The sequence below is a fragment of the Pseudomonas sp. zfem005 genome (assembly GCF_032621735.1).
Classification (GTDB): Bacteria; Pseudomonadota; Gammaproteobacteria; order Pseudomonadales; family Pseudomonadaceae; genus Metapseudomonas; species Metapseudomonas solani.
Genome location: NZ_JAVYJE010000018.1, coordinates 1 through 54,833, shown reverse-complemented (window position 1 = coordinate 54,833; position 54,833 = coordinate 1). Strand labels below are relative to the sequence as shown.

The 54,833-nt window shown below is 66.0% G+C and carries 56 protein-coding genes (1 of these 56 running past the window's edge); 19 read left to right on the top strand and 37 right to left on the bottom strand.

Annotated elements, in window-relative coordinates:
- The 3 genes in view from RTW82_RS29795 to RTW82_RS29785 are tightly spaced (at most 47 nt apart) and all read right to left on the bottom strand, a layout consistent with a single transcriptional unit that may run on beyond the window.
- Positions 1–868, bottom strand: the 5' portion of a protein-coding gene (locus RTW82_RS29795) for an MFS transporter (RefSeq protein WP_316927341.1). It extends 374 nt beyond the left edge of the window; the window shows 868 of its 1,242 coding nt (coding positions 1–868); the start codon lies at positions 866–868; its stop codon lies beyond the left edge, outside the window.
- A 47-nt stretch (positions 869–915) separates the two neighbouring features.
- A complete protein-coding gene (locus RTW82_RS29790; RefSeq protein ID WP_021216861.1) occupies positions 916–1,359 on the bottom strand; it encodes a PaaI family thioesterase in 444 nt (147 codons plus the stop codon).
- Complete coding sequence (locus tag RTW82_RS29785; protein WP_021216860.1) at positions 1,356–1,811, bottom strand: PaaI family thioesterase; 456 nt, start codon at positions 1,809–1,811, stop codon at positions 1,356–1,358. The genes RTW82_RS29790 and RTW82_RS29785 overlap by 4 nt, the downstream gene beginning before the upstream one ends.
- Positions 1,812–1,947: 136 nt before the next feature.
- On the opposite strand from RTW82_RS29785, the gene RTW82_RS29780 reads away from it, so the two are divergent.
- A complete protein-coding gene (locus tag RTW82_RS29780; protein ID WP_184490808.1) occupies positions 1,948–2,178 on the top strand; it encodes a hypothetical protein in 231 nt (76 codons plus the stop codon).
- A gap of 132 nt (positions 2,179–2,310) precedes the next feature.
- The gene (locus tag RTW82_RS29775; protein WP_021216858.1) at positions 2,311–2,601 is read left to right on the top strand and encodes a hypothetical protein; all 291 of its coding nucleotides are present in this window, start codon (positions 2,311–2,313) and stop codon (positions 2,599–2,601) included.
- Positions 2,602–2,692: 91 nt separating this feature from the next.
- Here the strand turns inward: RTW82_RS29775 and RTW82_RS29770 are convergent, their stop codons facing one another.
- From RTW82_RS29770 to sdhC, 12 genes are all read right to left on the bottom strand, one after another.
- Positions 2,693–3,082, bottom strand: a complete 390-nt coding sequence (locus RTW82_RS29770; RefSeq protein WP_021216857.1) for an MAPEG family protein — start codon at positions 3,080–3,082, stop codon at positions 2,693–2,695.
- On the bottom strand, positions 3,079–3,831 hold the full coding sequence (locus RTW82_RS29765) for a DUF599 domain-containing protein (RefSeq protein WP_021216856.1): 753 nt from the start codon (positions 3,829–3,831) through the stop codon (positions 3,079–3,081). The genes RTW82_RS29770 and RTW82_RS29765 overlap by 4 nt, the downstream gene beginning before the upstream one ends.
- A gap of 194 nt (positions 3,832–4,025) precedes the next feature.
- Complete coding sequence (brnQ, locus tag RTW82_RS29760) at positions 4,026–5,339, bottom strand: branched-chain amino acid transport system II carrier protein (protein ID WP_316927340.1); 1,314 nt, start codon at positions 5,337–5,339, stop codon at positions 4,026–4,028.
- A gap of 278 nt (positions 5,340–5,617) precedes the next feature.
- Complete coding sequence (gene sucD, locus RTW82_RS29755; RefSeq protein ID WP_021216854.1) at positions 5,618–6,505, bottom strand: succinate--CoA ligase subunit alpha; 888 nt, start codon at positions 6,503–6,505, stop codon at positions 5,618–5,620.
- On the bottom strand, positions 6,505–7,671 hold the full coding sequence (gene sucC / locus RTW82_RS29750; protein ID WP_021216853.1) for an ADP-forming succinate--CoA ligase subunit beta: 1,167 nt from the start codon (positions 7,669–7,671) through the stop codon (positions 6,505–6,507). Before sucC ends, sucD begins: the two co-directional genes overlap by 1 nt.
- Positions 7,672–7,872: 201 nt before the next feature.
- Positions 7,873–9,309, bottom strand: a complete 1,437-nt coding sequence (gene lpdA / locus RTW82_RS29745; RefSeq protein ID WP_021216852.1) for a dihydrolipoyl dehydrogenase — start codon at positions 9,307–9,309, stop codon at positions 7,873–7,875.
- A gap of 89 nt (positions 9,310–9,398) precedes the next feature.
- On the bottom strand, positions 9,399–10,631 hold the full coding sequence (gene odhB / locus RTW82_RS29740; protein ID WP_316927339.1) for a 2-oxoglutarate dehydrogenase complex dihydrolipoyllysine-residue succinyltransferase: 1,233 nt from the start codon (positions 10,629–10,631) through the stop codon (positions 9,399–9,401).
- Positions 10,632–10,675: 44 nt separating this feature from the next.
- Positions 10,676–13,507, bottom strand: a complete 2,832-nt coding sequence (locus RTW82_RS29735) for a 2-oxoglutarate dehydrogenase E1 component (RefSeq protein WP_184490804.1) — start codon at positions 13,505–13,507, stop codon at positions 10,676–10,678.
- Positions 13,508–13,757: 250 nt separating this feature from the next.
- Positions 13,758–14,465: a succinate dehydrogenase iron-sulfur subunit gene (locus RTW82_RS29730; RefSeq protein ID WP_031286833.1), complete on the bottom strand. Its 708-nt coding sequence runs from the start codon at positions 14,463–14,465 to the stop codon at positions 13,758–13,760.
- A 26-nt stretch (positions 14,466–14,491) separates the two neighbouring features.
- Positions 14,492–16,264 carry a succinate dehydrogenase flavoprotein subunit gene (gene sdhA / locus RTW82_RS29725; protein WP_316927338.1) on the bottom strand — a complete coding sequence of 591 codons (1,773 nt, stop codon included), beginning with the start codon at positions 16,262–16,264 and terminating at the stop codon, positions 14,492–14,494.
- 3 nt (positions 16,265–16,267) lie between these two features.
- The gene (gene sdhD / locus RTW82_RS29720; protein WP_021216847.1) at positions 16,268–16,636 is read right to left on the bottom strand and encodes a succinate dehydrogenase, hydrophobic membrane anchor protein; all 369 of its coding nucleotides are present in this window, start codon (positions 16,634–16,636) and stop codon (positions 16,268–16,270) included.
- Complete coding sequence (sdhC, locus tag RTW82_RS29715; protein ID WP_081711608.1) at positions 16,630–17,004, bottom strand: succinate dehydrogenase, cytochrome b556 subunit; 375 nt, start codon at positions 17,002–17,004, stop codon at positions 16,630–16,632. Before sdhC ends, sdhD begins: the two co-directional genes overlap by 7 nt.
- Positions 17,005–17,366: 362 nt before the next feature.
- Between sdhC and gltA the strand changes: the two genes are divergently transcribed.
- Positions 17,367–18,656, top strand: a complete 1,290-nt coding sequence (gene gltA, locus RTW82_RS29710) for a citrate synthase (RefSeq protein ID WP_021216845.1) — start codon at positions 17,367–17,369, stop codon at positions 18,654–18,656.
- A gap of 233 nt (positions 18,657–18,889) precedes the next feature.
- Here the strand turns inward: gltA and RTW82_RS29705 are convergent, their stop codons facing one another.
- The 3 genes from RTW82_RS29705 to RTW82_RS29695 form a co-directional block, all read right to left on the bottom strand.
- Positions 18,890–19,504, bottom strand: a complete 615-nt coding sequence (locus RTW82_RS29705; RefSeq protein WP_043245665.1) for an START domain-containing protein — start codon at positions 19,502–19,504, stop codon at positions 18,890–18,892.
- A gap of 46 nt (positions 19,505–19,550) precedes the next feature.
- Positions 19,551–19,826: a YkgJ family cysteine cluster protein gene (locus tag RTW82_RS29700; RefSeq protein ID WP_043245692.1), complete on the bottom strand. Its 276-nt coding sequence runs from the start codon at positions 19,824–19,826 to the stop codon at positions 19,551–19,553.
- Positions 19,827–19,961: 135 nt separating this feature from the next.
- Complete coding sequence (locus tag RTW82_RS29695) at positions 19,962–22,205, bottom strand: alpha-glucosidase (protein WP_316927337.1); 2,244 nt, start codon at positions 22,203–22,205, stop codon at positions 19,962–19,964.
- 71 nt (positions 22,206–22,276) lie between these two features.
- Here RTW82_RS29695 and RTW82_RS29690 point away from each other — a divergent pair, with 71 nt between their 5' ends.
- Positions 22,277–22,618: a DMT family protein gene (locus RTW82_RS29690; RefSeq protein WP_043247147.1), complete on the top strand. Its 342-nt coding sequence runs from the start codon at positions 22,277–22,279 to the stop codon at positions 22,616–22,618.
- A 49-nt stretch (positions 22,619–22,667) separates the two neighbouring features.
- On the opposite strand, the gene RTW82_RS29685 is transcribed toward RTW82_RS29690, so the two are convergent.
- A complete protein-coding gene (locus tag RTW82_RS29685; protein WP_410478876.1) occupies positions 22,668–23,612 on the bottom strand; it encodes an NAD(P)-dependent oxidoreductase in 945 nt (314 codons plus the stop codon).
- A gap of 49 nt (positions 23,613–23,661) precedes the next feature.
- Between RTW82_RS29685 and RTW82_RS29680 the strand changes: the two genes are divergently transcribed.
- Together RTW82_RS29680 and RTW82_RS29675 are read left to right on the top strand one after the other, a co-directional pair.
- Complete coding sequence (locus RTW82_RS29680; protein ID WP_021216839.1) at positions 23,662–24,210, top strand: exonuclease domain-containing protein; 549 nt, start codon at positions 23,662–23,664, stop codon at positions 24,208–24,210.
- Between the two features lie 89 nt (positions 24,211–24,299).
- Entirely contained in the window at positions 24,300–24,581 is a 282-nt protein-coding gene (locus tag RTW82_RS29675) for a pyrimidine/purine nucleoside phosphorylase (RefSeq protein WP_021216838.1), read from the top strand.
- A 117-nt stretch (positions 24,582–24,698) separates the two neighbouring features.
- Here RTW82_RS29675 and RTW82_RS29670 read toward each other — a convergent pair whose 3' ends face one another.
- From RTW82_RS29670 to RTW82_RS29645, 6 genes are all read right to left on the bottom strand, one after another.
- Positions 24,699–25,808: a saccharopine dehydrogenase NADP-binding domain-containing protein gene (locus tag RTW82_RS29670; protein ID WP_316927335.1), complete on the bottom strand. Its 1,110-nt coding sequence runs from the start codon at positions 25,806–25,808 to the stop codon at positions 24,699–24,701.
- A 22-nt stretch (positions 25,809–25,830) separates the two neighbouring features.
- On the bottom strand, positions 25,831–27,603 hold the full coding sequence (locus tag RTW82_RS29665; protein ID WP_316927334.1) for an ABC transporter transmembrane domain-containing protein: 1,773 nt from the start codon (positions 27,601–27,603) through the stop codon (positions 25,831–25,833).
- Between the two features lie 71 nt (positions 27,604–27,674).
- Positions 27,675–28,115 carry a thiol-disulfide oxidoreductase DCC family protein gene (locus tag RTW82_RS29660; protein ID WP_043246484.1) on the bottom strand — a complete coding sequence of 147 codons (441 nt, stop codon included), beginning with the start codon at positions 28,113–28,115 and terminating at the stop codon, positions 27,675–27,677.
- Between the two features lie 90 nt (positions 28,116–28,205).
- Positions 28,206–28,784 (bottom strand): DUF1287 domain-containing protein, encoded by a 579-nt coding sequence (locus tag RTW82_RS29655; protein WP_043246483.1) that lies wholly within the window; start codon positions 28,782–28,784, stop codon positions 28,206–28,208.
- A 2-nt stretch (positions 28,785–28,786) separates the two neighbouring features.
- Entirely contained in the window at positions 28,787–29,185 is a 399-nt protein-coding gene (locus RTW82_RS29650; RefSeq protein ID WP_021216833.1) for a GFA family protein, read from the bottom strand.
- A 291-nt stretch (positions 29,186–29,476) separates the two neighbouring features.
- Entirely contained in the window at positions 29,477–30,616 is a 1,140-nt protein-coding gene (locus tag RTW82_RS29645) for an ATP-NAD kinase family protein (protein WP_316927333.1), read from the bottom strand.
- Positions 30,617–30,810: 194 nt separating this feature from the next.
- On the opposite strand from RTW82_RS29645, the gene RTW82_RS29640 reads away from it, so the two are divergent.
- Positions 30,811–30,987, top strand: a complete 177-nt coding sequence (locus RTW82_RS29640) for a PA1571 family protein (protein WP_021216831.1) — start codon at positions 30,811–30,813, stop codon at positions 30,985–30,987.
- Positions 30,988–31,062: 75 nt separating this feature from the next.
- Here the strand turns inward: RTW82_RS29640 and pdxB are convergent, their stop codons facing one another.
- On the bottom strand, positions 31,063–32,205 hold the full coding sequence (gene pdxB / locus RTW82_RS29635; RefSeq protein WP_316927380.1) for a 4-phosphoerythronate dehydrogenase PdxB: 1,143 nt from the start codon (positions 32,203–32,205) through the stop codon (positions 31,063–31,065).
- Positions 32,206–32,510: 305 nt separating this feature from the next.
- On the opposite strand from pdxB, the gene RTW82_RS29630 reads away from it, so the two are divergent.
- On the top strand, positions 32,511–33,884 hold the full coding sequence (locus RTW82_RS29630) for an MATE family efflux transporter (protein WP_316927379.1): 1,374 nt from the start codon (positions 32,511–32,513) through the stop codon (positions 33,882–33,884).
- 59 nt (positions 33,885–33,943) lie between these two features.
- On the opposite strand, the gene tusA is transcribed toward RTW82_RS29630, so the two are convergent.
- Both tusA and rlmM read right to left on the bottom strand, forming a co-directional pair.
- Entirely contained in the window at positions 33,944–34,183 is a 240-nt protein-coding gene (tusA, locus tag RTW82_RS29625; protein WP_021216828.1) for a sulfurtransferase TusA, read from the bottom strand.
- A gap of 90 nt (positions 34,184–34,273) precedes the next feature.
- Positions 34,274–35,329 (bottom strand): 23S rRNA (cytidine(2498)-2'-O)-methyltransferase RlmM, encoded by a 1,056-nt coding sequence (gene rlmM, locus RTW82_RS29620; RefSeq protein WP_316927332.1) that lies wholly within the window; start codon positions 35,327–35,329, stop codon positions 34,274–34,276.
- Positions 35,330–35,544: 215 nt separating this feature from the next.
- Here rlmM and acnA point away from each other — a divergent pair, with 215 nt between their 5' ends.
- Complete coding sequence (acnA, locus tag RTW82_RS29615; protein ID WP_316927331.1) at positions 35,545–38,286, top strand: aconitate hydratase AcnA; 2,742 nt, start codon at positions 35,545–35,547, stop codon at positions 38,284–38,286.
- 147 nt (positions 38,287–38,433) lie between these two features.
- Here acnA and RTW82_RS29610 read toward each other — a convergent pair whose 3' ends face one another.
- Positions 38,434–39,408 (bottom strand): alpha/beta hydrolase, encoded by a 975-nt coding sequence (locus tag RTW82_RS29610; protein ID WP_316927330.1) that lies wholly within the window; start codon positions 39,406–39,408, stop codon positions 38,434–38,436.
- 92 nt (positions 39,409–39,500) lie between these two features.
- A complete protein-coding gene (locus tag RTW82_RS29605; protein ID WP_271658334.1) occupies positions 39,501–40,331 on the bottom strand; it encodes an undecaprenyl-diphosphate phosphatase in 831 nt (276 codons plus the stop codon).
- Between the two features lie 249 nt (positions 40,332–40,580).
- Between RTW82_RS29605 and RTW82_RS29600 the strand changes: the two genes are divergently transcribed.
- The 5 genes from RTW82_RS29600 (at position 40,581) to RTW82_RS29580 (ending at position 44,600) form a co-directional block, all read left to right on the top strand.
- Positions 40,581–42,212, top strand: a complete 1,632-nt coding sequence (locus RTW82_RS29600; RefSeq protein ID WP_316927329.1) for a methyl-accepting chemotaxis protein — start codon at positions 40,581–40,583, stop codon at positions 42,210–42,212.
- Positions 42,213–42,229: 17 nt separating this feature from the next.
- Positions 42,230–42,835: a hypothetical protein gene (locus RTW82_RS29595; RefSeq protein WP_169708313.1), complete on the top strand. Its 606-nt coding sequence runs from the start codon at positions 42,230–42,232 to the stop codon at positions 42,833–42,835.
- Positions 42,836–42,936: 101 nt separating this feature from the next.
- Positions 42,937–43,476 carry a hypothetical protein gene (locus RTW82_RS29590; protein ID WP_021216821.1) on the top strand — a complete coding sequence of 180 codons (540 nt, stop codon included), beginning with the start codon at positions 42,937–42,939 and terminating at the stop codon, positions 43,474–43,476.
- 39 nt (positions 43,477–43,515) lie between these two features.
- Positions 43,516–44,079: a nicotinamide riboside transporter PnuC gene (gene pnuC / locus RTW82_RS29585; protein ID WP_316927328.1), complete on the top strand. Its 564-nt coding sequence runs from the start codon at positions 43,516–43,518 to the stop codon at positions 44,077–44,079.
- The gene (locus tag RTW82_RS29580; protein WP_316927378.1) at positions 44,076–44,600 is read left to right on the top strand and encodes an AAA family ATPase; all 525 of its coding nucleotides are present in this window, start codon (positions 44,076–44,078) and stop codon (positions 44,598–44,600) included. Before pnuC ends, RTW82_RS29580 begins: the two co-directional genes overlap by 4 nt.
- On the opposite strand, the gene RTW82_RS29575 is transcribed toward RTW82_RS29580, so the two are convergent.
- From RTW82_RS29575 to RTW82_RS29560, 4 genes are read right to left on the bottom strand one after another with little or no spacing between them, the layout of a single operon-like run.
- Complete coding sequence (locus RTW82_RS29575; RefSeq protein WP_184492280.1) at positions 44,597–45,922, bottom strand: sensor histidine kinase; 1,326 nt, start codon at positions 45,920–45,922, stop codon at positions 44,597–44,599. The two genes, RTW82_RS29580 and RTW82_RS29575, sit on opposite strands and share 4 nt — an antisense overlap.
- A complete protein-coding gene (locus RTW82_RS29570; protein ID WP_021216817.1) occupies positions 45,919–46,587 on the bottom strand; it encodes a response regulator transcription factor in 669 nt (222 codons plus the stop codon). Before RTW82_RS29570 ends, RTW82_RS29575 begins: the two co-directional genes overlap by 4 nt.
- Entirely contained in the window at positions 46,587–46,901 is a 315-nt protein-coding gene (locus RTW82_RS29565; protein ID WP_021216816.1) for a PepSY domain-containing protein, read from the bottom strand. The genes RTW82_RS29570 and RTW82_RS29565 overlap by 1 nt, the downstream gene beginning before the upstream one ends.
- Positions 46,901–47,209, bottom strand: a complete 309-nt coding sequence (locus RTW82_RS29560; RefSeq protein ID WP_021216815.1) for a PepSY domain-containing protein — start codon at positions 47,207–47,209, stop codon at positions 46,901–46,903. Before RTW82_RS29560 ends, RTW82_RS29565 begins: the two co-directional genes overlap by 1 nt.
- 224 nt (positions 47,210–47,433) lie before the next feature.
- Here RTW82_RS29560 and RTW82_RS29555 point away from each other — a divergent pair, with 224 nt between their 5' ends.
- The 3 genes from RTW82_RS29555 to RTW82_RS29545 all read left to right on the top strand — a co-directional run bounded on the left by RTW82_RS29555 (position 47,434) and on the right by RTW82_RS29545 (position 49,723).
- A complete protein-coding gene (locus tag RTW82_RS29555; protein WP_271658339.1) occupies positions 47,434–48,513 on the top strand; it encodes a patatin-like phospholipase family protein in 1,080 nt (359 codons plus the stop codon).
- A gap of 66 nt (positions 48,514–48,579) precedes the next feature.
- Positions 48,580–49,506, top strand: a complete 927-nt coding sequence (locus RTW82_RS29550; protein WP_316927327.1) for a hypothetical protein — start codon at positions 48,580–48,582, stop codon at positions 49,504–49,506.
- Positions 49,466–49,723: a DUF5329 domain-containing protein gene (locus RTW82_RS29545; RefSeq protein ID WP_021216812.1), complete on the top strand. Its 258-nt coding sequence runs from the start codon at positions 49,466–49,468 to the stop codon at positions 49,721–49,723. The genes RTW82_RS29550 and RTW82_RS29545 overlap by 41 nt, the downstream gene beginning before the upstream one ends.
- A 3-nt stretch (positions 49,724–49,726) precedes the next feature.
- Here the strand turns inward: RTW82_RS29545 and RTW82_RS29540 are convergent, their stop codons facing one another.
- From RTW82_RS29540 to hmpA, 3 genes are read right to left on the bottom strand one after another with little or no spacing between them, the layout of a single operon-like run.
- On the bottom strand, positions 49,727–50,917 hold the full coding sequence (locus RTW82_RS29540) for an NnrS family protein (protein ID WP_316927326.1): 1,191 nt from the start codon (positions 50,915–50,917) through the stop codon (positions 49,727–49,729).
- A complete protein-coding gene (locus tag RTW82_RS29535; protein ID WP_031286816.1) occupies positions 50,904–51,149 on the bottom strand; it encodes a hypothetical protein in 246 nt (81 codons plus the stop codon). Before RTW82_RS29535 ends, RTW82_RS29540 begins: the two co-directional genes overlap by 14 nt.
- A 52-nt stretch (positions 51,150–51,201) precedes the next feature.
- A complete protein-coding gene (gene hmpA, locus RTW82_RS29530; protein WP_316927325.1) occupies positions 51,202–52,383 on the bottom strand; it encodes an NO-inducible flavohemoprotein in 1,182 nt (393 codons plus the stop codon).
- Positions 52,384–52,538: 155 nt separating this feature from the next.
- On the opposite strand from hmpA, the gene norR reads away from it, so the two are divergent.
- Entirely contained in the window at positions 52,539–54,092 is a 1,554-nt protein-coding gene (gene norR, locus RTW82_RS29525) for a nitric oxide reductase transcriptional regulator NorR (protein ID WP_043247049.1), read from the top strand.
- A 102-nt stretch (positions 54,093–54,194) separates the two neighbouring features.
- Entirely contained in the window at positions 54,195–54,551 is a 357-nt protein-coding gene (gene queD / locus RTW82_RS29520) for a 6-carboxytetrahydropterin synthase QueD (RefSeq protein WP_043247051.1), read from the top strand.
- Positions 54,552–54,833: the final 282 nt, after the last annotated feature.

The window sequence follows — 54,833 nt, the reverse complement described above, 5'->3', positions numbered from 1 at the left end:
GGGTGCTGCCGTCGATGCGCGCGTCCACTTCCAGCTCCAGTTCCCGTGCCGGCAGGCTTACCGCCGGGAGCCGCGCAAGTTCGACGTTGCGGGTGGCGAAACGGCGCTGCAGGTAGTCACGGGCGACATGCTGCAGGGTGTCCACGGAATCGTGGCGCAGGTCGACCTGGCCGTCCTGGTAGCGCAGGCGATCGGTGAACAGTTCGACTTCACCGCTGAGGGTGGTCTTGAATTGCGGCGGCAGCACCAGGTGGAAGGCGCCGGCGAGCACGTTCGGGCCCTGGCGCTTGAGGTCCAGGTGCAGGGTGTAGCCCTTGGCCAGGCGCCGCGCTTCGGGCAGTTCCTGCTCCGGCAGCAGCCAGCTGATTTCCACTTCCGGCTTGCTGCCGGGGTCTTCGGGCAGCACGTCCAGGCGCAGCTCGCCTTCGGGTTGCTGCGCCAGGCGGATGCTTACCTCGCGCCGGGCGAAGAAGTCCTGGCCTTCACGCAGGCTCAACACGCCGTCGATGAGCTCCGCCTGTTGCGGCTGGAACGGCTGGCCGTTGAGTTCGCCACGCAGGTGGATGGCCAGCTCGCTGGGCTCCCGGCGTTCGCCCTTGAGCCATTCGAGGTTGACGATGGCGTGCAGGCGCTCGGGGTCGCGGTAGGCCAGCAGGGTCAGCCCGACGATCAGCGGGATGAAGCCGAGGGCAACGAGCATCACCGCCTTGCGCGCAGTGCGCCAGTGCGCGGCGATATAGCCGAGGGTGATTGGCGGCAACAGGCTGCCGATTCCCCACAGCAGGCTGGTACCGAAGGCGAGCATGACCAGCCAGACGAGACCGGCGAGGATCAGCAACAGCCCGCCGAGGATCAGTAGTGCATCCATCCAGGATTCCTTGATGCAGGACCGGGCGCATGGTGCCCGGCCACGGGTCAGGGTTCGTCGACCTTGAAGTGGGCACGGGCGGTGGCGATGGGCTCGGTCTGGTTGGTCTGCCAGGCGGTGATGGCGACGTTGGCGACGCGGCGCCCCTGTCGCCAGACCTGGCAGGTGGCGAAGGTGTCACGATAGTGCCCGGCGCGTAGGTAATCTATCGAGAAGTCGATGATTTTGGGCAAATGTGGGATGCCCATGAACATCAGCAGGTGGAGCATCGCGGCATGCTCCATGAAGCCGGCGATGACGCCGCCATGGATGGCCGGCAGGGTCGGGTTGCCGATGTTGTCCTTGTTGGCCGGCAGGCGGAACACCATGTCCTCTCCCAGGCGCAGGCATTCGATGCCCAGCAGCTTGGCGTAGGGGATCAGGCACACCAGCGAGTCGTAGTCGTTCTTGTCGTGGGCTTCGCGCACCAGGGCGTCGAGGTCGAGCTTCATGCCGCACCTCCCTTCTTCAGCTGGCTGGGCTTGCCCATGCGCATGAAGGCGCCGACCACGTGGGCGATGGGCTGTTCGGGGTCGTCCTGGTAGGCGTAGCCACGGGTGAAGATGACGTTCGGCGTGACGCGGTAGCACTCGGCAAAGCCGTAGACGTCCTTGTTCGGTTCGGCCGGGTGCATGTAGTCGATGCGCAGGTCGAGGGTCGGGCAGATCTCGAACTCGGGCAGCACACAGACGGTGGAGATGCCGCAGGTGGTGTCCATCAGGGTGGTGATGGCGCCGCCATGGATGACGCCGGTTTCCGGGTTGCCGATGATCTGCTCGCTGTAGGGCAGGCACAGGGTCAGGCCCTTGCTGTCGGCGCTCTGTACCCGCAGGCCGAGCACCTGGCAATGGCGCAGCACCGAGAGGAAGCGCTGGGCGTTGTCGAGAATGGGGTTGTCGCTCATCCGGTGGTTCCATGGCGTTGGCGTGAAGGCGCGCATGATACCGCGCGGCCCGCCGCTGGGGCGATCCGGCTGAACTTCGAGGGCCAGGGAGGCTCGAAAGGTCGTCGTGCAACCACCAAGACCTAGGAGAATTCCCATGCACAAGTCCTATGCCTATGCGCTTCTGATCGCCACCAGCCTGGGCCTCGCCGCCTGCGACAAGCCGGCCGACGACAAGGCTGCGCAGCCGAGCGAAACCCCGCCCGCCGCCACCCAGCCGGCCCCCAGCGGTGCACCGCAGACCCCGGCACCGGCACCGACCCCGGCCGCCCCCACCACCGCTCCCGAGCCCGCTCCCCAAGGCGGCCAGCCCAGCGGCCAGCAGTAACCCCCGCTCTCCGCCAGCCCCTGCTACCCCGGGGCTGGCGGCATACCGAGGAACTAAAGCGAAACGCCTGGGCTCCAAAACGGCACGAGGTGAAGCCACTCACCCGATCCATGTCGAACCAGGAGAAACACCGTGCGCAAGACCCTTTCCTATGCCCTGATGCTGGCCTTTACCCTGGGCCTGGCAGCCTGCGAAAAAACCCCGGAAGACAAGATGGAGTCGGCCAAGGAGTCGGCGTCCGAAGCGATGGAGTCCCTGGGGGATGCCGCCAAGGAAAGTGGCGAGGCGGCCGAGCAGAAGGCCGATCAGCTCACCGGCCACGAACCTACCGCGGGCGAGAAGGCAGAAGATGCCGCCGACGATATCGGCGATGCCGTGGAAGGTGCCGGCGACGAAGCCAAGGACGCCATCGACGGCAAGTGAGCCGCGCAGCAATCGCCATAACGCAAAGGCCCGCATGATGCGGGCCTTCTTGTATCTGCGAGGTGCCTTCAGTAGCCGATGAACAGCGTGATCAAAGCACCGGGCTGAGCATCAACAGCAGGCAGCAGACCAGCCCGACGACCCATACCAGGCTGCGCAGCAGGTGGATGTCGTTCCAGTAGAGGAACAGGTAGATCACCCTGGAGACGATGAACACCAACGCCAGCAGGTCGATCAGCCAGCCACGGGTGTCTGTGGTATGGGCCATCAGTACACCGGCGGCGAACAGCGGGAAGATTTCTAGGCTGTTGAGGTGCGCCCCCAGCGCGCGACCGCCGAAGCCGGTCAGACGGGATTGCTGAGCCCGGGGGTGGTGATTGTCATAGCCGCCACCCTCCTCCTTCATGGCCCTGGCCACGGGAATCTTGGCGATGTAGATCAGCAGGGCAGCGAAGAATACGCACCAGAACGGAATACTCATTCGTTTTTCTCCTTCGGCGGTTCCACCGCCTGTGTCGTCGGGGTGTACACCATCACCTCTAGCACAGCGGAGTGGAACTCGCGTCGGTACAGCACGAAAACCACACCCGCGGTGATCAGCATGAAGAACCAGGGATTGATGAACCAGGCGAGCATGGCCAGGCCGAAGTAGTAGCTGCGCAAGCCCAGGTTGAACTGGTTGGCGGCGAGGGAGATGACCCGCGCGGTGCGCGTGGCGAAGTCCTTGCGCTCCTGCTCGCCGACGTTGCGCTCGCCGATCATCGGCGCCGAGCCCACCAGCACGGCGGCGAAGTTGTACTGGCGCATGCACCAGCTGAAGGTGAAGAACGAGTAGACGAACACCACGGCGATGGCCAGCAGCTTGAGTTCGGACATGCCACGGCTGGCCGGCTCGACATAGGGCAGGTCGGCGAGGATCGAGACGGCGCGGTCGGTAGAGCCGAGCACGGTGAGCACGCCGGCGAGGATGATCAGGGTGCTGGAGGCGAAGAACGAGGCGTTTCGCTCGAGATTGCCGATCACGCTGGCGTCGGCGATGCGGTTGTCGCGCAGCAGCAGGCGGCGCATCCAGTCTTCGCGGTACAGGTGCATGACGGAGGCGAGGCAAGGGGTGTCCCTGCCCTTCCAGGTGGCGTAGCGGGTGTAGCCGCCCCAGCAGAGGGTGAACCAGAGGATGGCCAGCAGGTTCCACAGGGCGTGGAAGTCGATCAGCTCGGAGATGTCGTTCATGGGTGTCCTGCGCCGGTTCGTGGCCGGCTGGGGTCCGGGGAAATGGAAAACGGCAGGTAGACGCCACCAGGCCCCGTGGAAGACACCCCATGGCGACGATTGCGCGCCGCGAACCCATTTTCCTATGGACGCGGTGCCATGGCGACCATGAAAAAGGCCGCCCGAAGGCGGCCTCTGATACAGCGTACGCTGGCTCAGGCCGGCGCGACGGCGGGACGGCCGGCCAGACGGTCGACGATGACGGCCAGTACCAGTACCACCAGCACCGGCAGCAGCCAGGCCAGGCTCTGGCTGGAGAGCGGCAGGTGCTCGATGAAGGACGGCACCAGCGACTTGAAGCCGGCGGCGCCCAGGCCATCGATAAGGCCGAAGAGCAGCGCGACCAGCATGGTGGGCACGAAAACGCGGCGCGACGACAGCCATAGGCGGTCGCACAGGCTCAGCGCCACCAGGACGATAGCCAGGGGGTACAAACCGACCAGCACGGGCACCGAGAAGGCGATCAGTTGGGTCAGCCCCTGGTTGGCCACCAGCAGGCTGAACGCGGCGAGCCCGAGCACCACGGTGCGGTAGGAGACCGGCAGGATGCGGCTGAAGAACTCGCCGCAGGCGGTGAGCAGGCCCACGGCGGTGGTCAGGCACGCCAGGGTGATGACCACGGCCAGCAGCAGGCTGCCGATGGTGCCGAAGGTGTGCTGCACGTAGGCGGTGAGGATCTGCACGCCGTTCTGGGCCTCACCGGCGATGCCCTGGCTGGTGGCACCGAGGTAGAAGAGCGCGAGGTAGACAATGGCCAAGCCAGAGGCGGCGATGATGCCGGCGATGACCGAATAGCGGGTGACCAGGCCTGCGTCCTCGACGCCGTGGTCGCGGATGGCGGTGGCGATGACGATGCCGAATACCAGGGCGCCCAGGGTGTCCATGGTCAGGTAGCCCTGCAGGAAGCCTTCGACCAGCGGCGCGGCCTGGTAGGCCTGCGAGGTGCTGCCGATGGGGCCCGCCGGCATGCTCAGGGCGGCGCCGCCGAGTACCAGGAGTGCCGCCAGCAGCACGGGGGTGATGAACTTGCCGATGCTGTCGACCAGCTTGCCGGGGTTGAGGGCCAGGAACAGCACAGCTACGAAATACAGCGCGCTGTAGATGAACAGAGCGATACCGCTTTCACCGGTGAAGGGCGCCACACCCATCTCGAAGGAGACCACGGCAGTACGCGGAGTGGCGAACAGGGGCCCTATGGCCAGGTACACGGCTACCGCGAAGGCCAGGCCGGCGGCCTTGCCGAGCGGCGCGGTCAGGCGGTCCATGCCGCCACCGACGCGCGCCAGGGCGACCACGGTGAGCAGCGGCAGCCCGACACCGGTGAGCAGGAAGCCCAGCGCGGCGCGCCAGACGTTGTCGCCTGCGGCCATGCCGGCGCTGGGCGGGAAGATGATGTTGCCGGCGCCGAGGAACAGCGCGAATGTCATGAAGCCGAGGGCCAGGAGGTCCGAGCCTTTCAAACGAGTCATAGGGGGGAATACCACAGGCAGAATTTCATAGTTTCAGAGGGTTTCCCCGGGGTATGGGAAACGTCATCCATCCGTTTTGGGATCGACCATGGGTGCCCGTTACCTGCCCTTGTGGAGCCTGGCGAGCTTGAGGGGTGCAAGACTAGCGATTTGTGCAGCGGACCGGCACTGACATGCATCAGCCTGTCGACTGGAATTAACTATCTGTCGCCTGGAGGACAGGCACAGGACAAACACAAAGGCCACCCGAAGGTGGCCTTTGCTCAGTTCGGAAAGCCTTAGGCCTTCTTCACTTCCCAACCGGTCAGCTCGGCCAGGGCCTTGCCGATGTCAGCCAGGGAACGCACGGTCTTCACACCCGCGTCCTGCAGGGCGGCGAACTTCTCGTCCGCAGTGCCCTTGCCGCCGGAGATGATGGCGCCAGCGTGGCCCATGCGCTTGCCGGCCGGAGCGGTGACACCCGCGATGTAGGACACCACCGGCTTGGTCACGTTGGCCTTGATGAAGGCAGCGGCTTCTTCTTCAGCGGAACCGCCGATCTCACCGATCATGACGATCGCTTCGGTCTTCGGGTCTTCCTGGAACAGCTTCAGGATGTCGATGAAGTTGGAGCCCGGGATCGGGTCGCCACCGATGCCCACGCAGGTGGACTGGCCGAAGCCGGCGTCAGTGGTCTGCTTCACGGCTTCATAGGTCAGGGTGCCGGAGCGCGACACGATGCCTACTTTGCCCGGCAGGTGGATGTGACCCGGCATGATGCCGATCTTGCACTCGCCGGGAGTGATCACGCCCGGGCAGTTCGGGCCGATCAGGCGTACGCCCAGCTCGTCGCACTTGACCTTGGCTTCCAGCATGTCGATGGTCGGGATGCCTTCGGTGATGCAGACGATCAGCTTGATGCCGCCGAAAGCCGCTTCGAGGATGGAATCCTTGCAGAACGGAGCCGGAACGTAGATCACCGAAGCGTCAGCGCCGGTGGCTTCCACGGCTTCCTTGACGGTGTTGAACACCGGCAGGCCGAGGTGGGTGGTGCCGCCCTTGCCGGGGGTCACGCCGCCGACCATCTTGGTGCCGTAGGCGATGGCTTGTTCGGAGTGGAAGGTACCCTGCGAGCCGGTGAAGCCCTGGCAGATTACTTTGGTGTCTTTATTGATCAGGACGCTCATTACTTACCCTCCGCGGCCTTGACGACCTGCTGGGCAGCGTCGGTCAGGCTGGTCGCAGCGATGATGTTCAGACCGCTTTCGGCCAGGACCTTGGCGCCGAGCTCGGCGTTGTTGCCTTCCAGGCGGACGACCACCGGGATCTTCACGCCGACTTCTTTCACTGCACCGATGATGCCTTCGGCAATCATGTCGCAACGAACGATACCGCCGAAGATATTCACCAGAACGGCAGCGACGTTGCTGTCGGACAGGATGATCTTGAAGGCTTCGGTCACGCGCTCTTTGGTAGCACCGCCGCCGACGTCGAGGAAGTTGGCAGGCTTGCCACCGTGCAGGTTGACGATGTCCATGGTGCCCATGGCCAGGCCAGCGCCGTTGACCATGCAGCCGATGTTGCCTTCCAGCGCGACGTAGTTCAGTTCCCACTTCTGCGCATGGGCTTCACGAGCGTCGTCCTGGGACGGGTCGTGCATGGCGCGCAGCTTGGGCTGACGGTACATGGCGTTGCTGTCGATGTTGATCTTGGCGTCCAGGCAGTGCAGGTTGCCGTCGGCCTTGATCACCAGCGGGTTCACTTCCAGCAGGGCCAGGTCGTAGTCCTGGAACAGCTTGGCCAGGTTCACGAAGATGTGGGTGAACTGCTTGATCTGGTCGCCTTGCAGGCCCAGTTGGAAGGCCAGTTCACGACCTTGGTAAGGCTGAGCGCCGACCAGCGGGTCAACGGTGGCCTTGAGGATCTTCTCGGGGGTCTCGTGAGCGACTTTCTCGATGTCCACGCCACCTTCGGTGGACGCCATGAACACGATACGGCGGCTGGAACGGTCTACCACGGCGCCCAGGTACAGTTCCTTGGCGATATCGGTGCAGGACTCAACCAGGATCTTGGTGACCGGCTGGCCATTGGCGTCGGTCTGGTAGGTCACCAGGCGCTTGCCGAGCCAGTTGGCGGCGAACGCCTTGGCGTCGTCCTTGCTCTTGACCAGCTTTACGCCGCCCGCTTTACCGCGGCCGCCGGCGTGGACCTGGGCCTTGACGACCCACTCGCTGCCACCGATTTTTTCGCAGGCTTCTGCGGCTTCTTCCGGGGTGTCCACGGCGAAGCCCTTGGATACGGGCAGGCCGTATTCAGCGAACAGCTGCTTACCCTGATATTCGTGGAGATTCATGCTTGTCTACCGTCTTCGTTTGGGTATTGCCCATTCGGCGCTGCATTCGTGGTGCCGCGCCACCTGTGACTGCTTAAAGGCAGTCCGGCGGGCTTTCCGCGGTGAGCCCCTGGGGACTCACGACGGGTAGCCCGCCGTGGTTCTTCTTTCAGGAATCCGCTGGAGATGCCACGCACAGGCGCGGCATCACCGGCTGATTTCTCAACGCTTCTTGCGGTTGGCGATATGGATCGCGTGGCCGTTGACGGCCAGGGCCGCTTCGTGCAGCGCTTCGGACAGGGTCGGGTGCGAGAAGACCATCATGCCCAGGTCTTCGGCGCTGGTGCCGAATTCCATGCCGATGGCGCCCTGCTGGACCAGTTCCGCAGCGCTTGGGCCGATCACGTGGACGCCCAGGACGCGGTCGGTCTTGGCATCGGCGATGACCTTGACCAGGCCGGTGGTGTCGTTGGCAGCCATGGCACGGCCGCTGGCCGCGAAGGGGAAGGTACCGACGTTGATTTCGACGCCTTCGGCCTTCAGGGACTGCTCGGTCTTGCCGACCCACGCGATTTCCGGGTGGGTGTAGATCACCGACGGGATCAGGTCGTAGTTCATCTGGGCTTTGTGGCCGGCGATACGCTCGGCGACCATGATGCCCTCTTCCGACGCCTTGTGAGCCAGCATGGCGCCACGGACCACGTCACCGATGGCGAAGACGCCCGGAACGCTGGTCTTGCAGTGGTCGTCGACATAGATGTAGCCACGCTCGTCGAGGGTGACACCGCTGTCGGCAGCCAGCAGCTCGGTGGTGACCGGACGACGGCCAACGGCAACGATCAGCTTGTCGAACACCTGCTTCTGCTCGCCTTCGGCGTCGGTGAAACTGACGGTGACCTGCTTCTTCTTCACTTCGGAACCGGTGACGCGAGCGCCCAGGCGGATCTTCAGGCCTTGCTTGGTCAGGACCTTCAGGGCTTCCTTGGCGATCTGCTCGTCAGCGGCCGGCAGGAACTTGTCCAGGGCTTCGAGCACGGTGACTTCGGCGCCCAGGCGGGCCCAGACGGAACCCAGCTCGAGACCGATCACGCCAGCGCCGATGACGCCCAGCTTCTTCGGTACGGCCTGGAAGTCCAGGGCACCGGTGGAGTCGACGATGACGTCCTGGTCGACCGGGGCCGGCGGGATGTCGACCGGACGCGAGCCGGACGCGAGGATCACGTTCTCGGCCTGGACGATCTGGGTCTTGCCGTCGGAACCGGTGACTTCGACCTGCTTGTTGGCCAGCAGCTTGCCGTGGCCTTCCAGCAGGGTGACGCCGTTGGCCTTGAACAGGGTGCTTACACCGCCGGTCAGGTTCTTAACGATGCCGTTCTTGCGGGCGACCATGGCCGGTACGTCGATGCTGACGCCCTTGGCTTCGATGCCGTGGATTTTGAAGCCATCGACGGCCTCGTGGTACTTGTAGGAGCTGTCCAGCAGCGCCTTCGACGGAATGCAGCCGACGTTCAGGCAGGTACCGCCCAGGGCGATCTTGCCGTCCTTGTCCTGGTATTTCTCGATGCAGGCGGTTTTCAGGCCGAGCTGGGCCGCCTTGATGGCCGCAACGTAACCGCCGGGGCCCGCACCAATCACTACCACGTCGAATTTCTGGGTCATAACGTTCTCCTAAGCCTCGAGCTTCAAGCGGCAAGCCACAGGCCGGGCTGCGATGTTCTGCAGCTTGCGGCGTGTGGCTTGCAACTGATTTAGATGTCCAGCAGCAGACGAGCCGGATCTTCCAGCAGGTTCTTGATGGTCACCAGGAAGCTGACGGCTTCCTTGCCATCGATCAGACGGTGATCGTAGGACAGAGCCAGGTACATCATCGGGCGGATGACCACTTGGCCATTGATGGCCATGGGACGCTGGATGATGTTGTGCATGCCGAGGATGGCGGCCTGCGGCGGGTTGACGATCGGGGTCGACATCATCGAACCGAAGGTGCCGCCGTTGGTGATGGTGAAGGTGCCACCGGTCATCTCGTCGATGGACAGCTTGCCGTCACGGGCCTTCTTGCCGAAGGTGGCGATGCCGTTCTCGACTTCGGCCAGGCTCATCAGCTCGGCGTTGCGCAGGACCGGAACCACCAGGCCACGGTCGCTGGAAACGGCTACGCCGATGTCCTGGTAGCCGTGGTAGACGATGTCGTTGCCGTCGATCGAGGCGTTGACGGCCGGGAAGCGCTTCAGCGCCTCGACGGACGCCTTGACGAAGAAGGACATGAAGCCCAGGCGCACGCCGTTGTGGGTCTTCTCGAACAGGTCCTTGTACTTCGAACGCAGGGCCATGACTTCGGTCATGTCGACTTCGTTGAAGGTGGTCAGCATGGCCATGGTGGACTGTGCTTCGACCAGGCGCTCGGCGACCTTGGCACGCAGGCGGGTCATCGGGACGCGCTTCTCGACGCGGTCACCCGCGGCGAAGACCGGGGCCTCGGCGGCCGGAGCAGCAGCCTTGGCAGCCGGGGCGGCGGCCGGAGCGGATTTCTTCGCTTCGACGGCAGCTACCACGTCTTCCTTGGTCACGCGACCGCCTTTGCCGGTGCCGGCGATGCTGTTCGGGTCGATGCCGTTCTCTTCGGCCAGCTTGCGAGCGGCCGGGGAGAGGATGGCGTCGTCACCACCAGCAGCAGCAGCCGGAGCGGCGGCCTGGGCAGCGGCAGCCGGGGCTGCAGCGGCGGCAGGAGCAGCGCTGGCGGCGCCACCTTCGGTCAGTTTGCCCAGCAGTTCGCCGCTGAGGACGGTGTCGCCCTCGTTCTTGACGATTTCAGCCAGCACGCCGTCGGCTTCGGCCAGTACTTCAAGCACTACCTTGTCGGTCTCGATGTCGACGATCAGCTCGTCACGCTTGACGGCCTCGCCCGGCTTCTTGTGCCAGGTGGCCACGGTGCCGTCGGCAACCGATTCCGGGAATGTAGGGGCTTTGATCTCGATAGCCATTTGTATGGGTTCCTATCTAATTCGGTTTCTTCTGCACGAAGGCGTTAAACAGTAAAGGCATCTTGCAGCAGTTTTTCCTGCTGCTCGGCGTGCATCGAGGCATAGCCGCAGGCCGGAGAGGCCGAGGCGTCACGCCCGGCGTACTCGAGGAACAGGCCTTTGTTGTGGGCTGCCGCGACACGACGCATGTGATGCTGGCTGCAGTACCAGGCGCCCTGGTTCATCGGCTCTTCCTGGCACCAGACGATGTGCTTGAGGTTCTTGTACTGGGCAAGAACTTCGGCCAGGTCGTCTTCCGGGAACGGGTACAGCTGCTCGATACGCACGATGGCGATGTCTTCACGGCCTTCGGCACGACGTTTTTCCAGCAGGTCGTAGTAGACCTTGCCGCTGCACAGCACCAGACGCTCGACTTTCTTCGGATCGATCGAGTCGATCTCGTTGATCACGGTCTGGAACGAGCCTTCGGCCAGATCTTCCAGGGTCGAGATGGCGAGCTTGTGGCGCAGCAGGGACTTGGGCGTCAATACGACCAACGGCTTGCGCAGCGGGCGGATCACCTGGCGACGCAGCAGATGGTAGATCTGCGCCGGGGTGGTCGGCATGCACACCTGGATGTTGTGCTCGGCGCACAGCTGCAGGTAACGCTCCAGGCGCGCGGAGGAGTGCTCCGGGCCCTGCCCTTCGTAGCCGTGCGGCAGCAGCATGGTCAGGCCGCAGAGACGACCCCACTTGTGCTCGCCACTGGTGATGAACTGGTCGATCACCACCTGGGCGCCGTTGGCGAAGTCACCGAACTGGGCTTCCCAGATCACCAGCGCGTTGGGCGTGGTGGTGGAGTAGCCGTATTCGAATGCCAGTACGGCTTCCTCGGAGAGGTAGGAGTCGTAAAGCTCGAAGCTCGGCTGGTTGTCGAACAGGTTCTGCAGGGGCAGGTAGGTACCGGCGTCCTTCTGGTTGTGCAGCGCCGCATGGCGGTGCGAGAAGGTGCCGCGACCCACGTCCTGGCCGGTGATGCGAACCGGGTGGCCTTCGAACAGCAAGGTGGCGTAGGCCATGGTTTCGGCGTAGCCCCAGTTGATCGGCAGGCCGCCGGCGCCCATCTTCTGGCGGTCTTCGAGGATCTTCGAGACCTGACGCTGGACGACGAAGCCTTCCGGGATCTCCAGCAGCTTGGCGGAGAGTTCCTGCAGGGTCTTGAGCTCGAAACGGGTGTCGTGGCGAGCGGTCCAGGTGTGGCCCAGGTAGGGACGCCAGTCGACGAAGAGCTCCTTGTTGGGCTCCTTGACCAGGCTCTTGACCACGTGCTGACCGTTGTCCAGGGCGGTGCGGTACTCGTCGATCTTGGCCTGCACGCGATCGTCGTCCAGCACGCTGGATTGGATCAGGGCATCGGCATAGAGCTCGCGAGTGGTGCGCTGCTTGGCGATCTGCTGGTACATCAGCGGCTGGGTGCCGCTCGGCTCGTCGGCCTCGTTGTGGCCGCGACGGCGGTAGCAGACCAGGTCGATGACCACGTCACGCTTGAACTGCATGCGGTAGTCGACGGCCAGCTGGGTGACGAAGAGCACGGCTTCCGGGTCGTCGCCGTTCACGTGGAAGATCGGCGCCTGGATCATCTTCGCGACGTCGGTGGCGTACTCGGTGGAGCGCGAGTCGTCCTGACGGCTGGTGGTGAAACCGACCTGGTTGTTGATGACGATGTGTACGGTACCGCCGGTGCGGTAGCCGCGGGTCTGCGACATCTGGAAGGTTTCCATGACCACGCCCTGGCCCGCGAAGGCGGCGTCGCCGTGGATGGAGATCGGCAGCACCTTGTCGCCGGCCTTGTCCTGGCGGCGATCCTGACGGGCACGCACGGACCCCTCGACCACCGGGGAGACGATCTCCAGGTGGGACGGGTTGAACGCGAGCGCCAGGTGGACTTCACCACCCGCGGTCATGACGTTGGAGGAGAAGCCCTGGTGGTACTTCACGTCACCGGAGGACAGGCCTTCGACCTTCTTGCCTTCGAACTCGTCGAACAGGTCGCGCGGGTTCTTGCCGAAGGTGTTGACCAGTACGTTGAGGCGGCCGCGGTGGGCCATGCCGATGACGATTTCCTTGGTGCCGTAGGAGCCGGAACGCTGGATGATCTCGTCCAGCATCGGAATCAGGCTTTCGCCGCCTTCCAGGCCGAAACGCTTGGTGCCCGGGTACTTGGTGCCCAGGTACTTTTCCAGGCCTTCGGCCGCGGTCAGGCGCTCGAGCAGGTGGCTCTGCACTTCGGCGGAGAACGCCGGGCGGCCACGCACGCTTTCCAGGCGCTGCTGGAACCACTTGCGCTGGTCGGAATCGACGATGTGGGTGAACTCGGCACCGATGGTGCGGCAGTAGGTCTGCTGCAGCGACTGATGGATCTCGCGCAGGGTCGCCTCTTCCTTGCCGATGTAAAGCTCACCGGTACGGAAGGTGGTGTCGAGGTCAGCATCGGTCAGGCCGTAATGGTTGATCGACAGATCGGCCGGCACCTTGCGCTGCCAGAGGCCGAGGGGGTCGAGCGTCGCCGCCTGATGGCCGCGCATGCGGTAGGCCTGGATCAGACGCAGGACTTCGACCTGCTTTTTCTCGTGCTCGCTGCTTACGCTGCCAGCCGATACGGGCTGCGCGCGGCGCTGGTTCTTGGCGAGCAGGACGAAGTGGTCGCGAACAGTAGAATGCGATACGTCGGTGGCGGTGTTACCGTCGGCCGGCAACTTCTGGAAGTAGGTGCGCCACTCTTCGGGCACAGCGTTGGGATCGTGCAGGTAAAGCTCATAGAGCTCTTCCACATATGCAGCGTTGCCACCGGATAGGTGGGCGCTGTTCCACATGCGCTGCATTACGCTTTCTTGCATGCTTGGTCACCCTCGGTAAGGGGACACCACCGGCGTGGAATCAGCATCGTGGCTTCAATAGTCCTGGCACAGCGACTCGGTAAAGCCACCAAGGATCCCGCAGATAGTCCGGGCACCAGCCCGGTTGCCCCTGCTGGTCATCTATATATTTTCAAGTAAGGACCGCCGCTTTGTGAGCTGCTGTCCTGGTTTACTGCTGCGCCGGTAGCAAACCGGCGCCACAGGTATTACGGGTAAAGCATGAAGCGCATCAAGTACCGCTTTGCAGCAGCATGTGACGTACGTGGCCGATCGCCTTGGTCGGGTTCAGACCCTTGGGGCAAACGCTCACGCAGTTCATGATGCCGCGGCAGCGGAACACGCTGAACGGATCGTCCAGCGCGGCCAGACGCTCTTCGGTCTTGTTGTCGCGGCTGTCGGCCAGGAAACGATAGGCCTGCAGAAGCGCAGCGGGACCGAGGAACTTGTCCGGGTTCCACCAGAAGGACGGGCAGGAGGTCGAGCAGCAGGCGCACAGGATGCACTCGTACAGACCGTCCAGCTTCTCGCGCTCTTCCGGCGACTGCAGACGCTCGATCGCCGGGGCGGGCGTGTCGTTCTGCAGGAAGGGTTTAACCTTCTCGTATTGCTTGTAGAAGATGCTCATATCAACGACGAGGTCACGGATGACCGGCAGGCCGGGCAGCGGGCGGATCACCAGCTTGCCGCCCTTGAGGCCGGCAGCGGAGATCGGCGTGATGCAGGCCAGGCCGTTCTTGCCGTTGATGTTCATACCGTCGGAACCGCAGACGCCTTCACGGCAGGAACGACGGTAGGAGAAACCCTCGTCCTGTTCCTTGATCAGGGCCAGCACGTCCAGGACCATGATGTCCTTGCCGCCGGTGTCGACCTGGAAGTCCTGCATGAAGGGCGCAGCGTCCTGGTCCGGGTTGTAGCGATAAACGCTGACTTTCAGAATGTTGGCTTGCGACATATCAGCCACCCTTAATAAGTACGTACTTTGGGTTCAAACGCAGGAACGGTCTTCGGCGCGAAGTTGACGTCGCGCTTGGTGACGCGCTTCTCACCCGGGTAGTACAGGGTGTGGCACAGCCAGTTCTCGTCATCACGCTCTTCGAAGTCTTCGCGGGCATGCGCGCCACGGGACTCCTTGCGGACCTCCGCTGCGATCGCAGTTGCCTCGGCCACTTCGAGCAGGTTCTGCAGCTCCAGCGCTTCGATACGCGCGGTGTTGAAGGCCTGGCTCTTGTCAGCGATCTTGACGTTGGCGATGCGCTCGCGCAGGTCGGCCAACTGGGCGATGCCCTTCTGCATGTACTCGCCGGTGCGGAACACACCGAAGTAGTTCTGCATGCAGTTCTGCAGTTCTTTACGCAGCGGAGCCACGTCTTCGCCGCTGCTGCGCTCGTTGACGCCGGACAGGCGCTTGAGCGACAGCTCCAGGTCGGTTTCCGAAGCACCACGGTGCTCGATACCTTCCTTGAGGGCTTTTTCCAGGTGCAGACCGGCAGCGCGACCGAATACCACCAGGTCGAGCAGCGAGTTGCCGCCCAGGCGGTTGGCACCGTGTACCGACACGCAGGCGACTTCGCCGACCGCGAACAGGCCGTCGATGATGACGTCCTTGCCGCTGGCATCCTGGGTGATGGCCTGGCCATGAATGTTGGTGGCAACGCCGCCCATCATGTAGTGGCAGGTCGGGATCACCGGTACCGGAGCGACGACGGGGTCGACATGGGCGAAGGTCTTCGACAGTTCGCAGATACCCGGCAGGCGGCTGTGCAGCACTTCCTCGCCCAGGTGGTCGAGCTTCAGCAGTACGTGGTCCTTGTCCGGGCCACAGCCGTTGCCGGCCAGTACTTCCTTGACCATAGAGCGGGCGACCACGTCGCGACCGGCCAGGTCCTTGGCGTTCGGAGCGTAACGCTCCATGAAGCGCTCGCCATGGGCGTTGATCAGGTAGCCACCCTCGCCACGGCAACCCTCGGTCACCAGCACGCCAGCACCGGCGATACCGGTCGGGTGGAACTGCCACATTTCGATGTCTTGCACCGGCACGCCTGCACGCAGGGCCATGCCGATGCCGTCACCGGTGTTGATCAGGGCGTTGGTGGTGGACGCATAGATGCGGCCAGCGCCGCCAGTGGCCAGCACAACGGCCTTGGAGCGGATGTAGACGGTCTCGCCGGTCTCGATGCAGATGGCGATGATGCCGACCACGGCGCCATCCTGGTTCTTCACCAGGTCGACGGCGTACCACTCGTTGAGGAACGAGGTGCCGTTCTTCAGGTTGGCCTGGTACAGGGTGTGCAGCAGGGCATGACCGGTACGGTCGGCGGCAGCGCAGGTACGCGCAGCCTGGCCACCCTTGCCGAAGTCCTTGGACTGGCCACCGAACGGACGCTGGTAGATGCGGCCTTGCTCGGTACGGGAGAACGGCAGACCCATGTGCTCCAGCTCGAACACGGCTTCCGGGCCGACGGAGCACATGTATTCGATAGCGTCCTGGTCACCGATGTAGTCGGAGCCCTTGACGGTGTCGTACATGTGCCAGCGCCAATCGTCGTTCGGGTCGGCCGAAGCGATGGCGCAGGTGATGCCGCCCTGAGCGGAAACGGTGTGCGAGCGGGTCGGGAAGACCTTGGTGACCACGGCAGTCTTGTGGCCGCCTTGAGCCAGTTGCAGCGCAGCACGCATGCCGGCGCCGCCGCCACCAACGATGATGGCGTCGTAGGAAAGAGTACGAATGCTAGACATGGATCAGATACCCCACAGAATCTGCACGCCCCAGACGAAGTACGCGAACATGGTGATGCCGCAGACCGCCTGGAACAGGAAACGCACAACGGTTGCCCACTTGCCCAGCGCCATCGGCGTCAGGTAGTCAGTGGAGATGGTCCACATGCCAACCCAGGCATGTACACCGAGTGCAACCAGCCCGAGGAGGCTGAAGATGCGCATCCAGTTCTGGGAGAACAGACCATGCCAGTCAGCATAGGTCAGGCCGGGATTCGCTACGAGGTAGCCCAGCAGGAAAAGGAAATAAGCCGCGAGAACGACTGCAGAAACGCGCTGAGCCATCCAGTCATAGAGGCCCGAACGCGAGAAGTTCGTGACATTGGTTACCATACCCACACCCCCGCCAGCACGATCAGCACCGCGGAAATCGCGATGACGATTTTCGAGCCCAGCTTGCCGCCCTCGAGCGTCTCGCCGACACCCACATCCATTACCAGGTGGCGCACACCGGCAACCAGGTGGTAAAGCAATGCGGACAGCAGGCCCCAAATCACAAACTTGGCCAGCGGACTGGTCAGGCACGCCTTCACCTCACCGAAGCCTTCCTCGGATGCCAGCGACTTGCCGAGCGCATAAAGCAGCACAGCAATACCGACGAAAAGGATGACACCGGAGATACGGTGGAGAATGGACGTGTAAGCAGTGATTGGGAGTTTGATGGTCCTGAGATCTAGGTTTACAGGTCGTTGGCTATTCACGGCTGTTTTTTTCACACTGAGGCCCCTAACAATCAGGGCAAGTTGTCGGGAAGTGCACTGGTCAGGTACCCCTCACCAAAGGAGTGCCGACCACCAGAATACGGGCTTCAAGGCCCCTGGCGGTCGGGCGCTGAGTATAGACAGTTAGCTGACTAATGACAACGGAAAGGCCTCCCCCTAAGAGCGGATTGCGCTCCTTATATAAAAGGCGTAAATAGCGCCCTTTTTCCGCGAAAAACACCCCGCAAACCCCTCTGCCATATGGGTTTCTTCAAATTGACATTCGCATTTATCTCACTATAGTGGTGCGGGCCCTGCGTGGGGGGCTGTCTGATGATTTCAAGCATAAATAGGAGGCCGCTATGGCTGACAAAAAAGCGCAGTTGATCATCGAGGGCATTGCCCCCGTCGAGCTGCCCGTTCTGTCCGGTACCGTAGGTCCCGATGTAATCGATGTGCGGGGCCTGACCTCCACGGGTCGCTTCACCTTTGATCCTGGCTTTATGTCTACCGCCTCTTGCGAGTCGAAGATCACCTACATCGACGGCGACAAGGGTGTACTGCTTCACCGCGGCTACCCCATCGAGCAACTGGCAGAAGAATCCGACTACCTGGAAACCTGCTATCTGCTGCTGAACGGCGAACTGCCGAGCGCAGAGGAAAAGGCCAAGTTCGTTGGCACCGTCAAGAACCACACCATGGTTCACGAGCAGTTGAAGAGCTTCTTCAACGGCTTCCGCCGCGACGCCCATCCGATGGCGATCATGTGCGGCGTAGTCGGCGCCCTCTCCGCCTTCTACCACGACTCCCTGGACATCAACGACCCGCACCATCGCGAAATCTCCGCGATCCGCCTGGTCGCCAAGATGCCCACCATCGCCGCTATGGTCTACAAGTACTCCATGGGCCAGCCGATGATGTATCCGCGTAACGACCTGAACTACGCGGAAAACTTCCTGCACATGATGTTCAACACCCCGTGCGAGATCAAACCGATCAGCCCGGTACTGGCCAAGGCCATGGATCGCATCTTCATCCTGCATGCGGACCACGAGCAGAACGCCTCCACCTCCACCGTTCGCCTGGCCGGTTCGTCCGGTGCCAACCCGTTCGCCTGCATCGCAGCCGGCATCGCCGCCCTGTGGGGCCCGGCACACGGCGGCGCCAACGAAGCGGTACTGACCATGCTCGATGAAATCGGCGATGTCTCGAACATCGACAAGTTCATCGCCAAGGCCAAGGACAAGAACGACCCGTTCAAGCTCATGGGCTTCGGCCATCGCGTGTACAAGAACCGCGACCCGCGCGCCACCGTGATGAAGCAGACCTGCGACGAAGTCCTGAAGGAACTGGGGATCAAGAACGATCCGCAGCTGGAACTGGCCATGCGTCTCGAAGAGATCGCCCTGACCGATCCGTACTTCAAGGAACGCAACCTGTACCCGAACGTCGACTTCTACTCGGGGATCATCCTCAAGGCGATCGGCATTCCGACCAGCATGTTCACCGTGATCTTCGCCCTGGCGCGTACCGTCGGCTGGATCTCCCACTGGAAGGAAATGCTCTCCAGCCCGTACAAGATCGGCCGTCCGCGCCAGCTGTACACCGGCTACGAGCAGCGCGACTACGTCTCGCTCGACAAGCGCAAGTAAGACGTCCCGCTCCAGGAGAAGCCCCGCATCTGCGGGGCTTTTTCATGGGCGAAGGGTACGTCGGCAGCACTGACGGCGGACACGGGGGATCTTGAGGGCTACAACCCAGGATGCGTTGGCCTCGCGGTGCTCGGGGCCAACCTACGAAAACCACGCGCTCGGCCCGCCAATCCGGGCAGGTTGCACCAATGAAAAGGCCCCGCATCGCGGGGCCTTTTCGTGTCAGCGGCCGATCACTTCTTCTCGGCGCGCTCGCGCAGGTGGCTGAGCGTATTGAACGGCGCGTCGACCACGAAGCTGTTGGCCAGCCAGGAGGGCACGCTGCCGCCCGGCTCGGTGTGCACCTGGTAGGTCACCTCGACTTCGCCCGGACCCTTGGGCACGAACTTCCATACACCATCCACGGCGGCCACACGCACGAAGCCTTTCTCTTCCGGCACGTACTTGGGCTCGCCCTTGAGGGTGCGGGTCAGGCTGCCGTCGGCGCCTTCGGTGGTGGTGGCATGGATGACCGAGTCACGCGGGGTAACGGGCCAGGGGGTGTTGAAGCGGGTATAGGTCCAGCTGTCGGCGCCTTCCGACTTCAGCAGCTTCTGCTGCTCGCACTCGTGAATCCAGGCGCAGGAGCCGGAAACGTCCTCCTGCAGCTTGCGCAGGGTGGTGACGTCGGTTTTCAGGGTGGCGACCCCGCGATAGGCCTTGTACTTGGAGCCGGCAACCTCGCTCAGGTATACCTTGATGCCGTCCTCGTCCTTGGCCAGCTTCCAGTCCTCGGCATGGGCAGTCGAGGCCAGCAGCGCAGTGGCGCTAAAGCCGCAGATCACAGCCATTCGTTGCAGCGAAACCATCTTTGTTCTCCTTCTTATGATGACCAGCCGTCGTCCATCAGGACAGCTACTGGATAGATTGACTGACCGCCACGGCCGTCTCTTGTTCCAACCAGCCCAGCAAACGTATCGCCTCTTCCCGGCTGTCGCCACAGACAAAAAGATCGGCATCGAAGTCGGCACAGACCTTCGGCCGCTCCGGTTGGCCGAATATCGAGCAGAGATGCTCGACGGAGAGATGGATGCAGCGCTCCCCCGCCGCCTTGCCCTTGGGCATGCCGGGGATGGGTGAACTGATGGATGGCGCGATGCAACAGGCGCCACAACCTGCACGACAAATCATGATCAGGGGCCCCTCTGCAACGCTGTGGCCGACGTAGGGCGCGGATTCTACTCGCGGCCCCGGGGAAATGGGATATCCCCCAGTCAGCCGATCAGCCGCGCCATGCCCCCCAGGTCACCGCCCCCCCTTTGGCCTTCAGGAACCGCTGACGCCTCGCTGCGCCAGCGCCTTGTGCAGGGCCTCGCCCACCGCCGAGCCCAGCGGGTAGAACACCGCCGGCTGGCCGATGGGCGCCGCCACGCGTACGCGGGTGCCGGGAGCTGCCTGGTAGTGCTCCTGCGACCAGAGGTGCACCCACTCCCCCGCCGGCAGCGCCACCTCCAGGCTGTCGACACCCGGCTCCAGCACCGGTGCCACCAGCAGTTGGTCACCCAGCAGGAAGCTGCGCGGCACGGCCTCCAGGCTCGCGGGGTCATCGGGGTAGTGCAGCCAGAGCGGGCGCACCAGTGGCAGCCCGGTACGCGCCGCCTCGTCCATCAGCGTGCGGCGATAAGGTGCCAGCGCGGCGAACAGCTGGGCGCAACGGGCGAAGTGCGCCAGGCTGGCCGGCGAGTCGTAGACCTGGTGGTTGTCCGCCGGACGATTGCCCTCGTGGGTGCGCAGCAGGCTGGTGAAGGCGGAAAACTCCGCCCAGCGCTGCAACAGCTCCTCGCTGCGGTGGTAGTCCTTCAGCGGGTTGCTGATGGTGGTGTAGCCGCCGGTGTCGGCGTGATTGAGGGTGAAGCCCGAGAGCCCACCGGAGAGCAGCCCCAGCAATGCGCTGTGCAGGCCGTCCTGGGCATCCCAGGTCACTAGCTGGTCGCCCAGCCACATGCTGGTGGTCAGCCCCGGGCTGCGGCTGTAGCCGGAGCGGGTGAAGAACAGCAGCTCCCCTTCCCCGCCTGCCTCCTCCAGCAGCTCGCGGTTGAGCCGCGCCCATTCTTCGGGGAAGCGGTTGTGCAGCAGAGCCGCGTCTTCACCCGAGGCCGGGTGCGCCTCGAAGGGCAGCGCCTCGCCGAAATCGGCCATCCAGCCGGAGAAGCCCTGGCCGAGCATCTCTTCGCGCAACACGACCTTCAGCCAGCGGCGCGCCTCGGGGTTGCTCAGGTCCACCAAACCAGCGCTGAAACTGGTGTTAAGCAGGTCCAGCGGCTTGCCGTCGGCGCCCCGCATGAGGAAGCCACGTTCGCGGGCCTCACGGAACAGATTGCGCTGCTCCCCGTCCTTCTCGGTGATGTCCGCCAGGAAGGGGTTGGCATAGGCCAGGGGGCGGATGCCGCGCGCCTTGAGCTCGGCGCTCAGGGCCTGCCATTGCGGGTAGTGGCGCGGATCGAGGGTCCAGTTCCACCACAGCTGCTTGCCGAAACTGGTGCTGCGCTGGCCCACCCAGTCCTGCAGCCAGAGGCCGGCGACGGGCACCCCGGCGGCATCGATGCGCCCCAGCAGCTCGCGCACCCGCTCGGTACCGCCCTGCAGGCCGAGGATGGCGCCGTGCTGGGTCCAGTCCGGCAGCGGCGCCATGCGTCCCACCACCGAGGTGTGCGCCTGCAGCAACGCGGCGGGGCTGTCGCCGTTGTAGAGACGCGCGGTGAGGCTGCCCTGATGCACCTCCAGGCCCACCCGCGCCGGATCACGCAGGTCGAACACCTGGTAGGCGCTGGATTCGCTGAAGAAGGCACGCAGCTTCGACGTCAGGTAATAGGGCACCGGCGCGTAGCTGGTCCACCAGTCGCCTCCCGCACGGGCACTGAGGTCCGCCGCCAGGGTGATGGGCTGCAGGCCACGGCCGACGCCCTGTTCCTGCACCAGGATGGGCACGCGGCGCCCGGCCAGGTCGAAGGCGCTGAACTGCTCGCCGAAGCCGAAGAAGCGCTCGTCGGCGTCCCGTTGCCAGTTGAGATAGAGGCGGTTGAGGCGCGGGTCATCCAGCGCCACGGCCAGGCGCACACCGCGCCCGCCATCGGCCTCCAGCACCAGCGCGTAGCCACTGACGGAGCCATCGGCGCAACGCAGGTGGCCACGCAGCACCAGGCGCGGGCCGGTGCCCTGGAAGCTGTCCAGGCTTTGCTCGCGGCACAGCAGCTCGCGGTTCTCGTCGACGAACAGCGCGCCCCGGTGCTCCGCCACCTCGGCAGCGCCGATACCGGCGGCGAGGAAGCCACCCTCGGTGGCCCACAGTCGCTTGGTGGGGTTGCCCTTGGGGCTCAGCGCCAGGCCATGGCCGTTCCAGGCCAGGCGGTAGTCGCCGAACTCGAAATCACGGGGTACCGCGAAGGCCGGTGGCACCACCAGTTCGGCCAGCACGGCGCGCTGTTTCCACACCTGCAGCCCCTGCCATCCCGCCACGCCTGCCGCCGTCACCAGCAACACGGCTGCCGCCCCTTTTACCCACCTGCGCATCGCTCGCCCCTTTTCTTGTTCTGCACCGCCCTTTAGGCTGGCGCGCACTCATACATCGTGGAGTCACCGTCATGCCGGTTTGGCTGCAGACCGCCCTGCTGCTCACGCTGTCCAACGTCTTCATGACGTTCGCCTGGTACGGCCACCTCAAGACCCTGAATACCAAGCCCTGGATCATCGCCGCCCTGATCAGTTGGGGGATCGCGCTGTTCGAGTACCTGCTGCAGGTGCCAGCCAACCGCATCGGCTACACGGCGCTCTCGGTGGGCCAGCTGAAGATTATGCAGGAGGTGATCACCCTCGCGGTGTTCGTGCCCTTCAGCGTCTACTTCATGCAGCAGCCGCTGAAGCTCGATTACCTCTGGGCCGGTCTGTGCCTGCTCGGCGCGGTGTACTTTATCTTCCGCGCCTGAGGCCGGTGATGCGTGGCGCGCCGGTCATGGCGACCGATCGCGCCAGGGTTCATTTCGGGGGTTCGAGGCGGGTGATCAGGCTGGAGGTGTCCCAGCGACCACCGCCTTCGGCCTGGATCTCGCCGTAGAAGCGATCCACCAGCTCAGTGACCGGCAATTGCGCGCCGTTGCGCTGGGCCTCGGCGAAGACGATGGCGAAGTCCTTGCGCATCAGGTCCACGGCGAAGCCGAAGTCGAACTTGCCGTCGAGCATGCTCTGGTGACGGTGCTCCAGTTGCCAGGACTGCGCCGCCCCCTTGCCGATCACCTCCATGGCCGCCGTGGCGTCGAGCCCGGAACGCCGGGCGAAATGCAGTGCCTCGGAGAGCCCCTGGAGCAGCCCGCCGACGCAGATCTGGTTGACCATCTTGGTCAACTGGCCGCTACCCACCGGGCCCATCAGCCGGGTCATCCGCGCGTAACTGTCGATCACCGGTGCCGCCCGCTCGTAGAGTTCGCGCTCGCCGCCGATCATCACCGTCAACATGCCGCTCTCGGCCCCGGCCTGGCCGCCGGAGACCGGCGCATCGAGAAAGCCCAGCCCGCGCTCGGCGGCCAGCGCCGCCAGTTCGCGGGCCACCTCGGCGGAGGCGGTGGTGTGGTCCACCAGCACGCTGCCGGGCTGCATGCCGGCGAAGGCGCCCTCCTCGCCCAGTACCACGGCGCGCAGGTCGTCGTCGTTGCCGACACAGGTCATCACCAGGTCGGAACCCTGCGCCGCTTCCCGTGGCGTGGTGAAGCTGTCGCCGCCGAACTCGTCGCACCAGAGCGAGGCCTTCTCCGGCGAGCGGTTGTAGACGCGCACCTCGTGCCCCTCGCATGCGAGGTGGCCGGCCATGTGAAAGCCCATTACGCCGAGCCCGATAAAGGTCACCTTCGCCATCTCAAACCCTCCACATGTGCATGTCCCAGGAAGCCTAACACGCGGTTTGCCGAGCCGCGAAAGGCCCTCCATACTCGCCCGGAAGTTGCCGGGACACCCCACAAGCGCCAAGGAGAGCCCCATGCCGCACTGGCTGGTGATAGACCTGGAGGCCACGACCGAGGAAGGCGGTTGGCCCCTGGAAGATATGGAGATCATCGAGATCGGCGCATCGATCGTGGCTGCCGACGGCCGCGAAGTGGACCATTTCCAGCGTTTCGTACGCCCGTTGCGTCGCCCCTGCCTGACCACCTTCTGCCGCCAGCTGACCCACATCAGCCAGGCCAATGTCGACAGCGCCGCGCCCCTCGCGCAGGTCTGGCCGGCGTTCGAACGCTGGCTGCAGAACTACCAGCCGCGCCTGGTGAGCTGGGTCAGTTGGGGCGAGTACGACCGCCGCCAGCTGGAGCAGGAATGGCGCCAGCAGCAACTGGTCAGCCGCCTCGCCACCATTCCCCACGTCAACCTCAAGCAGCATTTCGCCCGCGTCCGCCAGCTCAAGCAGCCCGTGGGCCTGCACACCGCGCTGCAACTGGCCGGGCTCAGCTTCCAGGGCCAGCAGCATCGGGCCCTGGAAGATGCCCGCAACACCGCCCGCCTGCTGCCGCTGGTGCTGCCTGCCAGTTCCTGAAACGCCCCCGCCGCATTGCCTAGTGACGCTGCAAAGCGGCTTGGGCATACTGGCGGGCCCTTTTTCCAACCCTTTTCAAGGATCCCGCCATGTTCAAGGTCAACGAGTACTTCGACGGCACCGTCAAATCCATCGCCTTCGGCATGAGCGAAGGCCCCGCCACCATCGGCGTGATGGCCCCGGGCGAATACGAATTCGGCACCAGCCAGCTGGAAGTGATGCACGTCGTCGCCGGCGCCCTGACCGTCAAGCTGCCGGGCAGCGACAGCTGGGAAACCTTCGAAGCCGGCAGCAAGTTCACCGTACCGGCGAACAGCAAGTTCCAGCTGAAAGTCGCCCAGGACACCGCCTACCTCTGCGAGTACCGCTGAGTCGCAACGCGTTGAAGAACCGGCCCGAGTGGCCGGTTTTTTATTGCCTGGATGCTGGGAGCCCTGAAAGCTCCGCGATGATGGGTTTCGCTGCGCTCTACACCATCCTACGGGAGGCTATTCGCCTTCCCTGATCTCTACCTCGATGCGCATCCCCTCCAGCTCCGCCAGGTATTCGGCGCTGCTGAACAGGCCGATGCAGGGCATGGCACCGCGCTCGGCCAGGGTGCCGGCGGCGAGCTTGCGCACCAGGGCCACGGCGGCCATGCAGGGGATGTTGGGGCCGTCGTTTTCGTGGGCGACCAGTTCCCAGGTGAGCACCAGTGGCCGGCCCTGGTGGTCCAGCCCACGCAATGTCACGAACATGCCGCTGAGGCCATCGCCCAGGGGCTCCACCAGCACCGCGCCCTTGCGCAACAGCGACGCCAGGCCGACGGCGTTGCGCACCAGCCCGCCGCGCACCAGCCAGGACAGCGCCCAGGTGCCGAACTGGGTGAGGCGCAGGCCGACGCCAGCGCGGAAGCTGACATCGCGCACGCCCGGGTAGCGCGCGGGGAAGAGTTCCAGGTCGGGAATGTCGCAGATACCCACCCAGCGCGCGCCCATCGGGGCACGGAAGGCGTGGCGGCGCAGGCCCTGCCAGCCATGGATCGAGCCCCAGGCACCATCGCGCCAGAGCCGCACGGGCCGGCCGCAGTAGCCGAGCACCGCCTCCAGGGTCGACAGGCCCGGCGTCTTCTCCGAGGAGCTGATGCCGTGCTCGATGCTGTCCAGACGGCTGAAGCGCGGCAGTTGTTCGTCCACCACGGCGGCGCTGAGGCCGGGCACCGAACTGGCGCCGGCACAAATCAGCAGGCCGCGCTCGCGGGCCCGGTCATCCAGCCGGCCGATGCCGCAGACGAAGGCGCGCGCATCGGCCAGGTCGATGTAATGGCAGCCGGCGTCCAGTGCCGCCTCGGCGACTCGGTAGTCCTGCCCCTGGAAGGGCCCGACCGTGGAAATCACCACCTGGGCACCCAGCTTGCTGAAGGCCAGGGCCAACTCCGGCTGGTCGATATCCAGGCGCGCCGCCTGGCAACCGGTTTCCGCCGCCAGGGCCTGGGCCTTGGCCAGGTCACGCCCCGCGGCGATCACCTCGATGCCCTCGATGCTGCGCAGGCGCCGCACGATCAGCCGGCCGAAATTGCCGTAGCCGCCCAGCACCAGAACCTTCAATCCCTGTGTCACCCCTGACTCCCTGTAAGGCCGTTCAGGCCGGCTCGTTCGATGTGGAAAATTGCAGTTCCGCCAGGCGCGCATAGAGCGGGCTGCTGAGCACCAGCTCCTGGTGGCTGCCGATGGCGACCAGCTTGCCCTTGTCGATGACGGCGATGCGGTCCGCGCTCTTCACTGTGGCCAGGCGGTGGGCGATCACCAGGGTGGTGCGCCCGCTCATGACCTCGGGCAGGGCCTGCTGGATCAGGTGTTCGCTTTCGGCATCCAGAGCGCTGGTGGCTTCGTCCAGCAGCAGGATGGGTGCATCGGTGAGCAAGGCCCGGGCGATGGCCAGGCGCTGGCGCTGCCCGCCGGAAAGGCCGATGCCGCCGTCGCCCAGGTGCGTCTGGTAGCCCTCGGGCATGCGCTGGATGAATTCGTGGGCATGGGCGGCCCGCGCCGCAGCCTCCACCTCGGCCTGGCTGGCGTCGGGGCGACCGTAGCGGATGTTGTCCTCGACGCTGCCGAAGAACAGCGCGGGGCTCTGCGATACCAGGGCGAAGCAACGGCGCAGGTCGGCCGGGTCCAGGCGCTGGATGGGCAGGCCATCCACCCGCACCTCACCCTCGGTGGGGTCGAAGAAGCGCAGCAGCAGGTCGAAGAGCGTCGACTTGCCCGCACCGGAAGGGCCGACCAGGGCCAGGGTCTCGCCGGGGCGCACGTGCAGGTCGATGCCATCGAAGGCCAGGCTCTGCGGCCGGGTCGGGTAGGCGAAGCGCAGGCCGCGCAGCTCCAGCTCGCCTTCCACCCGCTCGGGCAGGCGCAGCAGGTCGCTCTCCGGCGCCTTGATGGTGCTGCGGGTCTGCAGCAGCTCGGCGATGCGCTCGGCAGCACCGGCGGCGCTTTGCAGCTCGCCGATCACCTCGCTGATGGCACCGAAGGCGGAACCGACGATCAGGCTGTAGAAGACGAAGGCGGCCAGGTCACCGCCGGAGATGCGCCCGGCGATCACGTCCATGCCGCCGACCCAGAGCATCACCCCCACCGCGCCGAGCACCAGCACGATGACCACGGTGATCAGCCAGGCCCGCTGGGTGATGCGCTTGCGCGCGGTGTCGAAGGCGCCTTCCACGGTGCGCCCGAAGCGCGCCCGGTCCTGGGCCTGGTGGTTGTAGGCCTGGACGGTCTTGATCTGCCCCAGGGTCTCGCCGACGTAGCTGCCGACATCGGCGATGCGGTCCTGGCTCTGCCGCGACAGCGCCCGCACCCGCCGGCCGAAGAGCAGGATCGGCGCCACCACCAGCGGCAGGGCGACCACCACGATGCCGGTCAGCTTGGGGTTGGTGACGAACAGCAGGCCGATGCCGCCGATCATCATGATGCCGTTGCGCAGCGCCAGGGACAGCGACGAGCCGATAACCGATTGCAGCAGCGTGGTATCGGCCGTGAGGCGCGACTGGATTTCCGAGGCACGGGTGGTTTCGAAGAAGCCGGGGTGCAGCTCGATCAGGTGGTTGAACACGCGCTTGCGGATATCCGCGACGAAGCGCTCGCCCACCCAGGACACCAGGTAGAAGCGGCTGAAGGTGCCCACCGCCAGCGCCACCACCAGGGCGAAGAACAGGATGATCGAATGGTTGAGGGCTTCCGGTGACTGAGTCGCCAGGCCCTGGTCCACCAGCAGGCGGATGCCCTGCCCCATGGACAGGGTGATGGCGGCGGTGAACAGCAGCGCCAGCAGCGCGCCGATCACCCGCCAGCGATAGGGAGCGACGAAGCGCGCGGCCATGCGCAGCGCATTGCGCTGGCGGGAGGAAAGCAGACCCATTGCGAGGACTCGATCGGGAGGAGGCGCCACTCTGCGGGTTTTCCCGCCGCTGCGCCAGCCGCTCTATTGCCTCAGTTGCCCGCCTGGAGGAAGCGCTGCTCGTGGTCGGGGCTCGGCAGCAGGCACACCTCGTGGCGACCAAACAGCCGATAGCGGTTCAGCGCGATGCGGTCGTAGAGCCAGTCGCGCAACGCCGCCGGGATCACCCGCAACACGCCACCCAGGCGCCAGGGCCAGGGCAGCAGGCGGGCGATGCGCAGCACCGCGTCGGAACGCACGAACAGCTCGCGGCCCTCGATGTAGGCCATGGTGTCGAAGTGGTCGGTGGGCAGGCCGTACCAGCGCAGGATGGCCTGCCCCTCGGGCGACTGCACCGAAGCCAGCTTGAACAGCCGCTCGCGGTCGTGGCGGATCAGGAAACGCGCCCAGCCGTTGCACAGCTTGCAGACGCCATCGAAGAGCACCACGCGCTCGCCGGGCTGGATGTGGGGAGGAAAGGAATCGGCGCTCATCACGCGCTCCCGGTCAGGAAAGGATGCCGTCGATACTAGGCCTTGCGCGAAAAGCCGTCGAGCACAGGCGCGGCCCGTGCTCGTGGCCCGTCAACGCTCGGCGAAGCGGTAGTGCCCGATGATTTTGTAGCGGAACAGGATGTCCTCTTCCTGGGTGCCGCGGCCGATGTTGTGCAAGGCCAGCGGTACGCCGTCGGCACCGGTGCGGTCGGAGAGGATGCCGATGTGCTGCAGGCCGCGCCCGAGGTCCCAGGTGACGATGTCGCCGGGGCGGTAGCTGGCGGCCTGATCGCTGGGGCGCAGCGCCATGCCCTGGCGCTTGAACCAGGTCATCAGGTTGGGCACGCGGCGGTGGTCGATGTTCGGATCGGGGCGCTTCAGGCCCCAGTTGCGCGGGTAGGCGGAGAAGTGGCTGCGCATGTCCTCGTGCACCACCTTCTGCAGGTCCAGGCCCTGTTCGCGCAGCGCGCGGATCACCACGTCGGTGCACACGCCGGTGGCCAGGGGCACGTCGCCGCCGGGGTAAGCGATGCGCCGGTACACCGGGTCGTAGCTCAGGGTCACGCCGATCTGGCCGCGCGCCGAATCCACCAGCCGCACGGCATCCACCGCCGCCTGGGCGCCCAGGCTGGCCAGCAGCAGGAACAGGCAAAACAGTCGCTTGAGCATGGTCAGCCCCGCCCTGCAGGGAATTGCGGCAGGGAATCCTGGATGTCCCACCAGTTGGCCCTGGACGCCACATAGGCGTGGTTGGCGGGGCGCGTTTCCAGCTCGCCTTCCAGCAGGCCGGCACGGATGCGCAGCACGCCAGGGGCTTTCTCGCTCTTGCTGTAGAGGGGCGAGCCGCAACGCTCGCAGAACACTCGCTGCTTGCCCGGCGAGGAGCTGAAGGCACGCAGCAGCTCATTCCCCGCCAGCAAGCGGAAGCGCGTCTCGTCCACCGGGATATTGGTGACGAAAGGCGTGCCCTGCGCCTTGCGGCACTGGCTGCAATGACAGATCTGGATCGGCGCCAGCTCACCCTCGATCTCGAAACGGACTCCGCCGCACAGGCAACCACCCTGGACCATCTTCTCTCTCCTTGCAGATGTGCAGCGGCAAGAGTAACGGAGCGGAAGGCAACGGAAAATGCCCGATGGTGTGAGCCATCGGGCCAAGGGTATTCAGCTGTGCAAAGGAGCCTGCCGATCCGGGATTGCGCCCCTGACGCCCCAACCATAAGCCCTGAGGAGAATGCGCCAGGTGCGCAAGCACCGGATCGGCAGGCCCGGCCAACCTTAAGGATCGGTCAGCAGCAGCGCCAGGGGCGCCCGCCTTGGGCGGTTTGCGTCGGTTCCCAGGGCGCTGTAGTCATTTGCCAGTCAGCACTCGGCGCCTGCGTCGGCGGCCCAGCCCAGCGGGTACAACAGCTCCTCCTTGTAGCCGGCCCAGACCCGCACCGCATCGGGGAAGGCGTCGTCCAGCTGCGGGTTGCCGCTGTCCACCAGCAGGGGCCGGCCGTCGAGGGTGCCGAGCTTGCGCTTGGTGGCCACCACCCGCAGCCGCTCGAGGCCGATGGCGCGCAGCACGCGCGGGCTGATCTGCTGGTTGCCGCGGCCGATGATGTGCCCCTGACCACCGATGGCGGTGACCAGGAGGAAGGCCGGGTGGCCGTCCACCAGTTCGAATAGCTGGGCCTCGGTGACATCGCGGGCAATCAGCTGGCCGTTCTCGATCACGTCCACGCCCAGCAGGGTGGCCTCCAGGCCGAGGTTGGCGGCCAGCCCGTGCAGGGTCGAACCAGGGCCGAGCACGTAGCGCACGCCCTCCTCCCAGCTTTCCGCCAGCCAGTCGGCGAGGTCCACCAGCACCAGCTCCTCGGACTCCATGCCCGCCTGCTTCACGTGCTGCATGAAATGGCCTTCCACCGGTACCGTCAGCTCGCCATACCAGCGGGCCGCCACCTTGCCCTCGCGCAGGGCTGCCTCGTCGAGGTCACGCACCTCGCCACTGGCCAGGCGGATCAGGCCGCCTTCCACCAGCCGCCGCGCCAGCTCCCCCGCCGCACGCGGGCTGATGGCGTAGACGCCGGAATGGATCTTCACCCCCGCCGGAATACCCAGCACCGGCTGGCCTTCACGGGCCACGGCGCTGACGTCACGGGCAGTGCCATCACCACCGGCGAAGAGGATCAGCGACACGCCGGCCTCCTGCAGCGCCTCCACGGCGTGGCGAGTATCGGCGGCGCTGCTGGTCGCCGCCTCCAGGGTGCCGATGAGCCGATGGCGGAAGCCCATGCGTGCCAGCAGGTCGGCGCCCATGGCGCCGGGAAAGGTGAGGAACTCCAGGCGCCCGGCCAGGGGCAGCAGGGATTCCAGCGCCAGTTGGGTGCGCTCCTCGGCGCGGGGCACGGCACCGCGCGCCAGGGCCTCCTCGGCGACACCGTCGCTGCCTTTGAGGGCAGCCGCGCCGCCCAGCCCGGCCAGGGGATTGATGATCAGGCCCATTCGGAATATCGACATGCCAACCTCTTCGCTGAACTCTCGGCCCGCGTTGCGGGTCAACCCCATGGACCGGCCGGAAAGCGCGATTGGCACAATCGCTGCAAATCTCCCCCGGTCCTTTGCTTTTACGGCGTAATACTGGCGCCTGACTGTCACTGCGCGTTCATCTATGGGACCTAGACTGCGCGCACCACCTGATGAGGAGACAGGCCATGAGCTTGCAGAACAGCACTTCCACCCGCCGGGTCGTTCCGCTTCAACCCCAGCAGCCCGTTGGCGGCTCGATCATCGATGCCCAGGGTCGGGAAATCCCCATTACCGAAGGCATGATCCAGCGCGCCTGCAAAGAGCTGGACAAGCACTGGGAAGGCGCCCGCAAACAGGCCTGATTCCCAGCGCTTCACTCGAAGGCCCGGGCATCTGCCTGGGCCTTTTCATTGTTGGGTCATTGGCGGGCCGCGGCCTCAGGCCAGCTCCGCCCCAAGCGCCCTCACCCACTGCGCCAGTTGCGGCGCCTCGCCCTGCAGGCGCACCCGCAGGCCGTCGATTTCCCGGCGCACCGGGTAGTGCTTGCGCAGGGCGTCGAAGGCCGCGCGACGCTGGTCGGAATCCCCCACCAGGCTGCGGCGGAAATCGGCATCGTCGCGGCGCGGGTCATACACCGCGCGGCAGAGCATGGCCAACGCCCAGACCGGGTCGGCGCTGGCATCCAGGGTCAGTTCCGGCAACCAGGGCGCGGGCAGCAGTTCGTCCAGCTTCACCGCTTCCTCGATGCCTTCGGCGCGGCAGAAGGCCTGGTAGATCTGCGCGGTGCCGCGCAGCTTGCCGTCCAGGCTGTAGCCGGCGATATGCGGCGTGGCGATACGGCACAGCGCGGCCAGTTCGGGATCGGCCTCCGGCTCGCCTTCCCAGACGTCCAGCACCGCGCGCAGGTCCGAACGGGCCCGCAGCGCATCACGCAGCGCCCGGTTGTCCACCACCGCCCCCCGGCTGGCATTGATCAGCCAGCAGCCGGGCTTGAGCCGCGCCAGCTCGGCGGCCCCCAGCAGGTGGTGGGTGGGATGGGCGCCGCCCTTGTCCAATGGCGTGTGCAGGCTGATGGCGTCGCACTGCTCCAGCACGGTAGCCAGGTCGACGTAGTCGCCGCCCTCGGCCGCCTGACGTGGTGGGTCGCAGACCAGCACCCGCCAGCCCAGGCCACGCAGCACCTCCACCAGGCGCCCGCCCACCTGGCCGGCGCCGACGACGCCGTAGGTGCGGGTCGAGGGCGCTACACCCTCGTCCTCGGCCAGGGTCAGCAGGCTGCCCAGGACGAAATCCACCACGCCACGGGCATTGCAGCCGGGCGCACTGGACCAGGCGATGCCGGCCTCGGCGAACCAGCCCAGGTCGAGATGATCGGTGCCGATGGTGCAGGTGCCGACGAAGCGCACCGCGCTGCCTTCCAGCAGGGCGCGGTCGACGCGGGTCACCGAGCGCACCAACAGCACCTCGGCGTCGCCCAGGGCGGCGCGGTCGATGGCGCGACCCGGCATGCGGCGGATGGGGCCGAAACCGCCGAAGAAGGCGTCGACCAGGGGGATGTTTTCGTCGGCGAGGATGCGCATGGTGCTCTCCAGGGGCAAGGCGGCCATTCTACGGAATCCCCCGGCCCGGCGTCGCCCCAACCCAGTGCATCGCCCTCTTTCCTGACCATGCCGTCAGCGCGTAGACTAGGCCGTCTTCCGCCTCCGCTGTCCCCCTATCGCCGGCAATCCCCTTGCCACGGCCAGGCCAGCGCCCGTTGCGAGCCCATCGCAGCCAGGCTTGCCCACCCTGTGGGCCACGAGCAATACGGACGCCACCGCCGTACCGGTGAACGCTTCACAGCCATGGAAAGACCCCCGTGACAAACCAAACTCGCCTCGACCGTATGCGTCGCGAATTGCGTGCTCTATTCACTCTTGCCCTGCCCATCATGATCGCCCAGCTCTCCCACTCGGCCATGGGTTTCGTCGACGCCGTGATGGCCGGCCGTGTCAGCGCGCGCGACCTGGCCGCCGTGGCCCTGGGCAACTCCATCTGGGTACCGGTGTTCCTGCTGATGACCGGCACCCTCCTCGCCACCACGGCCAAGGTCGCCCAGCGCCACGGTGCCAACCAGGATGCCGAGATCGGCCCGCTAGTGCGCCAGGCCCTGTGGCTGGCGGTGGTCGTCGGCCTCGCCGGCGCCGGCCTGCTGCTCTGCGCCGAACCCGTGCTGCGCATGATGGGCGTGGAGGAAGACCTGGTGGCTCCGAGCATGGGCTACCTCCACGGCATCGCCTTCGGCCTGCCGGCGGTGGCGCTCTACCAGGTGCTGCGCTGCTACAGCGACGGCCTGGGCCGCACCCGTCCGAGCATGGTGCTGGGCATCTGCGGGCTACTGCTGAACATTCCGCTCAACTATGTGCTGATCTACGGCCACCTGGGCTTCCCGGCCATGGGCGGCGTCGGCTGCGGCTGGGCCAGCGGCACCGCCATGTGGCTGATGTTCTTCGGCATGCTGGCCTGGGTGAACATCGCCAAGGTGTACAAGCCGAGCGGCCTGTTCAATCACTTCGAGACGCCGCGCTGGGCGGTGATCAAGCGCCTGCTGAGCGTGGGCCTGCCCATCGGCATCGCGATCTTCGCCGAGTCGAGCATCTTCGCGGTGATCGCGCTGCTGATCGGCGGGCTGGGCGCCAACGTGGTGGCCGGGCACCAGATCGCGCAGAACTTCAGCTCGCTGGTGTTCATGATCCCGTACTCCCTGGCCATGGCGGTGACCGTGCGTGTCGGCCACTCCCTGGGGCGTGGCACGCCGCGTGATGCGCGCTTCTCCGCGGGTGTAGGCATGGCCACGGCGCTGGCCTATGCCTGCCTGTCGGCCAGCCTGATGCTGCTGTTCCGTGAGCAGATCGCCGCCATCTACACCCCCGATGCCCAGGTCATCGCGGTGGCTGCATCGCTGATCGTGTTCGCCGCGTTGTTCCAGTTCTCCGACGCCATCCAGGTCACCGCCGCCGGTGCCCTGCGTGGTTATCAGGACACGCGGGTGACGATGATCCTCACCCTGTTTTCCTACTGGGGCATCGGCCTGCCCATCGGCTACCTGCTGGGGCTTACCGACTGGCTGGGCGAACCCACTGGCCCACGCGGCCTGTGGCAGGGGCTGATCGCCGGCCTGACGGTGGCGGCGGTGATGCTGACCTTCCGTGTGGCCCGTAGCGCGCGCTCGCGCATCCGCAGCAGCGACCGCGTGACGGCCCTGGCCGAACCGGCCTGACGCCACACAGCAAGAAGCCCGCGCAATGCGGGCTTCTTTTTATCGAGTCGAGGCGGGCCTCATTCGGCTTTCTTGCGGATCCAGTACAGGTAGGTACCGGCCTCTTCGCCCTGCTCCACCAGCTCGTGGCCGAGGAACATGCAGAACTTGGGGATATCCCGACGGGTCGACGGGTCGGTGGCGATGACCTTGAGCAGGCCGCCGGACGGCAGGTCGCGCACCTTGTTGTGCAGCATCATCACCGGCTCGGGGCAGTTGAGGCCGGTGGCATCGAGAATGGCATCAGGCTGATCGGACATGGGGTACTCCAGGAACAGGTCGCCATTGTGGCGTAAAAGCGCCGAGCACGCCCAGCCCGGCCGATGCCCGGCACGGCTGGGCGCGCGGCCTCAGCGGTCCAGGCGACGCAGGTGGCAGGTCACTTCCTCGCGGTCGTGATAGAGCTGCTTGCAGGCGATGGAGACCTTGATCTTGCGCTCGCGGAAGCTGTCTTCCAGGCGCTGCAGCAGGCGCTGCACCTCGGCGTAGCGCTGCTTCATCGGCAGCTTGAGGTTGACCACCGCCTCGCGGCACAGCCCCTCGCCTATCCAGGTATCCAGCAGTGCGGCATTGCGCGCCGGCTTCTCGACGATGTCGCAGACCATCCAGTCCACCGGTTGCTTGGGCTTGAAGGTGAAGCCGTCGACCATCAGGTGCTGCACCAGCCCGGTGTCCATCAGGCTCTCGGCCATGGGGCCGTTGTCGATGGCGGTGACCAGCATGCCGCGGCGCACCAGCTGGTAGGTCCAGCCACCCGGGGAGGCGCCCAGGTCGACGCCGGTCATATCCTCGGACAGGCGGGTGTCCCACTGCTCGCGGGGGATGAAGGTGTGCCAGGCCTCCTCCAGCTTGAGGGTGGAGCGGCTCGGCGCCTCGCGGGGGAACTTCAGGCGCGGGATGCCCATGGGCCAGAGCGCGGAGTTGTCCGCCTCGGCGAGACCGGCGAACACCTCGCGGCCGCTGCGGAAGGTCAGCAGCAAGCGCGGCTTGCCCGGGTCATCCACCAGGCGACCGACCTTCTCCAGGGCCTTGCGCAGGGGCGCCTCGAACTTCTTGCAGAAATTCGACAGCTCCTTGCCTTCGTTGGTGTCCAGCACCTCCAGCCACAGGCTGCCGCAGACCGGGTAGTCGGCCAGGTGCGCCAGCAGCACGCTGATGCGGTCGGTCTCGGGCAGCGCGACGAAGGCGCCGCGGGCCCACTGCCGCGGGAAGATCAGGCGGGCGAAGCGCTGGCCGCGCATCAGCCGCTCGGCGCCGTCGGCGTCCTGGCAGATGAACTCGGCATAGGCGCTGCTGGCCTTGCCCTTGGCGTAGCCGGGCACGTCCAGTCGGGCGGCCAGGTCGGATATCTCGGCGCACACCTCACCCTCGAAACCGGGGCGGCAGTGCAGGAACAGGCTATTCATCGGGGTGTCTCCTTGGCCGCGCACTATAGAGCCGAAGCGCCCGATTTCACACAGAGATCTATGGAAAATTCCTACACCAGCAGTGATGAGACAGGAGGAACCATGCTGGCGGAACGGGAGTCCAGAACATGGCGGGCCCTGCCAAGCAGAGCTAGCTTTGCAGGGTTCCGCCCCCTGTATCGGCCCATGCCGTGTGGGCCCAAAGGAGATGTCACATGCCTTCCTTGGATAGCCTGAACAGCCACCGCACCCTCGAGGTGGACGGCAAGACCTATCACTACTTCAGCCTGCCAGAGGCCGCCAAGCGCCTCGGCAGCATCGACAAGCTGCCCCTGTCCCTGAAAGTGCTGCTGGAAAACCTGCTGCGCTGGGAAGACAACGAAACCGTCGGCCCCGAAGACCTCGAAGCCCTGGTGGCCTGGCAGAAGACCCGCAGCTCCGAGCGCGAGATCCAGTACCGCCCGGCGCGGGTATTGATGCAGGACTTCACCGGCGTGCCCGCCGTGGTCGACCTGGCCGCCATGCGTGACGCCGTGGCCAAGGCAGGCGGCGACCCGCAGAAGATCAACCCGCTGTCCCCGGTGGACCTGGTGATCGACCACTCGGTGATGGTGGACCGCTTCGCCAGCCCCGAGGCCTTCGAGCAGAACGTCGAGATCGAGATGGAGCGCAACGGCGAACGCTATGCCTTCCTGCGCTGGGGCCAGAACGCCTTCGACAACTTCAGCGTGGTTCCGCCGGGTACCGGCATCTGCCACCAGGTCAACCTCGAGTACCTGGGCCGCACCGTCTGGACCCGCGACGAGGACGGCAAGACCTACGCCTTCCCCGACACCCTGGTGGGCACCGACTCCCACACCACCATGATCAACGGCCTCGGCGTGCTCGGCTGGGGCGTGGGCGGCATCGAGGCGGAGGCGGCCATGCTCGGCCAGCCGGTGTCGATGCTGATCCCCGAGGTGATCGGCTTCAAGCTCAGCGGCAAGCTGAAGGAAGGCATCACCGCCACCGACCTGGTGCTCACCGTCACCCAGATGCTGCGCAAGAAGGGCGTGGTGGGGAAATTCGTCGAGTTCTACGGCGACGGCCTCGCCGACCTGCCCCTGGCCGACCGCGCCACCATCGCCAACATGGCCCCGGAATACGGCGCCACCTGCGGCTTCTTCCCGGTGGACGAGATCACCCTGGGCTACCTGCGCCTCTCCGGCCGCCCGGAATCCACGGTCAAGCTGGTGGAGGCCTACTGCAAGGCCCAGGGCCTGTGGCGCAACGCCGGTGACGAACCGGTGTTCACCGACAGCCTGGCCCTGGACATGGGCACGGTGGAAGCCAGCCTGGCCGGGCCCAAGCGCCCGCAGGACCGGGTGCCGCTGACCCAGGTGGCCAGCACCTTCGACGACCTCATCGCCCTGCAGCTCAAGCCCAGCGCCAAGGAGGACGGCCGCCTGCTCAGCGAGGGCGGCGGCGGTACCGCCGTCGGCGGCAACGTGCAGAGCGGCGTGATGGACTACGAGTACGAAGGCCGCACCCACCGTCTGAGTGACGGCGCGGTGGTGATCGCCGCCATCACCTCCTGCACCAACACCTCCAACCCCAGCGTGATGATGGCCGCCGGCCTGGTGGCGAAGAAGGCCGTGGAAAAGGGCCTGACCCGCAAACCCTGGGTGAAGAGCTCCCTGGCGCCCGGCTCCAAGGTGGTGACCGAGTACTTCGCCGCCGCCGGGCTGACGAAGTACCTCGACGAGCTGGGCTTCGACCTGGTGGGCTACGGCTGCACCACCTGCATCGGCAACTCCGGCCCGCTGCTGGACCCCATCGAGAAAGCCATCCAGCAGGGCGACCTGACCGTGGCCTCGGTGCTTTCGGGCAACCGCAACTTCGAAGGCCGCGTGCACCCGTTGGTGAAGACCAACTGGCTGGCCTCCCCACCGCTGGTGGTGGCCTATGCCCTGGCCGGCAGCGTGCGCCTGGACATCAGCCGCGAACCGCTGGGCGAAGGCAAGGATGGCAAGCCGGTGTACCTGAAGGACATCTGGCCCAGCCAGAAGGAGATCGCCGACGCCATCGCCAAGGTGGACACCGCCATGTTCCGCAAGGAGTACGCCGAAGTCTTCGCCGGCGACGAGAAGTGGCGCGCCATCCAGGTGCCCGAATCGGACACCTATGCCTGGCAGGCTGACTCCACCTACATCCAGCACCCGCCCTTCTTCGCCGATATCGCCGGTGCGCCGCCCAAGGTGGAAGACGTGCAAAAGGCCCGGGTCCTCGCCCTGCTGGGGGATTCGGTGACCACCGACCACATCTCCCCTGCCGGCAACATCAAGGCCGACAGCCCCGCCGGGCGCTACCTGCGGGAGAACGGCTTGGAGCCACGGGACTTCAACTCCTACGGCTCGCGGCGCGGCAACCACGAAGTGATGATGCGCGGCACCTTCGCCAACATCCGCATCCGCAACGAGATGCTCGGTGGCGAGGAAGGCGGCAACACCCTGCATGTGCCCAGCGGCGAGAAGCTGGCCATCTACGACGCGGCCATGCGCTACCAGGAAGAAGGCACGCCGCTGGTGATCTTCGCCGGAAAGGAATACGGCACCGGCTCCTCCCGCGACTGGGCGGCCAAGGGCACCAACCTGCTGGGGGTCAAGGCGGTGATCGCCGAGAGCTTCGAGCGCATCCACCGCTCCAACCTGGTGGGCATGGGCGTGCTGCCGCTGCAGTTCAAGGACGGCACCGATCGCAAGAGCCTGGGCCTGACCGGCAAGGAGACCATCAGCATCCACGGCCTCAGCGGCGTCAAGCTGCGCCCGCACATACCGCTGACCCTGGAGATCACCCGCGAAGACGGCACCACGGAGAAGGTCGAGGTGCTGTGCCGCATCGACACCCTCAATGAGGTGGAGTACTTCAAGGCCGGCGGCATCCTCCACTACGTGCTGCGCCAGTTGCTGGCCAGCTGACCCGGGAGGCCTGTAGGGCCGAGCCAGAAGCGGGCGAATGAATTCGCCCCTACAGGATCGCACCTCCCGTGGGAGCGGTTTCAACCGCGATGAGCTCGGTGCCTAACAATCGCGAATGAATTCGCTCCCACCCATCACCCCGGCAGATCAGTTGCCATTCGGATAGTGCCGCGCCAGGAAGCCCAGCAGATGGGCGTTCACCTCGCGCGGCTTTTCGTTCTGCAGCCAGTGCCCGCACTCGGCGATCACATGCTGCTCCAGCGCGGGCACGCTGCGTGGCATGACTTTGATGCTGTGGGCTTCGAGGGTGCCGACCGGGTCCTTGTCGCCGATGAGGAACAACGCCGGCTGCAGCACCTGGCGGCCTTGCAGCGGCTCGGTGCGCTGCCAGCTGCGCTCGAAGTTGCGGTACCAGTTGAGCGCACCGTGGAAGCCGCGCCCCTCGAAGGTCTTCAGGTATTCGGCGAAGGCGGCCTCGTCGCACCAGTCCGGCAGCCGGCCGGGGTCCTGCATACCATCGAACAGGGTCGCGCCGGCGGGTTTGTCCTGGAGGAAGAAGTCCCGGGGCACGGCGGCGGAGCTGTTGTGCATCATCATCCGCAGGGTGCGCGGGATATCGGCATCCAGCTCACGCTCGGCGACGCCCGGCGCCTGGAAATAGAGGATGTAGTTGAAGCGGTCGGCGAAGTGCTGACGCATCGCCTCGGTGGCCGGTTGCTTCGGGCGGCCACCGAAGGGCACCGCCATGCCCACCACCGCCTTAACCCGCTGTGGCTCCAGCAGGGCCAGGTGCCAGGCCACCGGGGCCCCCCAGTCGTGGCCGATGACGCAGGCCTCTTGCTGGCCAAGGGCATCCATGGCGGCCTGGATATCGCCGCAGAGGGTGATCAGGTCATAGGCGGCGGGGTCGACCGGGGCGCTGCTGCTGCCGTAGCCGCGCATCTCCGGCACCAGCACCCGGTAGCCGGCCGCCAGCAGCGGCTCGATCTGGTTGCGCCAGGAATGCCAGCACTCCGGGAAGCCATGCAGCAGCCACAGCGGCCGCCCATTCTCGGGGCCGGCGCAATGCAGACCGAGATGGATGCCGTTGACCTCCAGCAGGCGATGTTCGAGCGCGCTCATGGGCTTTCCTTCATCCGTAGCGGTGCAGGCGCCCACTATGACAAAGGCGCGCCCAGGGGCACGCCTTTATCGATATCGCGAATGCTCGGGACTCAGCCTTGCGCGGTGGCCCAGTCGATCAGGCCGAACTGCCAGGTGGCGAGGATCAGCAAGCCGAAGCCGATGCGGTACCAGGCGAAGACGGCGTAGCTGTGGTTGCCGATGAACTTGAGCAGGGCGCGCACGGCGATCATCGCGAAGATGAACGAAACCACGAAGCCCAGGGCGAATACCGGCAGGTCCGCCGGCTGGAACAGGTGGCGGTACTTGTAGCCCGAGTAGACCGCCGCGCCGACCATGGTGGGCATGGCGAGGAAGAAGGAGAACTCGGTGGCTGCCTTGCGCGACAAGCCGAACAGCAGCCCGCCGATGATAGTGGCGCCGGAGCGCGAGGTGCCGGGCACCAGCGCCAGGCACTGGGCCAGGCCCACCTTGAGGGCCTGCTTCCAGTTCATGTCATCTACCGTCTCGGCCTGGATCGCATGCTCGCGACGCTCGGCCCACAGCATGATCACCCCGCCGATCACCAGGGCGGTGGCCACGGTTATGGGGTTGAACAGGTAGTGGTGGATCAGGTCGGCGAAGGCCACGCCCAGCACCACGGCAGGGAAGAACGCCACCAGCAGGTTGCCGGTGAAACGCTGGGCACTGCGCTCGCGGGGCAGGCCGACCACCACTTCGAAGATCTTGCGCCGGTATTCCCAGACCACGGCGAGGATGGCGCCGAGCTGGATGATGATGTTGAAGGCCTGGAAGCGCTCGCCACCGAAGCCGATCAGGTCAGCGACTATGATCTGGTGGCCGGTGCTGGAGATCGGCAGGAACTCCGTGATGCCTTCGACAACGCCCAGTATCAGGGCCTGAAAGGCCGTCCAAAAATCCATCGGAACTCCCCAAGGCGCGCCAAGCGGCGGCCTGCTCTTGCGAATGTGTAAGTGATATGGCCCCAGGCGGGTACCGCGCGCGGCTGAGACCAGCCACGAGGACGCGGGTTCCCGGCCGACGATCCGTTATCAGGTTTGCCGGCCAAGGGCCGAAATGCTATCAGACATGCTATGGATTCGCGCGCGGCAAAGACCGCTCCGGAACGCGCAATCCGCTACCGAACAATAACAAGCCAGGAGCACCGGACCATGAACCTTCGCAGTCTGCCCATCAGCCGCCGCCTGTGGCTGATCCTCATCGTCTCGGTGTCGATGCTGGTGATCCTCGGGGTGGTGATGCTCCAGCAGATCCACAGCGACCTGCTGCACGGCAAGGAACTCAAGACCCAGCACGTGGTGCAGACCGCCGCCGGCGTGTTGCAGCACTTCCAGGCCCAGGAAGCCGCCGGCACCCTGCCCCGCGAGGAGGCGCAGAAGCAGGCCATGCAGGCCATCCGCGCCCTGCGCTACGACAAGAACGACTACTTCTGGATCAACGACCTGACCCCGCGCATGGTCATGCACCCGACCAACCCGAAGCTGGAGGGGCAAGACCTCTCCGGCTACAAGGACCCGGACGGCAAGCCGCTGTTCAACGACATGGTGGCCGTGGCCCGCAGCAAGGGTGCCGGCTTCGTCGACTACCGCTGGCCCAAGCCGGGCGCCAGTGATCCGGTGCCCAAGGTGTCCTACGTGCAATTGTTCGAGCCCTGGGGCTGGGTGATCGGCTCGGGCATCTATATCGACGACATGCAGGACGAGTTCTGGTCCCAGGCCCTGCACGCCTCGACCATCGGCCTGGTGATCGCCCTGATCATGGCGGTGCTGGTGGTGGTGATTGCCCGCAGCATCACCCGCCCGCTCGAGGAAGTGGTCACCGCCATGGCCGCCATCGCCAGCGGGGAGGGCGACCTGACCAGTGCCCTGGACAACCAGGGGCGCGACGAGATCACCGCGCTGTCCGGCCACTTCAACGCCTTCACCAGCAAGCTGCGCGGGGTCATCCGCCAATCGCTGGACGCCGCCGGCGCACTGGACCAGGCCGCCGGCTCCCTCGGTGGCATCGCCAGCAACGGCCAACGGCAGAGCGAACAGCAATCCCAGCAGATGGAGCTGGTGGCCACGGCCATCAACGAGGTCACCTATGGCGTGCAGGACGTGGCGAAGAACGCCGAGCACGCCGCCAGTGAAGTGCGTACCGCCGAAGACCAGGCGCGCCTCGGCCAGAGCAACATCGACAGCAGCCTGCGGCAGATCGGCCAGCTGTCCGACACCATCGCCCAGGCGGTGGAGGTGATCCGCTCGCTGGCCGACGAAAGCTCGCAGATCGGCTCCGTGCTGGAGGTGATCCGCTCCATCGCCGAACAAACCAACCTGCTGGCGCTGAACGCCGCCATCGAAGCCGCCCGCGCCGGCGAACAGGGCCGCGGCTTCGCGGTAGTCGCCGACGAAGTACGCCTGCTGGCCCAGCGCACGCAGAAATCTACAGCCGAGATCCACGGCATGATCGAGCGCCTGCAGGGCAACTCCGAGGCGGCGGTGAAGGTGATCAACGAAAGCAGCCGCGCCTCGCAACTGACCGTGGAGCAGGCCAGCCAGGCCGGCGAGAGCCTGGGGCAGATCGCCCAGTCGCTGCGCAACCTCACCGGGCTCAATGCCTCCATCGCCAGCGCCACCCTGCAACAATCCCACGTGGTGGAAGACATCAACCAGAATGTGACCCAGGCAGCCAGCCTGGCCCATGACAACGCGATGGCTTCAGAGCAGACTAGCGCCGCCAGCCAGCAGCTCAGCCAGCTGGCCGAACAATTGAACCGCTTGTTGAGACAATTCCGCGTTTGAGGACCGGCATGGGCAACATGGAACACCAAGAGGTCGACCTCGGCCAACAGCAGAACCAGGACCTGATCTGGGACCTGGACAGCATCGCTCGCCGCGAGCTGGCCGAGCGCTTCATCCGCCTGTTCGAGAACCGCCTGTGCGTGTACTCCGAGTCCACGCGCCAGCTGTACACCAACTACGGCCTGCACTTCCCCGCCGACCTCGGGCGCAAGATGGTGGTGCTGCCCAACCCCTATGCCTTCCACGACACCCTGCACGGGATCGAGGCCAGCGCGGTGCTCAAGACCGGCCTCTGCGTGCTGCCTGGCGTGGTGCTCGGCAAGCCGGGCCTGCTGCTCAGCACACGCATCGAGGAAGGCGGGCCGAAGCCCAAGACCATGCCCTTCAAGCCGGCGCTGGCGCAGATCATCAGCAACCAGCGCAAGCGCGGCGACGTGTTCCTGCCGATCCTGATGAAGGGCGACCTGCGCGAGTTCGACCAGCAGATGCCTTACATCCACCTGCACCGCCTGCAGGTGCACAAGCTGCCGCACCTCTCCACCTTCGAGCGCGACGACATCCAGCAGAGCATCACTCGCAAGCTGCTGATGCTCTACCGCCAGGCCGACAGCCTGGTCTGCTGAGGCTTGCCCCGGGCGCCCGGTAAACCGGGCAGCAGGGGCAAGACCGGGCATCGCCCTCCTGGCTAGAGTCGACCCACGACCCGCCACGGAAACCCACCGCCATGCCCTGGTACCTCGAAGCCCCGCTGAGCCTCATCGCCGGCCTGCTGCTGGCCAACTTCATCGAATGGTTCTTCCACAAGCATGTGCTCCACGGCCTGGGCCGGGTGCGCGGGCGCTTCTGGAGCTTCCATTTCCACGAACACCATGGCAACGCCCGCCGCCATGGGTTCCGCGACCCCTGCTACGAACGCTTCCCGCTGGGCCTGCACGCCCAGGGCAAGGAAGCCTGGGCGCTGCTGCTGGCGAGCCTGGCCGCGAGCCCGCTGTGGCTGGTGGCGCCCTGGTTCACCGCGACGCTCTGGTACTGCGCGGCGAACTACTACCGCGTGCACCGTCGCTCCCACGAGGACCCGGACTGGGCCCGCAGCCACCTGCCCTGGCACTACGACCACCACATGGGCCCCAACCCCCATGCCAACTGGTGCGTGACCCGGCCCTGGTTCGACCACCTGCTGGGCACCCGCGAGCCCTACCTGGGCACCGAGCGCGAGCGCCAGGACCAGCAACGCCTCGCAACCAGGGCGCCCGCCGCCGGCTGAAGCCGCTACAATCGGCGGCTTATTTCACGAGGGCCGCCCGTGTCGCCACTTGAACTCTTCGCCGCCGCGATCGGCGTGCTGGCCGTCTGGCTCACCACCCGGCAGAACCGCTGGTGCTGGCCCATCGGCCTGGTCATGGTGCTGATCTACGCCTGGATCTTCTTCGAGGTGAAGCTCTACTCCGACATGCTGTTGCAGCTGATCTACGCCGTGCTGCAGCTGTATGGCTGGTGGCAGTGGACCCGGGGCGGAGATCGCCACGAGGGCCGCGAGGTGACGCGCCTGGCACGCAACGGCCTGCTGCTGAGCCTGGCCCTCGGCACTGCCGGCGCCTTGAGCCTGGGTTACCTGATGGCCACCCACACCGACGCCGCCGCGCCCTGGCTGGACGCCGCCCTCACCGCCTTCAGCCTGGTGGCCCAGGTCTGGATGGCACAGAAGCGCCTGGAGTGCTGGGCGCTGTGGATAGTGGTGGACGTGATCTTCGTCGGCCTGTTCCTCAGCAAGGCGCTGTACCTGACCGCCGCGCTCTATGTGCTGTTCACTCTGCTGGCCGTGCACGGTTGGCGCCAATGGCGACAGCCGCAGGCGAGCCCGGCATGAAGGTGGTGGTGCTGGCAGGGCCGGAATCCAGCGGCAAGAGCTGGCTGGCGAGTGAGTTACACGCACACTTCGGCGGCGAGGTGGTCAGTGAGTACGTGCGCGATTTCATCGACGAGCAGCGCCGCGACACCTGCTACGCCGACATCCCCACCATTGCCCGTGGCCAGTTGCAGCGCGAGGACGCGGCCCGCGCCCGGCGCCCTGCCCTGCTGATACTCGACACCCACCTGCTGAGCAACATGCTCTGGAGCCGCACCCTGTTCGGCGACTGCCCCGCCTGGCTGGAGACCGAGTTGCTGGCACGGCACTACGACCTGCACCTGCTGCTGCGCCCTGAAGGGGTGGAGTGGCTGGGCGATGGCCAGCGCTGCCAGCCGGAGCTGAGCGAACGCCAGGCCTTCTTCAGCGCCAGCCAGGACTGGCTGGTGGCCAACGGGCAGCGCTTCGAGGTGTTGGGCGGTGACTGGCAGGAGCGCCAGCGCCAGGCCCTGGTGACGGTGGAACGGCTGCTGGCGGGCTAGGCGCGAGCAGCCGGCGCCGGCAGTTCCACCAGCACACGCAGCCCGCCGAGGGGGCTTTCCAGCAAGCGGATGCTGCCGCCCCAGGCGTCGACGATGTCCCGCACGATGCCCAGCCCCAACCCGTGGCCGGCGACCTGCTCGTCCAGCCGCGAGCCCCTGTCCAGCACCGATTCGCGCTGCTCCTCGGCGATGCCGGGACCGTCGTCGTCCACGCTCAGGCGGTAGCCGCCGGCCTGCACGGAGATGGACAGCAGCACCTGGGTCTCGGCCCATTTGCAGGCATTGTCCAGCAGGTTGCCCAGCAGCTCCAGCAGGTCTTCGCGGTCCCAGGGCAGGCGCAGCCCAGCGGCGGCGTCCCAGTCCAGGTCGAGCTGGCTGTCATGGATCATCGACAGGGTGTTGAACAGCCCCGGCAACTCCGCATCGCAATCGAAATGCGCACCCGGCAGCGCTTCCCCGGCCAGGCGCGCGCGGCCCAGCTCCCGGGCCAGGCGTTGCTGGATCTGCTCCAGCTGCTCGGCCAGGGTGGCGCGCAGCTCCGGGTGCGCGCGCAGCTCGTCGCGGGATTCCAGGCTGACCAGCACCGCCAGGGGCGTCTTCAACGCGTGGCCAAGGTTGCCCAGGGCGTTGCGCGAGCGGCGCAGGGTGTCTTCGGTGTGGGCCAGGAGGTGGTTGACCTGGCCCACCAGCGGCTCCAGCTCCAGGGGCACGCGGGCATCCAGCTCGCTGCGCTGGCCCTGTTGCAGCTGGGCGATCTGCCGGCGCACCCGCTCCAGCGGGCGCAGGGCGCGGCGCACGGTATAGCGCTGCAGGGCGAGCACCAGCAGCAAGGCGGCAGCGCCCAGGGCGACGCCCGTCCACTGCACGCGACGGAAGCTGTCGAGGATGGGCGTGTAGTCCTGAGCCACGGCGATGCTCACCTGGCGGCCGAAGCGGCGGTAGTCACCACGATAGGTCAGCAACTGCTGGTCGTTGGGGCCGGGCAGCAGCTCGGCGGTGAGGCCGGGCCGCTCGGGCATGGCGAGCTCAGCATCCCAGAGGGAGCGCGAGCGCCAGGGTTTGTCATCGATGCGGATCAGGAAGTAGCGCCCGGAATAGGGCTGCTGGTGCACCGGGTTGAGCTTCTGTTCGTCCAGCTGGATGCCGTTGGGCCCGCGCACCAAGGCGGCCAGCAGGCTTTCCGCCTCGCTGCGCAGATTGCCCTCCAGGTGGCGGCGCAGGCCGTCGTCGAACAGCCACAGGCTGACCTGAGCCAGGAGCAACCCGACCACCAGCAGCAGGGTCACCAGGCCGATGCTGAGCTGGCGCTGGATGGACCTCACTCGGTGGCACCGGTGAAGCGGTAGCCCTGGCCTCGACGGGTTTCAATCACGGTGCGACCCAGCTTGCGCCGCAGGTGGTTGACGTGGACCTCGATGACGTTGGAATCGCGCTCGGTCTCGCCATCGTAGAGGTGTTCGGCCAGGTGGCTCTTGGACAGCAACTGGCCGGGGTGGAGCATGAAGTAGCGCAGCAGGCGGAACTCGGCGGCAGTCAGGTCCACCTCTTCACCGCCACGGGTGACGCATTGGCGCCCCTCGTCCAGTTGCAGGCCGGCCGCTTCCAGGTGTGGCTGGTTGGCCAGGCCGCGGGCACGGCGCAACAGCGACTGGATGCGCAGGGCCAGTTCCTCCGGGTGGAAGGGCTTGGTCAGGTAGTCATCGGCACCGGCCTTGAGGCCTTCGATACGCTCGGCCCAGGAGTCCCGCGCGGTGAGGATCAGCACCGGCGTGGCCAAACCGCCGGCGCGCCACTCGCGCAGCACGTCGAGGCCGGGGCGCCCGGGCAGGCCGAGGTCCAGCACGATCAGGTCATAGGGTTCGCTGGCGCCCTGGTGGGCGGCGTCGCGGCCATCGGCCAGCCAGTCCACCGCGTAGCCCTGGCGGCCGAGCCCGGCCAGCAGTTCGTCCGCCAGGGGTACGTGATCCTCAACCAGCAGCAGGCGCATCAGTCATCTTCCTCGTCCTTCAGGATGCGACCGTCGCGGGCATCCAGTTCCAGTTCCCGCACCACGCCGTCGGTGGTCAGCAGCTCGACTTCGTAGACATAGACATCGTCTTCCTCTTCCAGCTCCGCTTCCAACAAGCGAGCCCCGGGGTACAACCCCAGGGCTCGGTGCAGCAGTTGCTCGAGGGGCATGATCACGCCTTCCTCGCGGAGCTTCAGGGCTTCGTCCTGGTCCAGGTCACGGGCGACCGCTTCGAGGGCGAAGACCGCCAGGACCAGGGCGACGATGCCGCTGTAGCGCATGATCAGTCGCATCAGTCGTCCTGGTGATCCTTGAGGATCTGGCCATTGGTGGCGTCCAGCTCCAGGTCCCACTGCACGCCCTGGGGATCACGCAGTTCCACCTGGTAGATGTAGCGGCCGTATTCCTCTTCCAGCTCGGTCTCGTTGACGGTGGAGCCGGGGTGCTTGGCGATGGCGGCGGCGTTGAGCTTCTCGAACGACTGGATGGTGCCGGCGTCGCGCAGCTTCAGGGCTTCGTCCGGTCCCAGGTCACGGGCCTGGGCGATACCGGCAGTGGCAGCGAGGGTGGCGACGGCGAACAGGGCAGTAAGTTTTTTCATGGTGCATCTCCTTGGGGGGATATCTGTCTTCGATGGGTACACCTTAGCGAAGGCCAATTAACTCAAGCTGAATTTACGGCCGCCTCGCTCAGTGCAGTCGATATCCCGGTTTCCGCCAATCATTCCCTGCGCATGGGCATGGGCGCATCATTCACGCGGTGAAGGCGCTTGGACTGGCGGCGCGGGCCACTATAATCGCTGCCTCGCTTTTTTCGGAGGCCCCCATGAGCGCCATTCACATCAAGTCGCCCGCCCTCACCCTGCGCGCCGGCAGCCGTGCCCTGGCACGCATCCGCGAGCGCGGCCTGCAGCCGGCCGACGTGAAGATTCTTCCCGGCGCCGCCGGCGGCCCCAAGGCCCTCGGCATCCAGGGCCTGGACCTGGCGCTGTTCGGCGACTGGCTGCCGCGCGCGCCCCAGGAGCGCTCGCTGATCGGCGCCTCCATCGGCTCCTGGCGCTTCGCCAGCGCCTGCCTGCCGGACGCCGCCAAGGGCATCAGCCGCCTGGGCGAGCTGTACACTGCGCAGCGCTTTCCCAAGGGCGTGACCATGGCCGAGGTCAGCCGCCTGTGCGCGCAGATGCTCGACCAGTTGCTGGATGGCCAGGACGAGCAGGTGCTGAGCAACCCGCACTACCGCCTCAACGTGGTCGTGGTGAAGAGCCACGGCCTGCTCGCCCACGATCGCCGTGGCGCGCTGGGCCTGGGACTGGGTTCGGTGATCGGCTCCAACCTGCTGGGGCGCCCGCGCCTGGCCCGGCATTTCGAGCGGGTGATCCTGCATGACGGCCGCCTGGCCCCGCCCCTGGCCGCATTGGAAGACTTCCCCTCGCGCTGCCTGGCCCTGGACGCCGGCAACCTGCGCCACGCCCTGCTCGCGTCCGGCTCCATCCCCATGGTGATGGAAGGTGTGCGCGACATTCCCGGCGCCGGCCCCGGCACCTACCGCGACGGCGGCCTGCTCGACTACCACCTCGACCTGCCCTACAGCGGTGACGGCGTGGTGCTCTACCCGCACTTCACCGACAAGGTGATTCCCGGCTGGTTCGACAAGGGCCTGCCCTGGCGCCGTGGCGACGCGGTGCGCCTGCAGGACGTGCTGCTGCTGGCGCCCTCGCGGGCGTACCTGGCCACGCTGCCCCACGGCAAGCTGCCGGACCGCAAGGACTTCACCCGCTACCTGGGCGATGACGCCGGCCGCGAGCGCTACTGGCGCAAGGCGATGAGCGAGAGCCAGCGCCTGGGCGACGAGTTCCTCGAACTGGCGGACAGCGGCCGCCTCGCCGAGCGCCTGCAACCGCTCTGATCGGCCCGATTGCCGCGCGGCCTGCCTCGGAGTAGGCTGCCGCGCGACGATTCAGGGAGAGAACCGATGAAGCTCGCCGTCGCCATCATCCATGGCATTGGCAACCAGCAGGACCTGCGTGACGACGACGGCCAGCACAGCTTCGCCCAGGGGCTGATCCGCGGCCTGCGCAAGCGCCTGGGCAACGACGCCGAGCAGATCGCCTTCCAGAGCTGCTATTGGGCCAGCGTGCTGGACAAGCGTGAGCAGGCCTATCTCGACCGCCTGGAGCGCGAGCCCGTGACCTGGCGCTGGCTGCGCGAAGCGGTGACGCTGTTCCTCGGCGACGCCAGCGGCTACCGCCAGGTCAGCCAGGCCTACGACACCACCTACGAAGAAGTGCACCAGTGCCTGCGCGCCGGCCTCAACGCCCTGCGCGCCCGGGTCGGCCCAACCACGCCGCTGGTGGTGCTGGCTCATTCGCTGGGCGGGCACATCTTCTCCAACTTCGTCTGGGACCAGCAGAAGCTCAATGACACGCCGAGCTGCCCGCGCGACCCGTTCATCGCGCTGGAGACACTGGCCGGGCTGGTCACCTTCGGCTGCAATATCCCCCTGTTCACCTTCGCCTACGATCCCGTGCAACCCATCCGCTTCCCCGGCCATTGCCTGGAGGAACGGGTGCGCGAACAGGCGCGCTGGCTGAATGTCTATGCCCCGGCAGATGCGCTCGGCTACCCGCTGCGGCCCCTGCAGAACTATGCTGCCGTCGTGCAGGAGGACCGCGCCATGCCGGTCGGCCCCTGGTACAAGCGGCACACACCCCTGAGCCATATGGAGTATTGGGAAGATGCGCGTTTTCACCGTTACCTGGCAGGCCATCTGCGCCAGTTGCTTGCTGCTTGCGATGAGCCCCAGCCAGGCGGCGCCGGACGCCCGGAGCCAGCAGGAGATAGCGGGGCTGCTGACGTTCGTGGCGTCGAGTGGCTGCCTGTTCATCCGCAACGGCAGTGAGTACCCGGCGACCGAAGCCCGCGATCATCTGCAGAAGAAGCTCGACTACCTGGAAAACAAGGGCCTGGTGGACTCCAGCGAGGACTTCATCGCCCGCGCCGCCACCGAGAGCAGCATGAGCGGCAAGCCGTACAAGGTGCGCTGCAACGGCCAGGAGCAGCTCTCCGCCGAGTGGCTGAAGGCCGAGCTGGCACGCCTGCGCGCCGCCCGGCCCTGAGCCTCAACCCGGCTGGCCGTCCACCCGCGCGCGGCAAAACATCGGCGCATAGTGCGCCAGGAACAGCGCGAAGGCGGCCAGCCAGCAGATGCCGGCCAGGGGCAATGCCAGGTTCGGCAGCAGCCCCGGCAGGAAGACCCGCGCCACCGCACCGCAATTGACCAAAGCGAAGGCGACGCCCATCGCCTTCGGCGGAGACAGCGGCCGACCAGTATGACCGAGGCTGACGCGGGCCAGCATCGCCAAAATCAGCCCTCCCATCGCCCCGACCGCCAACGCGTGCAGCGGCAGGCTCGGGTTGCCCAGCAGCCCCAGGTGCCACAGCGCCTGGCCGAGCGGAGCCACCACCAGCCAGGCGAAGGCCAGGTGCAGCGACCAGAGCAGCGGTACACGCCAGATACCCGCGTCATACCAGCGCCCCAGGCGCACGGCGTTGCCCAGTGCCAGGCAGGCGAACGGCAGCGCCACCCAGGGGCTGGCCTTCAGCGCCAGGCCCGAAGCGGTCAGCACCGCCACCAATAGGGCGCAACCGAGGGTGGCGCGATCCAGCCACGGCAGCGCTTTCACCTGCTGGGTGAGGCCGAGGCCACGCTGGGTGAAGAAGGGAATCACCCGCCCGCCGATCAGGCCCATCAGCGCCGCAATCAGCCACATCGCCGCGAGCACGCCCTGGCGCTGCAGGCCGTCGTCGCCCAGCGCCAGGCCGACCAACACCAGGGCATCGGCGCTGCCGAGCAGGAGCAATACGGCCACTACCGGGTAGTTGTTGCGCTGACGCACCTGCCACAGGCTGCGGCCGATAACGAAGGCCAGCAGCGGCAGGAAAGCAGCTTGCAAGGGGACCAGCATGACCAGCGGGGCGCCCAGCAACCACGCCAGGCGCGCGGCGAGCCAGAGTGCGGCGAGCAGCATCAGCGGGCGCCCGGAGAGCCCCACCCTGCCCGTCCAGTTCTGCACGGCGGTGAGCAGGAAGCCGGCGATGATGGCGACGCCGAAACCGAAGGGCATTTCATGGCGATGCCAGGCCAGCCAGCCACCCACGGGTTGCCAGACGACAAGATGGCCGGCGAGCGCGGTGAGCCAAAGGGCGATGGCGATCAGCGCGAAGAGCCCGCCGGCGAGGAAGAAGGGGCGGAAGCCAAGGCGCCAAAGCGGCGCGATGGCCAATTCCCGTTTACGGTCACGCAACTGCATGGAGCGCCTCCTTGCGCAGTTGGTATTGGGCGGTGAGGCGCATGACGTAGCCAAGCTTCAGCAGGGTGGGCCCGAAGATGACCATGCCGTGGAAGGCGATCAGCGGCAGCAGGCCGAAGAACGGGTCGAGCATGTAGCCGCACAGGATGCCGACCAGCAGCATGATCAGGCCAACCCACAGCACCTGGTTGGCGAAGCGCAGAAGCGCGTCGGGGGAGTTGAAGAAGGTCATGGTGGTTTCCTCGTTCAAGGCCCGGCGCCTCGTGAGCGCCGGGCGGGGTCGATCAGCTGTCGAGGGCACTGGCGGGCCCGAAGAACTCGTAGTGGCATTGCTCGCCGGGCACGCCCAGCGCCTTCAGGTGCTTCTTCACCTGGGCCATGAAGGGCTTGGGCCCGAGGAAGTAGGCGTCCAGGTCGCGCTCGGCCGGCAACCAGCCCGCCAGGCGCTCGTGGGTGAGGAAGCCGGTGCCGTCGGCACGGTCGCCCTCGGCCGGCTCGCTGTAGCAGACGAAGTGCTGGAGGTTCGGGCGCCGGGCGGCAATCTCTTCCACCCAGTCGCGGAAGGCGTGTACCGCGCCGTTGCGCGCGCAGTGGATGAAGTGGATCGGGCGGTCACTGTGCTGCGCCACTTCGAGCATCGCCAACGCGGGGGTGATACCGACACCTGCCGTGATCAGCACCAGGGGTTTGCGGCTGGGGCGCAGGACGAAATCGCCGGCCGGCGCGAACAGTTCGACGCGATCGCCTTCGACGATATGGTCGTGGAGGAAGTTGGAGACCTTGCCGCTCTTTTCACGCTTGACGCTGATGCGGTAGGAGCGGTCATTGGCGGCGGCGGACAGGGAGTAGTTGCGGCGCGCTTCTTCGCCATCGATTTCCAGGCGCAGGCCGATGAACTGGCCGGGTGCGAAGTCCAGCACCGCGCCACCGTCTTCGGGCACCAGGTGGAAGGAGGTGATTTCCTCGCTCTCCGCGACCTTGCGCTCGACGATGAAGCCGCGCGCGCCGCGCCAGCCGCCGGGGGCTTCGGCGCTGGCGGCATAGATTTCCTCTTCCGAACCGATCAACAGGCCGGCGAGCAGCTCATAGGCTTGGGCCCAGGCGTCTATGACTTCGTCCGTGGCGATGTCTTCGCCCAGTACTTCACGGATGGAGCGCAGCAGGCAGTCGCCAACGATCGGGTAGTGCTCGGGGAGAATCTGCAGGGCGACGTGCTTGGCGACGATGCGGCTGACCAGCGGGCCGAGCACCTCGAGCTGGTCGATGTGGCGGGCATACATCAGTACACCGTTGGCGAGGGCGCGAGCCTGGTCGCCGCTGGCCTGGTGGGCCTGGTTGAACAGGGGACGTACTTGCGGATACTCGGTGAGCATCATCTTGTAGAAGTGGGTGGTGAGGGCTTCGCCACCGGTCTCCAGCAGGGGGACGGTGGATTTGACGATTGCACGCACTTGGCTGGACAGCATGGTTGGACTCCGTTTTTTTAGCTGGGTCTGAATCACGCTGTAGGTATTACATCTTCCGTGCCAGATCTTAATTTCTTTAAAATCAACTAGTTGTAGTTTTAAGAGTTGTTTTGACTACAATCAATTTCGAGTCAATCCGACATCAAGAAGTCAATATGACAACTCCATCCTTGCTGCAGACGCTCATCCCTCTGGTGACCGACCTTTCTCGCGACCTGCCGGAGCGCGAACGCTATCGCCGCCTCCTTGGCGCATTGCGCGACCTGCTGCCCTGTGACGCCACCGCCCTGCTGCAGCTTGACGGCGAACAACTGGTGCCACTCGCAGTGGACGGGCTGAGCGCGGATACCTTGGGGCGGCGTTTCAAGGTCACCGAACACCCGCGCCTGCAAGCGCTGCTGGAGAATCGCGGGCCGACCCGTTTCCCAGCCGACTGCGACCTGCCCGATCCCTACGACGGCCTGGTGGAAGGCCATCTGGAGCACCTGGAAGTACACGACTGCCTTGGCTGCCCGCTGTTTCTGGATGACCGCCCCTGGGGCCTGCTGACGCTGGATGCATTGAACCCATCGCGCTTCTCCAGCGAGGACCTGCAAACCCTGGAGCACTTTGCCAGCTTGGCAGCCGCAACGGTGAAAGCAGCCGAGCGTATGCACGGCCTGGAACGCCTCGCAGCGGACGAGCAGCAGCGGGCGGAGGTCTATCGCCAGGCCGCTGGGCAGGCACGGCCGCAGGAAATGATCGGCCAGAGCCCCGCGCACAAGGCGCTGGTGGAGGAGATCGCCGTGGTCGGCGGCAGTGAGCTGACGGTGTTGATCAGCGGCGAAACGGGCGTCGGCAAGGAGTTGGTGGCCCAGGCGATCCACGCCAAGTCGCCACGCAGCAACCAGCCCCTCATCAGCCTCAACTGCGCAGCCTTGCCGGACACCCTGGTGGAGAGCGAACTGTTCGGCCATGTGCGTGGCGCCTTCTCTGGCGCAGTGGGCGACAGGCGCGGCAAGTTCGAGCTGGCCGACGGTGGCAGCCTGTTCCTCGACGAGGTCGGCGAGCTGCCCCTGGCGATCCAGGCCAAGCTGTTGCGGGTATTGCAGAGCGGCCAGTTGCAGCGGGTGGGTTCGGATCGCGAGCACCGGGTGAACGTCCGGGTGATCGCCGCCACCAACCGCGACCTGGCTGAGGAAGTGCGCCATGGCCGCTTCCGCGCCGATCTCTATCACCGCCTCAGCGTCTACCCCATGCGTGTACCGCCGCTGCGTGATCGTGGCCGTGATGTGCTGCTGCTCGCCGGTTTCTTCCTGGAGAACAACCGCGCTCAACTGGGGCTGCGCAGCTTGCGCCTCAGTCAGGATGCCCAAGCCGCCCTCCTCGGCTACGACTGGCCGGGCAACGTACGCGAGCTGGAACACCTGATCGGGCGGGCGGGACTCAAGGCGCGGGTGTCGCAGCCGGATCGGCCACGCATCCTCACCCTGACGGCAGCGGACCTGGCATTACCGAGCTCGGGAACACCTGCGCAGATGAACGAGACGGTCGTCGAAGAGCTGCCAGCCGCTGTCGGCGATCTACGCGCGGCGGTGGATGTCTATCAGCAGCGACTGGTGACCGCAGCGCTGGAGCGCAACGAAGGCAACTGGGCCGCAGCCGCTCGGGAGCTGGGACTGGATCGCGCCAACCTGCTGCGCCTGGCCAAGCGCCTGGGCATCAAGTGACGGTAAGGCGGCTCGTCCGGTGGGCGGTAAAGGGGAGGAGGAACTGGTAAACTTCCGCCCCTTCCAGGCCGGTACCGGGCCGTCATCTTCAGAGCGTCATTCGTGGAACTGTTCAAGGAATTCATCTTCGAGGCGGCTCACCGCCTCCCTCACGTCCCCGCCGGCCACAAGTGCGGGCGTCTGCACGGCCACTCCTTCCGCGTCGCCATCTACATCGAAGGCGAAGTCGATCCCTATACCGGCTGGATACGCGACTTCTCCGAGATCAAGGCAATCTTCAAGCCGCTCTATGAGCAGCTCGATCACAACTACCTGAACGACATTCCTGGCCTGGAGAACCCCACCAGCGAAGTGCTCGCCAAGTGGATCTGGCAGCAGCTCAAGCCGCTGCTTCCCGAGCTCAGCCGCGTGCGCATCCACGAGACCTGCACCAGTGGCTGCGAGTATCGGGGCGACTGACCCTTCTCCTGCGCAAGTGCAAAAGGCCACCCTAGGGTGGCCTTTTTGTTGTGTGATCCTGTCGATTGCATCGCCTGTGAGCCGGGGCGTGGACCGGATGTAGCCCGGACTTCGGTCCGGGGGCTCTTCGGCTCAGCGGAAATAGCGGGATCGGCTGCAGCAAGGCTTATAGGCATAGCAGCCCTGCGGCCTGCTTGGCGACTAAAGTCGCCCCTACAAGTCGCCCTGGCAAGCCGTGCTATTGCACCTTGGCCTCCATTCTTGGGCCGTCCGCGTTGCCAG

Excerpts from the sequence above, each read along its gene's own strand:
- RTW82_RS29555 (WP_271658339.1), top strand. The coding sequence starts at position 47,434 with ATGAGCGCCATTCACATCAAGTCGCCCGCCCTCACCCTGCGCGCCGGC.
- acnA (WP_316927331.1), top strand. The coding sequence starts at position 35,545 with ATGCCTTCCTTGGATAGCCTGAACAGCCACCGCACCCTCGAGGTGGAC.
- RTW82_RS29580 (WP_316927378.1), top strand. The coding sequence starts at position 44,076 with ATGAAGGTGGTGGTGCTGGCAGGGCCGGAATCCAGCGGCAAGAGCTGG.
- RTW82_RS29565 (WP_021216816.1), bottom strand. The coding sequence starts at position 46,901 with ATGCGACTGATCATGCGCTACAGCGGCATCGTCGCCCTGGTCCTGGCG.
- RTW82_RS29600 (WP_316927329.1), top strand. The coding sequence starts at position 40,581 with ATGAACCTTCGCAGTCTGCCCATCAGCCGCCGCCTGTGGCTGATCCTC.
- brnQ (WP_316927340.1), bottom strand. The coding sequence starts at position 5,339 with ATGACTCGTTTGAAAGGCTCGGACCTCCTGGCCCTCGGCTTCATGACA.
- RTW82_RS29690 (WP_043247147.1), top strand. The coding sequence starts at position 22,277 with ATGCCGGTTTGGCTGCAGACCGCCCTGCTGCTCACGCTGTCCAACGTC.
- RTW82_RS29735 (WP_184490804.1), bottom strand. The coding sequence starts at position 13,507 with ATGCAAGAAAGCGTAATGCAGCGCATGTGGAACAGCGCCCACCTATCC.
- RTW82_RS29765 (WP_021216856.1), bottom strand. The coding sequence starts at position 3,831 with ATGAACGACATCTCCGAGCTGATCGACTTCCACGCCCTGTGGAACCTG.
- RTW82_RS29590 (WP_021216821.1), top strand. The coding sequence starts at position 42,937 with ATGCCCTGGTACCTCGAAGCCCCGCTGAGCCTCATCGCCGGCCTGCTG.
- RTW82_RS29605 (WP_271658334.1), bottom strand. The coding sequence starts at position 40,331 with ATGGATTTTTGGACGGCCTTTCAGGCCCTGATACTGGGCGTTGTCGAA.
- RTW82_RS29770 (WP_021216857.1), bottom strand. The coding sequence starts at position 3,082 with ATGAGTATTCCGTTCTGGTGCGTATTCTTCGCTGCCCTGCTGATCTAC.
- hmpA (WP_316927325.1), bottom strand. The coding sequence starts at position 52,383 with ATGCTGTCCAGCCAAGTGCGTGCAATCGTCAAATCCACCGTCCCCCTG.
- RTW82_RS29685 (WP_410478876.1), bottom strand. The coding sequence starts at position 23,612 with ATGGAGGGCCTTTCGCGGCTCGGCAAACCGCGTGTTAGGCTTCCTGGG.
- sucD (WP_021216854.1), bottom strand. The coding sequence starts at position 6,505 with ATGAGCGTCCTGATCAATAAAGACACCAAAGTAATCTGCCAGGGCTTC.
- RTW82_RS29560 (WP_021216815.1), bottom strand. The coding sequence starts at position 47,209 with ATGAAAAAACTTACTGCCCTGTTCGCCGTCGCCACCCTCGCTGCCACT.
- RTW82_RS29630 (WP_316927379.1), top strand. The coding sequence starts at position 32,511 with ATGCGTCGCGAATTGCGTGCTCTATTCACTCTTGCCCTGCCCATCATG.
- RTW82_RS29700 (WP_043245692.1), bottom strand. The coding sequence starts at position 19,826 with ATGATTTGTCGTGCAGGTTGTGGCGCCTGTTGCATCGCGCCATCCATC.
- sdhA (WP_316927338.1), bottom strand. The coding sequence starts at position 16,264 with ATGTCTAGCATTCGTACTCTTTCCTACGACGCCATCATCGTTGGTGGC.
- RTW82_RS29675 (WP_021216838.1), top strand. The coding sequence starts at position 24,300 with ATGTTCAAGGTCAACGAGTACTTCGACGGCACCGTCAAATCCATCGCC.
- RTW82_RS29780 (WP_184490808.1), top strand. The coding sequence starts at position 1,948 with ATGCACAAGTCCTATGCCTATGCGCTTCTGATCGCCACCAGCCTGGGC.
- RTW82_RS29785 (WP_021216860.1), bottom strand. The coding sequence starts at position 1,811 with ATGAGCGACAACCCCATTCTCGACAACGCCCAGCGCTTCCTCTCGGTG.
- norR (WP_043247049.1), top strand. The coding sequence starts at position 52,539 with ATGACAACTCCATCCTTGCTGCAGACGCTCATCCCTCTGGTGACCGAC.
- RTW82_RS29650 (WP_021216833.1), bottom strand. The coding sequence starts at position 29,185 with ATGGTCCAGGGTGGTTGCCTGTGCGGCGGAGTCCGTTTCGAGATCGAG.
- RTW82_RS29695 (WP_316927337.1), bottom strand. The coding sequence starts at position 22,205 with ATGCGCAGGTGGGTAAAAGGGGCGGCAGCCGTGTTGCTGGTGACGGCG.
- RTW82_RS29540 (WP_316927326.1), bottom strand. The coding sequence starts at position 50,917 with ATGCAGTTGCGTGACCGTAAACGGGAATTGGCCATCGCGCCGCTTTGG.
- odhB (WP_316927339.1), bottom strand. The coding sequence starts at position 10,631 with ATGGCTATCGAGATCAAAGCCCCTACATTCCCGGAATCGGTTGCCGAC.
- sucC (WP_021216853.1), bottom strand. The coding sequence starts at position 7,671 with ATGAATCTCCACGAATATCAGGGTAAGCAGCTGTTCGCTGAATACGGC.
- tusA (WP_021216828.1), bottom strand. The coding sequence starts at position 34,183 with ATGTCCGATCAGCCTGATGCCATTCTCGATGCCACCGGCCTCAACTGC.
- gltA (WP_021216845.1), top strand. The coding sequence starts at position 17,367 with ATGGCTGACAAAAAAGCGCAGTTGATCATCGAGGGCATTGCCCCCGTC.
- RTW82_RS29610 (WP_316927330.1), bottom strand. The coding sequence starts at position 39,408 with ATGAGCGCGCTCGAACATCGCCTGCTGGAGGTCAACGGCATCCATCTC.
- RTW82_RS29640 (WP_021216831.1), top strand. The coding sequence starts at position 30,811 with ATGAGCTTGCAGAACAGCACTTCCACCCGCCGGGTCGTTCCGCTTCAA.
- RTW82_RS29660 (WP_043246484.1), bottom strand. The coding sequence starts at position 28,115 with ATGAGCGCCGATTCCTTTCCTCCCCACATCCAGCCCGGCGAGCGCGTG.
- RTW82_RS29535 (WP_031286816.1), bottom strand. The coding sequence starts at position 51,149 with ATGACCTTCTTCAACTCCCCCGACGCGCTTCTGCGCTTCGCCAACCAG.
- RTW82_RS29665 (WP_316927334.1), bottom strand. The coding sequence starts at position 27,603 with ATGGGTCTGCTTTCCTCCCGCCAGCGCAATGCGCTGCGCATGGCCGCG.
- RTW82_RS29705 (WP_043245665.1), bottom strand. The coding sequence starts at position 19,504 with ATGGTTTCGCTGCAACGAATGGCTGTGATCTGCGGCTTTAGCGCCACT.
- RTW82_RS29595 (WP_169708313.1), top strand. The coding sequence starts at position 42,230 with ATGGAACACCAAGAGGTCGACCTCGGCCAACAGCAGAACCAGGACCTG.
- RTW82_RS29680 (WP_021216839.1), top strand. The coding sequence starts at position 23,662 with ATGCCGCACTGGCTGGTGATAGACCTGGAGGCCACGACCGAGGAAGGC.
- lpdA (WP_021216852.1), bottom strand. The coding sequence starts at position 9,309 with ATGACCCAGAAATTCGACGTGGTAGTGATTGGTGCGGGCCCCGGCGGT.
- rlmM (WP_316927332.1), bottom strand. The coding sequence starts at position 35,329 with ATGAATAGCCTGTTCCTGCACTGCCGCCCCGGTTTCGAGGGTGAGGTG.
- RTW82_RS29655 (WP_043246483.1), bottom strand. The coding sequence starts at position 28,784 with ATGCTCAAGCGACTGTTTTGCCTGTTCCTGCTGCTGGCCAGCCTGGGC.
- sdhD (WP_021216847.1), bottom strand. The coding sequence starts at position 16,636 with ATGGTAACCAATGTCACGAACTTCTCGCGTTCGGGCCTCTATGACTGG.
- pdxB (WP_316927380.1), bottom strand. The coding sequence starts at position 32,205 with ATGCGCATCCTCGCCGACGAAAACATCCCCCTGGTCGACGCCTTCTTC.
- RTW82_RS29570 (WP_021216817.1), bottom strand. The coding sequence starts at position 46,587 with ATGCGCCTGCTGCTGGTTGAGGATCACGTACCCCTGGCGGACGAACTG.
- RTW82_RS29645 (WP_316927333.1), bottom strand. The coding sequence starts at position 30,616 with ATGTCGATATTCCGAATGGGCCTGATCATCAATCCCCTGGCCGGGCTG.
- RTW82_RS29790 (WP_021216861.1), bottom strand. The coding sequence starts at position 1,359 with ATGAAGCTCGACCTCGACGCCCTGGTGCGCGAAGCCCACGACAAGAAC.
- RTW82_RS29550 (WP_316927327.1), top strand. The coding sequence starts at position 48,580 with ATGAAGCTCGCCGTCGCCATCATCCATGGCATTGGCAACCAGCAGGAC.